Here is a 57671-nt window from a genome sequence, read left to right as displayed (position 1 = left end):
GACGCGGTTGCGGTGCAGCATCGGCCGTACGCCGACACCGGCATACGTGACCGCGACGCCCTGGTAGTCCTTGCCGATCGGCCCCGCGCTGTACTCGGGGTCCAGCTTGATCCCTATCCGCGCGGCCGCCTCCGCCCACTGCTTCTTCAGGTGCTCGGTCGGCGCGACCACGGTCACCTGCTGCACGACATGGTGGTGCAGCAGCCAGGAGGCGAGGGTGAGCGCGAAGGTCGTCTTGCCGGCACCGGGGGTCGCGACCGCGAGGAAGTCCCGCGGCTGCTCCTGGATATACCTCTCCATGGCCCCCTGCTGCCAGGCCCGCAGCTTGCTCGCGGTGCCCCAGGGGGCGCGGCCGGGGAAGGCCGGGGAGAGGTGATGGGAGGAGGCGGAAGCGGACGAGGAGGCGGCGGTAGTAGTCACGGTCTCCGGGTTCGTGGGTAGGGCTGCTCGGCTACGTATGACAACCGGGCCACCCTACCGGCGGCCCGGCGGTGTCAACGCGCGGACGACGCCGGGGCGGCGGGGGTGGGACTGACGTCACACCGGCCGTCCCGCGAGACCGCGCAACGCCTCCGCGATGACCCCCACGTTCCCCTCCTGTCCCGAGGCCACGTCGATGACCAGGTCGTATGCCCTGTCCTGGTCCACCCCGGCGAGATCGACCCCGTTCACGGCGAGGAAGGTCGCGGCGGCGAGCCACGCGGTGCGTTTGTTGCCGTCGACGAGGGGGTGGTTCGTGGCGAGGGCGTGCAGCAGCGCGGCGGCCTGGTCGTACAGGTCCGGGCTCACCGGCGGGCGACGGGATATCGCGGGAAGGCCGGTCCACGGCCCAGCGCTCCTCCCCGTCATCCTTCACGCACCGAGCGGCGGCGCCACGCGAGGTCACCGCGATTTCGTCCGCACCCGGGTCGCCACCCATGCCCCCGCCAGCGCCACGACCGCCATCGGCAGGAACACCGCGGCGAAGGCGCCCGGATGGGACCCGCTGTCGCTCGCGGAGCGGACCGTGTGCCCGACCGTGCCGCCGCCCAGCGCGCCGAACGCGGCCCCGCCGATGGAGAGCAGCACGACGTTCGAGAGTCCGTCGGAGATCTGTAGCGCGGCCGAGTTGGTGCCGGCCTCCGCCGGGGCCGACAGCTGGAGGAGCAGCACGCTGGTCGACGAGATCACCAGCCCCATCCCGAAACACCCGAACGCCCACGCGACGGCGACGATCCACACGGGCACGGAAGGGATGAGGACGCTCGGCGCCCCGGCGATGGCGGCGGCCACCAGCACCATCCCGAACGTCATCAGCCGTTCCCGGTACGGTTCGAGCCCCGCCCGGGACTGCACCCACGACCCCAGCGCCCATGTCCCGCCACCCGCCGCGAGTGAGAACCCGGCCAGGGTCGGCGACAGCCCCCGCTGCGTGACGAGCATCAACGGCACGAAGGACTCCGCCGAGATGAACGACCCCGCGGCCAGCCCGCGCAACAGCACGACGGAGGGCAGCCCGCGTGCCGCCCGGTACGTCCCGCGCGGCAGCAACCCGAGTACGGCGGGCACGAGCAGCGCGACACCGGCGACGGCCGGGACGAGCGAGACCCACCGCAGATCCTGAGCGGCGTACTGCACGAGCCCGGCGCCGAGCGATATCCCCAGAGCGAGCCGGATACGACGCCGGTCGAAGGGCACGGGTGCCGCACCCGGCGGGGACACGGGCCCGGCCGCCCGCCGCCGTATCTGCGGCAGTGCGAGGGCCAGCGGAAACACCACGAGCACCGGGATGCCGACGAACACCCACCGCCATCCCAGCTGTTCGGTCACCGCCCCGGAGGCCAGCGGCCCGACGATGGACGGCACGACCCAACTGGCAGCGAACGCGGCCATGATGGCGGGCCGCAACCGCTCGGAGTACGCCCGCCCGACAACGACGTACAGGGCGACGATGACCAGCCCGCCCCCGAGCCCCTGCACGGCCCGCCCCAGGATGAACACCCACATGACCTGAGCGGTCCCGGCCACCACCAGCCCCGCCGCGAACGCCCCGATCCCGCTGGTCAACGCCCCGAGCGGCCCCCGCCGATCCGACCACTGCCCGGCGAACACCATCCCGAACAGACTGGTCGTGAAGTACCCGGAGAACGCGAACGCGTACAACGACACCCCGCCCAGCTCCCGAGCGGCAACCGGCATCGCCGTCCCCACCGCCGTCGCCTCGAAGGCGATCAGCAGCACGACGGACACGATCCCCACACTGAGCGCCCGATGCGACCGCCCCAACACGGAGTCACGGCACTCGTCGGCCAGGTCAGAAGCGGTGTTCGTGACATCGGCGTCACGAGGTTCGAGGACGGTCATGATGGCCAGCGTAAGGTCCACAGACCGGGTTGACCCCTGTCGGAAGACGGTCCACACCTGAGACCTTGGTCGTACGACCGGTGCCGCCTCCCCCAGGGCCCCCTCCCCTCATTCATGAACGGCGTATGGCAGTCCCGTTGCACCACCCCCGACCCCCTTGTCCGCCCCCACCCCCCGCCCCTACGGTCAAGTCACCAAACACGGCCGTGTGCCCGAGTGGTTCAGGGACTCGCCTGCAAAGCGAGTTACGCGGGTTCGATTCCCGCCACGGCCTCCAGAGCTTGACCAGGCAAAACTAAAGGGCGTCACCCCATCCGGGGTGCCGCCCTTTAGTCGTGCGTCTCAGTTTCCGTCCCAGTCGGCCACGAAGGCGCCTGGGTGGCGGCCGCGGAACAACGTCCGCAAACGCCGCGCTCTGGGCCCAGAGGCACAGCGTCTCTACCATGGGGTCCGTGGACTGGGGGACTCTCGCGGGCACCGCACTCGGTGCCCTTCTCGGTGTCAGCACAACCCTTGTTGGCGAACGGTCGCGATGGCGTCGGGAGGATGCATCCCGCGAGCGTGCCGCAAAACGACAGCTTTACAGCGAATATCTTGGGGCGCTCTGGCTCACGCAACACCGGCCACGAGATCTGCAACGAAGCACCGCGCTGACCAGGGAGGAGCGCATCAAGGAGTCCGGGGAAATCCTCGGGGCCGCCAACGCCTTTCAACTCCTCTATGAAATGCGCATCATGGCGCCCGAACCTCTCGACGAAGTAGCCACTCAGGCCTTCCGGAAACTCATACACCTACGTGATCGCTTCGAAGAGCCGGACGTGACCACTGATCCAGAGTGGCCGGCAACCCGCACGGCATTGAGCGAGGCACTCGAAACCCTTCGGCAAGCGATGCGCTCAGACGTCCGCTCTCTCTAAGGGATGTCGTAACCCGATGATCACCCGGTTCGGACCGTGGTTCATCATCGATGGGTGCAGGTGTTCTCGGTCCCTCACCCGGAGTTGATTCACCCCTTCACCGGTCTGCGGTCGGCGCAATTTCACCGCCAAATGCGCCTGGTCGCCCGCCCTAGCGGTGACACCATCGCCGATGGCGGGCCGGGCCGCCATCGGGCACTGAATTTTCCCGATCGGGTCCTGCTGATGGAGCAGGTTGCGATTGTCGACGGCCGACGGTGCCTACCGCGGCAACCCCGAGGTGCTCATCCCCTACCGCAAACCCCGCGACGGCAGCGAACTCCCCGCCTGGAAACCGGACTACAGGACTACAACGTCGGGCACCGCAACGCCCGCGCCCGCGCCGAACACTGCTTGGCCCGGCTCAGGACTTACAAAATCCTGCGGGACTACTGCCGCGCCGGCCGCACCCTCAAGGCCACCGCAGCAGGGATCGCCCATCTGCACAACACCGCCCTGGCCGTATCGACATAGCCGAAGCAGACAGGGTCTGGTCACTACATAACCAGCCGCCGACTTCTACGCGCCCTGGCGCAAGCGCTGTGCGCCGCAGCGAAAGACCGCGCGCGTCCCGACCGCGATCGTTGACCGGGCACGGGTAGGCACGGATTTCGCAAGGAGTGATTGGCTCGTGAGCGAGAAGATTCTGTCGGGCAAGGTGGCGCTGGTGACCGGGGGCAGCCGGGGGATCGGCGCGGCGACGGCCCGGCGGCTGGCTACGCTGGGCGCGGACGTGGTCATCACCTATGTCGCGCAGGCGGAGAAGGCGAAGACGGTGGTCGAGGAACTGCGGTCGCAGGGCGTGCGCGCCGAGGGCATCCAGGCCGACCAGGCCGACCGCGCCCAGGTGACGGCCATGGTGGACGCGGTCGCTGAGAAGTTCGGCAGGATCGACATCCTGGTCAACAGCGCCGGTGTCTTCTGGCCCGGGGAGATCACCGACGCCGTACGCGATCAGCAGCTCGCGATCAACCTGACCGGTGTCGCCGACACGACCTACCGGGCCGTCCGGCACATGAGCGAGGGCAGCCGGATCGTGAACCTGTCGTCCGGCCTTGCCAGCAAGACCTTCGCGGCCGGCATGTCCGACTACGCGGCGACCAAGGCCGCGGTCACGGCGTACACCCGCGGATGGGCCCAGGATTTCGCCGCGCGCGGGATCAACGTGAACGTGATCGAGTGCGGCATCATCGACACCGACATGGCCATGCCGAAGGGTTCCGAGGGAGGCCAGTTCATGCTTCAGGCGGTCATCCCGATGCACCGGTACGCCGAGGCCGACGAGGTCGCCGGTGCGGTGGCGTTTCTGGCCGGGCCGGACGCCGCGTACATCACCGGCAGCACCCTTCGTGTGGACGGCGGCGCCCTCGCCTGAGGCCTGGCTCAGGACTCACCGCGGCCGTCGCCGCGGGTCTCGCGGGGCGTGACGCCGAACTCGCGGCGGTAGGCGGTGGCGAACGACGCGTGGCTGGCGAACCCGGACTCGTGCGCGACCTGCGCGATCGACCGGTTGTCCCAGGCTGAACTGGCCAACCGGGTCCGGGCCAGCCGCAACCGCTCCGAGCGGATCAGGTCGCGGGAGGTGGTGCCGGCGGCCTGTAGCACGTCTTGCAGATATCTCGCCGACCAACCCAGGACCCGGGCGATGCCGGTGATGGAGAGGTCGGGGTCGGCAGCGTGACGGCGGACGTACTGCCTCACCTGCGCCTCGACCTCTCTTCGCTGGGAGGCCGGCGCCGAGTCGCCGGCGCCTTCAGCGGCCAGGCAGAGCAGGTCGAGCAACTGGTCGCATGCGATGTCGAAGGTTGCCTCGGAAAAGTGTTCCCGCTCCTGTTGGAGGGTGAGCACCGTCTGCCGGATCAGCCGGCCGAGCCCCACGGTGCCGTCGAGGACGTGCGGATCCCGGGCCGCGGCGGGATTACGGCGGTAGATCGCCTCACCAGGGACGATCAGCGCGACCGACTGAAATTCCTCGCCGTGGGTGAAGGTCAACGGGCGGTCCACGTCGCACAGCGCGAGAGTGCCCGGCCGTATCTCGCCCGCGGCCGCGGCCTGCTCCACCTGGGCGCTCCCGGCGGTCGGCACCAGTAGCTCGAACGCTCCGCGCGGGTCTGTCCGGATGTGCCGCCGCTCCCGCACGAACTCCTCGCGGACGTTGCCGCACAGCGCGATGCCGTATGACCGTGACCGCTGCCACTCCAGCCGACCCGCCCACGGGCCGGCATCCGTAAGGGTGACCCGGCTCTCGCCGTGCAAGTCGATGAAGGCTTCCCGCCAGGCTCTGGGCGTCGGGATCAGACCACGCTCGTTCCAGCGATACATCCCCGTACGGTATCCAACCCCGCCGATGCCGATCCCATCGAGACGGGTGAGGAGCGCCGCCCCGAAACGGCGACAGGAAACGCCGACATCGAGTTACGAGACATCGCTCAGACGGAAGAACGGGAAGGGACGCCGTGGTGACGTTTCCCGGTGTGAGCAAGAGGCGCGCGACATTTTCGCGGCTCGCCAAGTCGATGCCGACTTCCATGCACGGCTGGAACACAGCAGTACTTCTTGGAAGATGGAGTTCCCGGTCTTTACGCGGCGAGTCGAAGGCATCATTACCATCGCCCTGTTCAGCGATTCCCGCCACGGCCTCCAGTAGTGAGTCGGGTCGGTATGCCCCCGGGCGACCGGCTCCGCGTACCGCATCGGCAACTTGAGCAACCCCCGCGGGCGTCGCGCCGTCTTGTCGGGTGTGGAGATGGTGAAGCTGGATGCCGTGGTGACATGGGTCGACGCGCGCAGTGCGTTGCCGCCGAGTGGTACGCCGGTCGCGGCCGCGATCACCGGGCGGTATCCGGTGGACAGCGACGCCGGGTCCGATATCGCGCTGGGTGAGGAATTCTGGCTCGTGCGGCCGATGTACTTCACGACGCTGCACTTCGGCGAGGACGGGACGGAGCACCGGGACTGCTTCGTCGACTCCGACGGGGTCGTCCGGCTGCCCTACGGCCTCGCCAGTGCCGAGACCGTGACCCATTGGGCCGAACTGCCCACCCTGCCGGGCGGGTTGACGAGCCGCAGGGTCCTCGGGGAGGGCGTACCGGCAGCTCTCCACAACGCGTGGAGCGCTCGCCCCGGGACCTGAGATCTGAGACCTGAGACCTGAGACCTGAGCGGGTCCGAGTTCCCGGTCTGCGGTCCCCCCCGTTTCCCGTTCTTCGTTCTTCGCTTATCTGCCGTTCGCGGTCCTCGCCCGCCACAAGTCCCTCAACAGCGCGATCTCCGCCATGTGATGGATGAACTCGAGGTTGGACCCCGCCACTACGTCGATGTACGGGTCGTCAGGGTCCGAGCCGTACGGGTACTGGGAGAAGCCGACCTCGTTGAGCTGGTCCTCGGTGACCGTCGCTACGGCCGCGCGCCAGCGGTCGATGACCGGCCAGAAGTTGTCCAGGGTGAGGGTGGCCGACGGGGTGAAGTCGACCATCTGTTTGGGGTCCTGGCTGCGATCGCCGAACGTCCACTCCCACGCCCCCGCGAACTGGAAGTGCAGATGGCCCAGGCGCCACGCGATCGTCGTGATCGGGGTCGCGTCGGGCTCCGGTTCGCCCTCGTGGGCGAGGATCTGCTCGACCCGTTCGACGGTCACGCTCCAGTCGTCGGCGATCTTGTCGACGGTCATGCCGTCGGCGGCCTGGCGGGCCACCTCCGCGTACTCGCTCGCCGGGATGTCCGCCACGCCGAGGTCGAGCACCCACTCCCCCGGTCCGAACGCCCTCGGTGTCACCGCCTCGCTCCGGCGTCGGAGCGACCAGCAGTCGGGGGCCGGCTCCCAGAGGTACTCCTCGTCACCGAGTCCCGTCAGGCGCACCTGGGCCATCTCCCGGGCCTTGTCGAACTGCTCCAGGAGCACGCTCAGGCGGTCGGTCCGTGTGGTCCCGGTGTCCATGTCTGGTTCCCCTCGCCCCTGCGCCGTCCCGCGCATCCCGCCCCGGTCCCGTGGAAGGTAGCCGCTCGTCTCACCCGGCGCGAACGAATTCCCCGGCCGGCCGCACACCCTTCAGAGCACCGGCACGGCCAAGGGCCCGGCCGCGATTCGTCGACGGCCGTCCACGCCAGTCACAACACCCCGCACGCCCTTCAGAGCGCCGGCACGGCCAAGGGCCCGGCCGCGATTCGTCGACGGCCGTGCGCGCCCGTCACAGCACCCACCCCGCCCGCCTGGTCACAGCACCCCGTCCGCGCGCCCGTCACAACACCCCGTCGCGCCCGTCACAACACCCCGCCCGCCTCGTCCTGGAACGCCTCCGTCCAGTAATGCCCGCCCTGCGACCGGGCGCCCGTCCCCGTCGGGTCCACCTTCGACAGGGTCTGGAGCATCGTCGTCGCCAACTGGTCGTACGCCTCCGCCGTCAGCAGGCCCGACAGGTCCGCGTCGATCGCCTTCTCGCGGTGGAGCAGCCACAGGGTGAAGGCCAGGGTCGAGACGTCCGTGTTGAGCGGCGCCAGGGTCGCTTCCGGCTCGCTCCAGGTGAGGATCTCGCCGGTCGCGCCGTCCACCACCAGGCTGTTGTCCTCCATGAGGTAGCCGAGGCGGATCAACTCGTCCGGGCGGGGCGGGAGTTCCCCGGCGGGCTCGTCCTCGTAGAACTCGGCGAGTGTGGGGAGCGGGACGTCCGTGTCCAGCTGGAAGAGGAACGCGTCCTCGGGCAGGCCCGTCTCGCGGAGGAAGCGGCGGGTCGGCTCGTGGGTGAGGGTGGCGGGGAAGTCGACCTCCTCGAAGCGGGCGACCGTGCCCTGGCCGAACTCCTGGTCCAGCAGGCGGGCCGGGATGTCCAGGGTCAGGCCCGACGTCGTGCCGGGGCCGGCGACGAGCGCGAGGGGGCGGATCAGGGCCGCCGCCTTCCAGAACGGGGGCACCTCGCCGTCCGTCTCCGACTCGAACACCGCGAGCAGCTGGCGGGACGCCTCCGCCGCGGTCTTCATGCCGTGCCGGCCCTCGTAGGACGCGAACTGGCCGCGCAGGTCGGTCAGTTCGTCGGTCGTCGTGGTGAAGCGGGTCAGCGTCTCGATCGACGGGGCCAGCGAGTCGGCCTCCATCAGGTCCGGGCGGTCATGGAAGAAGTACGTCGTCGCGATCTCGCCCGTCTCGCCGTCCAGCAGGATCGACTCCGCCTCGCCTCCGTCGGGTCCCCGGAGCGCGCCTATCACCAGCTGGTCGCGGAGCTCCTCGGCCAGCGGGTCGGAGTCGCCCAGCGAGTCCGCCACCGTCCGCAGGCCCGCCCTGCGCAGCTCCTCGAACGTCAGCAGGCCGCTGTCGCCCGGCAGTCCGGGACCGGTCAGCCAGCGGCGTGTGGACGCGTGCGTGACGTACGGATCGAGGTCGTCCTCGGTCAACGTGATCGTGATCGCCGTGGAACCGGCGTCGGTCCTGCTCATCGTGCCCCCGTGCATGAAACTTCCCCCGTGCGGCCTCGGTGTCCCGCTGTCGTCCCCACTGCCCAGAACACTACGCGGCACCACTGACAACGGCCCTGACCAGCCAGAACGCCCGGACATACGATCCGCTACCGCGTCCGGCCGGGAACCCCCGCACCTCTCAGGACGCTCAAACCACCCGTGACCGTTCCCGTCCCTCGATGATCGCGTCCACCGTCTCCCCCACCGTCAGCGCGGAGTTGTCCAGCCACAGCCCGATGCGCGGGGTCCGGGTCCGCAGCCCGCGGTCCAGGTCCTCGACGGTCCACGCGCCGTATCCGGTCTTCGCCCGGCCCGCTTCTCGTGCCGTCACGGTCGCCGGGGTCGGCGCGAGGACGATCACGTGCAGGGGCCGGGTGCGGATCAGGTCGACGTACGCCGGCAACTCCCCGCCCAGCACCACGTCCTGGACGACCGCCGTGAACCCGGCGTCCGCGTAGGCGTCCGCCGTCGCCGCCGACAGCCGGTACCGCAGGCGGAGTTGGGACTCCCCTTCGCCTCCTGTGCCGGGGACGTACTCCTCGCGGCCCGAGACGATCATCCGCCGGAAGACGTCACCCCGGACGTGTGCGGCCCTCGGGAGTCGTTCCGCCAGTGCCTGGGCGACCGTCGACTTGCCCGCGGCCATCACGCCGGAGATGAGAACGACCCCGTGGAGCACCGTGACGCACCGGCCGCTCAGTGTCCGTACTGGCCGTACTGGTCGGTCGTCGCCGTCACCACGGCCGCCTGGGGGCGGATCGGGAGGCGGTTCACGGGACGGCCGGTCGCGGCGCGTACGGCGGAGGCGATCGCCGCCGGGGACGTGACCACCGGGACCGCGCTGACCGCCTTGGCCCCGAAGGGGGCGACCACGTCACGCTCCTCGACGAGTTTCACGATCTTGATGTCGGGGGTGTCCAGGGCGGTGGGCAGGGCGTAGCCGGTGAGGTCGGGGTGGCGGATCAGCCCGCGCGCGGTGCGCAGGTTCTCCGTCAGCGCGATGCCGACGCCCTGGGTGACGCCACCCTCGATACGGGCGACCAGCTGGGTCGGGTTCAGGATGCGGCCGACGTCCTGGGCCAGGGCCAGTTCGACGACCCGGACCGACCCCAGTTCGATGTCGACGTCGACGACCGCGCGGATCGCGCAGAAGGCGAGCCCTACGAAGGCGTCGCCCTGGCCCGCCTCGTCCAGGGGCTCGGTCGGGTGCGGGCGGCACTGGGCGGTGGCCCACAGTTCCTTGCCGTCCATGGCCTCCGTGACGGTCGTCGAGAGGACACCGTCGTAGGAGGTGATCTTGCCGTCGGTGATCTGGAGCAGCTCGGTGGACATCCCGAACTTGTGCGCCAGAGGCTGGAGGAGCTGGGTGCGGACCATCTTCGCGGCGCGTTCGACGGCGCCGCCTGATACCCAGGTATGACGTCCGCGGCAACCAGGGCCTGCGGGCGGCTGATCGGTGTCCACGGGGGCGACGTGCACCTCGTCGATGCCGAGGGTCTCCTGGACGATCTGCCGGGCCAGCGTGGTGAAGCCCTGGCCGGTCTCGACCGCTGCGCACAGGACGGTCGCGATGCCGTCGTGGACCTTCACGGTGGCCGTGGAGACCTCGTCGGCGCCCTCGGCGCCGAGCATGTGCACCATGCCGAGGCCGTAGCCGACGCCCCGGCGCACCGCGCCCGGTTCGCCCGCGCCCTCGGGGCCGCCGGGCAGCAGCCACTCGTCCTCGGGGGTGTCCTTGGGGAGCTGCGGCAGCGGGAAGTCCCGTACGGCCTGGAGGAGTTCGGCGACCGGCGCGGGGCAGGTCACCGTCTGGCCGGTCGGCAGGACGTCCCCGGTGGCCATGGCGTTGCGCAGGCGCAACTCGGCCGGGTCCATGGCGAGCTTCTTGGCGAGCTTGTCCATCTGCGCCTCGTAGGCGGCGCAGACCTGCATGGCGCCCTCGCCCCGGACGTGTCCTGAGGGCGGGTTGTTGGTGCGCACGGCCCAGCCCTCGATGAAGGCGTTCGGGACGACGTACGGGCCGCAGGCGAAGGAGACGGCGGCGGCCAGGGCCTCCGAGGAGGTGTCGGCGTAGGCGCCCGCGTCGAGCAGCACCTGGGCCTCGACCTTGACCAGCCTGCCGTCCTCGTCCGCGTGGTGGCGGTAGCGCAGGAGCGTGGGGTGGCGGTGGGTGTGGCCGAGGAAGGACTCCTCGCGCGTGGCGGTGAGTTTGACCGGGCAGCCGGTCTTCAGCGCGAGCAGTCCGAGCGGGAGCTGGAAGCCCTGGTCCTCGCGGTCGGCGGTGGCCCCGGGGACGCCGGTGACGACGACCTTCACGCGGTCGGGCTCCAGGCCGTAGCAGGCGGCGGCCGTGTCGCGGTCGGTGTGCGGGTCCGTGGAGGCGATGTACAGCTCGACGCCGCCGTCCGGGCGGGGCACGGCGAGACCGGCCTCGGCGCCGATGGGGGCGGGGTCCTGGCGGCCGATGCGGTACAGGCCCTCGACGACGATCTCGCCGGCCGCGTCCGGGTCGCCGTGGCGCAGCGGGATGTGCCGGATCAGGTTGCCGTCGGGGTGCAGCGGTTCGGCCTCGAAGGCCTGCTCGGGGTCGGTCACCGGGTCGAGCACGTCGTACTCGACCATGATGGCGGCGGCGGCCATCCGCGCGGTGTCGGGGTGGTCGGCGGCGACCGCGGCGATGGGCTCCCCGTGGTGGCGCACCACGTCGGAGGCGAACACCGGGCGGTCGGCGGTGCCCCGGCCGTAGCGGTCGCGGCCCGGGACGTCCTCGTGGGTGATGACGGCCCGTACGCCGGGCATGTCGCGCGCGTGGGACGTGTCGACGGACACGATGCGCGCGTGCGGGTGCGGCGAGCGCAGGACGGCCGCCCACAGGAGGCCCTCGGCCCACAGGTCGGCGGCGTACGGGAAGGTGCCCTCGGTCTTGGCGCGGGCGTCGGCGGCCGGGAGCGAGGCGCCCAGGCCGTGGCCCGGCAGCTCCGGGGCGGGCGCGGCCTCCGTGGTCGCGATGGCGGCTTCGTTGCTCACGCCTGGCCTCCGTCCTGGCCGTACACCTGGTCCTGCGTGCGCGGGGACTCGAACGCCGACTGGTGGACGCCACCGCCCCCGGGACCCGCCTGGTGGGGAATACGCGCCTCGTCACCGTCCGACTCAGGTTCGGCGGCGGCGGCGTGCGCCTCACGTTCGGCGACGACTTCCTGTACGGCGTCCAGGACACCCCGGTAGCCGGAGCAGCGGCACAGGTTGCCGCACAGGGCCTGGCGCGCTTCCAGTTCGGTGGGCGCGGGGTTGCCCTCCAGGAGGTCGTGCACGGTCATCGCCATGCCGGGCACGCAGAAGCCGCACTGCACGGCACCGCACTTGGCGAGCGCCCGCTGCACGTCTGAGGGCTGTCCCTCGACGGCGAGTCCCTCGACCGTACGGACCTCGGAGCCGGCGGCGGTCACCGCGGGCACCAGGCAGGAGGCGACGAGGCGTCCGTCGACCTGGACGTTGCAGGCGCCGCACTCGCCCTGCGAGCAGCCGTCCTTGGCGCCGGCGAGGCCGAGGCGCTCGCGCAGCACGTAGAGCAGCGACTCGCCGATCCAGGCGTCGGTGACGGGCCGGTCGGCGCCGTTGACGCGCAACACGTAGGAGGCGAGCGGGTGTTCCTCGCCGGGGATCTTCGGGGCGGGTTCGGCGGCCTCGTCCGGCGCGTCGGGCTCGGCGGCCGCCACGGGGGCCTCAGCGGCCTCCGGGGCGTCGTCGGCACCCTCGGCCGCATCGGCGGTCGCGGAGGTCTCAGCGGGCCCCTCAGCGGCTTCCTCGGCCCCTTCGGCGTCGTCGCCCGCCGGGTCGGTCTCGCGAGCCGACCGGGCGTCCGCGGCGGCGAGTTCGGCCGCGGTGTCGTCGTGGCGGTCGGCGCGCGCGTCGCCGTAGGGCTCGGCGGTGGCGTCGGTCCGGGTGTGCGCGTACGGGTCGCCGGGTTCGGCGTACGGCTGCCGGGCGGTCTCGGCGGGCGGCCGGTTGGCGGCCTGCGCGGACACCTCGCCGGCGGGGTGCGTCCCGGACCGGTCGGCCGGGTGTTCCAGGCCGCGCCCGTCGGTGTGCTCGCCGGGCCGCTCGACGACTCCGGTGTCGGCGGCCTGCTGTGCCCAGGACTGGCCCGCGCCCTCCGTCGCCCAGGGCGCGGGCGCGCCGCCGGGGAGGGTGGCGGGCGGGGTGCCGCCCCACTGCTCGACCAGGGCCGACGTGGTGAACTCGCCCGATTCGTCCGGGAGATCACCGCCGGCCACGGGGATCGACCACTCGCCGGTCACGTCGCGGCCGGGGGCGGCGCCCGCGTCCGGCGCGTTGGTGTCCTGGAAGGTCCACTGGCCGGTCGCCCCGGGGTGGTACGAGAACCGGTCGTCCCCGGCCGTCCCCTGCTGGTGCGGCACGGCGTTCGGGTCGGGCCACTGGACGCCCTCGGCGGGCATCGCCCAGGAGCCGGTGCCGGACTGGTCGGTGTCGGCGCCCTGAGGGGGCGTGGCCGTGATGGGCGGCGGCACATAGCCGTGACCCGGGGCGGCCAGGAGGGCGTCGATGCCGCCTTCGGGGAGTTTCACGAAGGCCGTGGCACCGTCGTCGTAGTCGCCCTGGGGCAGCGGGTCCCAGCGTCCGCCGCCCTGAGGGGTGCCCTCTCCGTGCTGGTCGTCGGTCACGACAGCGCCCTCCCGAGTGCTCGTCGGGCCAGTGCGGCGACGGTGCGCCGCAGGTGCAGTACGGCGGGCGGCAGTTGCTCCACGGAGCCGTCCTCGGCCGGTACCGGGTCGGGGATGCAGGCCGCGGCGACGTACTCCCCGAAGGCGCTCAGCGCCTCGGGGACGATCGTGCGGCTGTTGTCCCAGTCGATCAGCCGGGCCACCCACTGCTCGGCGTCCAGCGGTCTGAGCGGCATCGGCGCTATGGCTCCGACGGCGCACCTGACTCCGCGCCTGGCAGGGTCGAGGACGACCGCGACGGACGCGACCGAGCGCCCGGGTCCTGTCCTGCCGGTGGCCTTCAGGAAGACCTGCGGGGCGTGCAGCAGGGGCACGCGCACGAAGCCGATGAGTTCGCCGCCGCGGAGCATCTCCACGCCGGCCAGCAGGTGCGACACCGGGATCTCCCGGCGCGCTCCGCCCTGGCCCGCGATGATCAGCGTCGCCTCCAGGGCGGCGAGTACGGGCAGCGCGTCCCCGGTGGGCGCGGCCGAGGCGATGTTGCCGCCCAGGGTGCCCGCGTTGCGGATCTGCGGCGGTCCGGCGGCGCGCGCGGAGGCGGCGAGCGCCGGGATGAGCGCGGCGAAGTCGGGGCGGCCCATGCGGGCGTGCGTGAGGCCAGCGCCGAGCAGCGCGTGCCCGTCCTGGTACTGCCAGCCCCGGATCTCGCTGATCCGGCCGAGGCCGACCAGCGCGCTGGGCCTGAGCTGGCCCGAGTTGACGGCCGCCATGAGGTCGGTGCCACCGGCCACGGGAACGGCCGTGGGCAGGGCCGTGAGCGCCGCCACGGCCTCGTCCAGCGTCGTGGGCAGCGTGACGGCCTGCCCCGCCTGCGGTGCGTGCGTGGTCAAACCGGCTGCCCCTTCCCGCTGCCCCACCTGGTCCCGCCTGTTGCTGCCGTACGGTACGTGCTGACAGGGCGGACGTGGCAACTCTGGCACATCTTCGCAAGACCCGAACGCGGGGGTCCGCTAGGAGGCATTCGCCCGTCTCACCAGAGAGATGGCCCGTTTTCGTACGGCATCACCGGTACGCGTGAATTGCCTCTCATCGGTGACTCTTAGGGTCTTTTTTCCCTTCCGTGTTCCAGGCGTTCTCCCGGACTCCTAGGCGTTCGGGGGCGGGCCGTCCTTGGGGCGTCCGAGGACTCCGGGGCGGCGCTGCCACGGCAGGGGTCCGGTGGGCGGACGGTAGGCGACCCCCAGGGCGTCGAGGCGCGGGTAGTGGGCGGCCATCCGGCGCTCGAAGTCGGCGAAGTCCCGTTCCGCGGGCGCCGGAAGGGCACTCCAGGCGACCTCGGCGAACGCCGCGAGGCGGGGGAACGTCTGGTAGTCCACGCGTGCGTGATCCTCCATCACCTCGGTCCACACGTTGGCCTGCGCGCCCAGCACATGACCTGCCTCGGCCTCGGTGAGCTGCTGGGGAACCGGCTCGAAGCGGTAGACGTCCTCCAGGGTGCGCACATGGGCGATCGGCACCGGCTCGTCCTCTCCGGGGGCCTGGCGCCAGTCCAAGTACACGTGCTGTTCGGGGCACATGACGACGTCGTGTCCCGCGCGGGCGGCCGTGATCCCGCCCTCGTAGCCGCGCCAGGACGACACCACGGCGCCGTCCGCGAGCCCGCCCTCCAGGATCTCGTCCCAGCCGACGAGCCTTCTCCCGCGCGCGGAGAGCCACGTGTCGAAGTGTCCGATGAACCACGACTGCAACGCCTCCTCGTCCGCGAGCCCGAGTTCCGCGATGCGCTCCTGCGCGGTCGCCGACTGCTTCCACTGGTCCTTGAGGCATTCGTCACCGCCGACGTGAATGAACTCCCCCGGGAACAGCTCCAGGAGTTCCTCGAACACCCCCTCGTAGAACCGCAGGGTGTTGTCAGTGGGGGCCAGTACGTTGGGGTTGATCCCCCAGGTGTCCCAGACGGAGAGGGAGTTGGTGTCGATGACGTCGGTGTTGCCGAGTTCCGGATACGCGGCGATGGCGGCCTGCGAGTGTCCCGGTACGTCGATTTCCGGGACCACGGTGATATGCCGCTCGGCGGCGTAGGCGACGATCTCGCGGATGTCGTCCTGGGTGTAGTAGCCGCCGTGGGGCTTGTCGTCCCAGAGCGGTGAGGCACGGTGGCCGAATTTCGTGCGCGCCCGCCAGGACCCGATCTCGGTCAGCTTCGGGTACCGCTCGATCTGCACCCGCCAGCCCTGGTCGTCCGTCAAGTGGAAGTGGAAGACGTTGAGTTTGTGCGCCGCCATGAGATCCAGGTAGCGCAGGACGCCTTCCTTGGGCATGAAGTGCCGGGCGACGTCGAGCATGAGGCCGCGCCAGCCGAAGCGGGGGGCGTCGTCGATGGCCTGGGCCGGCACGCCGTAGGTCGTGCCGGGACGGACGGGAGCGCGCCGGAAGGCGGCGGGGCCGAGGAGCTGACGCAGTGTCTGGGCGCCCCAGAACACGCCGGCCGGGCCGCCGCCGGTGATCACGACACCCCAGGTCGCGGTCACCTCCAGGCGGTACGCCTCCGGTGCCAGGGTGTCGTCGAGGCGCAGCGCGACCGCGTTGCGGGCCCCCTCCTCGCCGGGCGGCAGCGGCAGTCCGAGGGCCGCCCCGAGCGTGGTCCGCAGCCAGCGCTGGGTGCCCTCGGTGCCGGGCTCACCCCACAGCGCGGTGTCGGCCTCGAAGGCGAAACCGGGCCGGGTGGGGCCCTCGACGGCCGTCGGCGCCGGAATCAGTTCCGTCTCTGAAGTCACGTCAGTCCTTAACCGCTCCGCCCAGCCCCGAGACCAGACGTCGCTGTACGAGTACGAAGAACACCAGCACCGGAATCGTCATCACCGTGGAGGCCGCCATGACTCCGCCCCAGTCCGGGTCGTCCGGCTTGTAGAAGACAAGGAGGGCCATCGGCAGGGTCGACTGGGAAGTGTCGCTGATGATGAAGGACTTGGCGAACAGGAAGTCGTTCCAGGCCGAGATGAACGAAAACACGCTCGTGGCCACCAGCCCCGGGAAGACGAGCGGGAAAAGGATCTGCCACAGGAATCGCGTCCGGCTCGCTCCGTCGATGTACGCGGCCTCCTCCAGCGCGTCCGGGACCGCTTTCACGAACCCCCGCAGCATCCAGATCGCGAACGGCAGCGAGAACGCGATCTGGGGCAGGATCAGCGACCCCAGAGTGTTCAGCAGTCCGAGCCCCCGCATGGTGAAGAACAGGGGGATCGTCAGGGCTTCCACGGGCACCATCTGGGCCACCAGGAACATGATCAGGAGGGTGGTCCTGAAGCGGAACCGGAATCGCGTCACGGCCGTCGCGGCGAGAAAGGCGATCAGCGCCGAGACGATGACCACCGAGCACGCCACGACAAGGCTGTTGACGAAGTAACGGCCGAATTCCTGCTGCCCGAACACTCTCCGGAACGAGTCCAGGGAGGGCGCCGACGTCCACGGCCGGGGCTCGCTCGACTCGATCTCCCCGGCCGGTTTGAAGGCGCTGAGCACCATCCAGTAGAGGGGGAAGACGACGACCACCGCGATCAGCAGCGCGGAGGCCTCGGCAGCGAGCCACCAGGGCCGTCGTACAAGACCGCGAAGCAGACTCACAGCTCCTCCCCCTGTCTGCGCAGCAGACGCAGATAGACCAGCGTGACGGCGAGCAGCATCAGCAGCATGACGACACCGATCGCCGAGCCGAGGCTGTACTTCGAGGACGCGAACGCCTGTTGGTAGGCGTACACGTTCAGCACGAGGTTCTGGCCGGCGATGCCGCCTCCGTTGGTCATGACGTAGATCTGGGTGAAGACCTTGAAGTCCCAGATGACGGACTGGATGGTGACGACGGTCAGGATGGGCCGCAGCATCGGCGTCAGGACGGACCGCCAGATCCGCCACTGCGAGGCCCCGTCCAGAGCGGCGGCCTCCAGCACCTCGGAGGGCACGGCGCGAATCCCGGCGTAGACCGTCACCATCACGAACGGGAAGGAGCACCACACCACTTCGAGCAGCACGAGGAAGAACGCGCTCAGCCGCCCGTACGTCCACGAGTGGTCCCCGAGCCCCAGAATCCGGTTCACCGGCCCGAAGTCGGGATCGAAGAGCAGCAGCCACACGGTCGACCCGGTGACGGCGGGCGTGGCCCAGGCCCCCAACGCGGCCAGCATCAGGGCGAGTCGGGGCAGCGCGCGTATCCGGGTGAGCAGCACGGCCAGCGCGCACCCGACGGCGAGCGTCGAGACGACACAGGCCCCCGCGAACAGCACGGTGGCCACCAGCACCTGCCAGAACTGGCTGTCCGAAAAGAGCGCGGAGTAGTTCCCGAACCCTTCGAAGGTCGTCGGCTCCCCACCACTGACCTGGGCCTGCGTGTACCGGAAGAAGGAAATCAGCCCGAGCTGATAGATGGGGTAGACCAGCAGCCCGCCCAGGACGACGAGAGCCGGGGCGAGATACAACCAGGGAGTCGTCCAGCCCCGCACGGGGCGCGGGCCTGTCCGCGCACGGTCCGCGGGCGACGAGCTGTCAGGGGTCATCCGCTCAACCCGCGGAGCTGAACGCCGAGTTCATCTTCTTCGCCGCGTCCTGAGAAGCCGCGGCCACGTCCTTCTTCCCGCTGATGACTTCCTGGAGCATCGTCGGCAGCACCAGCGAGGAGTCGATCTCCGACCAACCCGGCGACGTGGGCACGAACTTCGTCCCCGCGGCCAGCGTCCGAACGAACGGCTTCTCGAACGGCACCTTCGACGCGGCCGCGTCCCGCACGTCGGTGAACGTGGGCAGGAACCCCATCGCGTCGAACATCGAGGCCTGTGTCTTCTTCGAGGTGAGCCGCTCCATCAGATCCACCGCGAGCGTGCGGTGCGAAGTGCTCTTCAGGACACCGATGTTGTTGCCCCCGGCGAAGGCGGGAGCGACGGACCCGGACGCCACCCCGGGCAGCGGAACGACCGCGTACTTGCCCTTGACCTTGCCCGCCTCGACAGCGGTGTGGCTGAAGTCGCCCCCGATCGCCATCCCGGCCTTGCCCGCCGCGAACGCCGTGATCGTGTCGTTGCCGCCCATCGCCGCGCACTTGGCGGCGGGGCAGTTGTCGCCGGTGAACAGCGAGGTGTACGCCTTGATGCCCTTCTGGGCGGCGGCGCTGTCGATCGCGGAGGTGTACGAACCCCCCTCGGCCGTGGCGAGTTCGCCGCCGTTGGCCCAGACGAACGGCATCGCGCCGTAGGTGTAGGCGCCGCCGACGACAAGGCCGTAGAGGTCGGACTTCGCCTTGTGGATCTTCCGGGCGGTGGACGCCAACTCGGCCATGGATCTGGGGGGTTGAAGGCCCAGGTCCTTGAAGACGTCGGTGCGGTAGTACAGGGCGCGGACGCCGACGTAGAACGGGGAGCCGTAGGTCTTGCCGCCGACCGTGACGGACTGCCTGGCGGTGGGGTCGGTGTCCTTCGCCTCGCTCCAGGCGCCGAACTCCTTGGTGACGTCGAGGAGTCCGCCGTCCTTCACATAGCCGGCGGTGTCGGTGTTGCCGTACTCCATGACGTCGGGCGCGGACTTCGGGTCGTTGAAGGCGGCCTTGACGCGCTGGGCGCGGGTGTCGATCGGGATGTACTCGACGTCGACCTTGGTGCCCTTGTGGGCCTTCTCGAAGTCGGCGACCGCGGAGTCGACGACCTTGGCCTTCGGGTCGTTGCCGACCTCCTGGAAGAGCCACACCCGCAGGGTGCCGCTCTGGTCGTCCTTCTCCGAGGACGAGTTGCCGGAGGTCTGGGGCGCGCAGCCGGCGACGACAGCGGCGGCGGCCACGAGGACGGCGAGTCTGGGGGCGAGCTTCATGGAGCGTTCCTCCGCGCGTGCGTTGCAACATATGCAATGGACGTTTCGCTCTGCACAACATCACGGAGATTAGGGAGTGGAGGAACGCGGCCACAAGAGGTCTCAACCACTTCGTGACACGCGAAAGGCCGCCGAAACACGCAGAAGGCCCTCGGGGCACGCCGAAGCGCACCCCGAGGGCCTCAGAGACCGAGAGCCTCGGAACCGGCCGAAGTCGGACCGGCCGAAGTCAGACCGATAAAGCCGGGTCGATCAAAGCCGGACCCGCCGAAGTCGGACCGGCCGAAGTCAGACCGGTCGATGTCTGACCGGTCGATGTCTGACCGGTCGGTGTCAGACCGGTCCGACGGCTACTTGTCGCCGCCCTTGCCCTTGTCGCCGTCCCCGCCCGAGCCCATGGACTCGTAGATCTCCTTGCACATGGGACACACCGGGTACTTCTTCGGGTCGCGGCCCGGCACCCAGACCTTCCCGCACAACGCCACCACGGGAGTGCCGTCGAGGGCGCTCGCCATGATCTTGTCCTTCTGGACGTAATGGGCGAAGCGCTCATGGTCCCCGTCGCCGTGCGACACCTGGGGCGTCGGCTCTACGAGGGTCCCCGTACCAGTCCCGCGCTCGGGCTCAAGAGTGCTCATAGTGCCAAGGGTACTGAAGCCCACCGGCATCAGTTCCGCGAAGGGCCCCTCAGTTCAGGGAAGGGTCGTCCGGATACGTCGCCACCATCGCCAGCTCGCTGCGCTGGCGGCGCAGCACCTCGCGCCAGAGTTTCTCCGGGGACGGCGAGGACACGTCACCGGGCTCCGACTCGACGACGTACCAGGCGCCCTCCGCCAGTTCGGCCTCCAGCTGCCCGGGGCCCCAGCCCGCGTACCCGGCGAAGATCCGCAGCGAGCCGAGCGCCGAGGCGAGCAGCTCCGGCGGGGCCTCCAGGTCGACGAGTCCGATCGCGCCGTGCACGCGCCGCCAGCCGAGCGGGGCGCGCTCGCCGGCCGCGCCGCCCGGGATGACCGCGACGCCGAGGGCCGAGTCGAGCTGGACCGGGCCGCCCTGGAAGACGACACCCGGTTCGCCGGCGAGGTCGCCCCAGCCCTCCAGGATGTCGCCGACGTCCACAGGGGTCGGGCGGTTGAGGACGACACCGAGGGAGCCCTCCTCGTCGTGGTCGAGAAGGAGCACCACCGCACGGTCGAAGTTCGGGTCCGCCAGGGCGGGTGTTGCCACGAGCAACCGCCCTGTGAGCGAGGACACCTCGGTCATGCCTGACATGATCCCGCATCTTCCCCGTGGTGGGGGAGGCAATGCGGGTACCTGAGTGAACGCAGCTCAGGGCGCACCGAAGCGTCCTCCGCGCACACCCCCGTCCCGTGACCCCATGTGCCCGATTGGGAACGGTTCGTGTTGTGACACAGCTATGACGCAGCTGGGTGCTCCTTGGGCTTTCAGGAGGGGGGTGGGCGGCCATTACGCTTACGTCTTCGGCCCCTGCCCAACTCCACGGAACGCGAGATTCATGACCGTCAACGGCTCAGACGACGTACTGCTTGTCCACGGCGGAACCCCGCTCGAGGGCGAAATCCGTGTCCGTGGTGCGAAGAACCTCGTACCCAAGGCCATGGTCGCCGCCCTGCTGGGCAGTGAGCCAAGTCGACTGCGCAACGTTCCGGACATCCGTGACGTTCGTGTCGTACGTGGACTCCTGCAACTGCACGGGGTGACGGTCCGTCCGGGTGAGGAGCCGGGCGAGCTGGTGCTCGACCCCTCGCACGTGGAGAGCGCCAACGTCGCCGACATCGATGCCCACGCGGGCTCGTCGCGCATCCCGATCCTGTTCTGCGGTCCGCTGCTGCACCGGCTCGGGCACGCGTTCATCCCCGGGCTCGGCGGCTGCGACATCGGCGGCCGGCCCATCGACTTCCACTTCGAGGTGCTGCGGCAGTTCGGCGCGAAGATCGAGAAGCGGGCGGACGGCCAGTACCTGGAGGCTCCGCAGCGGCTGCGGGGCACGAAGATCAAGCTGCCGTACCCGTCCGTCGGCGCGACCGAGCAGGTGCTGCTGACCGCGGTGCTCGCGGAGGGCGTCACCGAACTCGCCAACGCGGCGGTGGAACCGGAGATCGAGGACCTCATCTGCGTACTGCAGAAGATGGGCGCGATCATCGCCATGGACACCGACCGGACGATCCGCATCACCGGTGTGGACTCGCTCGGCGGCTACACCCACGCGGCCCTCCCGGACCGTCTGGAGGCCGCGTCCTGGGCGTCCGCGGCGCTGGCGACCGAGGGCAACATCTACGTCAAGGGCGCGCAGCAGCGCTCGATGATGACGTTCCTCAACACCTACCGGAAGGTGGGCGGTGCCTTCGCGATCGACGACGAGGGCATCCGCTTCTGGCACCCCGGCGGCCAGTTGAAGTCCATCGCGCTCGAGACGGACGTGCACCCCGGCTTCCAGACGGACTGGCAGCAGCCCCTGGTCGTCGCCCTCACGCAGGCCACCGGCCTCTCGATCATCCACGAGACGGTCTACGAGTCCCGCCTCGGCTTCACCTCCGCGCTCAACCAGATGGGCGCGCACATCCAGCTCTACCGCGAGTGCCTCGGCGGCTCCAACTGCCGCTTCGGCCAGCGCAACTTCCTCCACTCGGCGGTCGTCTCGGGCCCCACCCGCCTCCAGGGCGCCGACCTGGTCATCCCCGACCTCCGCGGCGGCTTCTCGTACCTCATCGCCGCCCTCGCGGCCCAGGGCACGTCCCGAGTCCACGGCATCGACCTCATCAACCGCGGCTACGAGAACTTCATGGAGAAGCTCGTGGAACTGGGCGCGAAGGTAGAACTGCCGGGCAAAGCGCTCGGCTGACCACCGCACGCCGGGCGCGACGAGGGCCGAACTGCCGGGCAGGGCGCTCTTGCTGACCGCCGCCCGGCCGACCGGCCCCAGGGCCGCACCGGGTCTCTGCTGGGGGTCCGGGGGTCATCCCCCGGGCAGGCACAGCATGGAGAAGCTCGTGGAACTGGGCGCGAAGGTCGAACTGCCGGGCAAAGCGCTCGGCTAGCAGGAGTCGCGCGAGCGCCGATGGGGCGGCCACCCGGACTTGGGTGGCCGCCCCATCGGCGTTGTGCTCAGTGCCCCTGAGGGGCGCGGGGAACTGCGCGGCCGGCCACGGCGATTCCGTCAGCCGGAACGCGGCCCGCAGTTACCCGGCGCTCACAGCGGAGCGCTTACTTGCCCTTGGCGGCTTCCTTGAGCTTGCTGCCCGCGGACACCTTGACGCTGTAACCGGCGGGGATGTTGATCGGGTCGCCGGTCTGCGGGTTGCGCGCGGTGCGAGCGGCACGGTGGGTGCGCTCGAAGGTCAGGAAGCCGGGAATGGTGACCTTCTCGTCGCCCTTGGAGACGATCTCGCCAACGGTCTCGGCGAACGCGGCCAGAACGGCGTCGGCGTCCTTGCGGGTCACCTCGGCACGGTCGGCCAGCGCGGCCACCAGCTCACTGCGGTTCATGTTGTTACTCCCGTGTTCTTCTTGCCGTTTGAGGCGTGCCACGCGGCGGAGCCGCATATCGGGCACGGTGAAGCCGATGCTGCCAGGGTCCTCGGTGAGTCCCCGGACCCGGGTCCGTCGTCCAGACCCTCGCGCCCGAAGACGCATCCTGCCCCTACCTGCGGCGGGAAAGCCAATCCGGCACCCGTAGGAGTCGCGAGAACACCCGTGGGAGTCACACGAAAAGCGCCACGCCCTCTGTGTGGTGACGCTCTGTCGACTCCCGGCAGCGAGGGCCGGGCCTGGAGAGGCCCGAAGCCTGGCCGCCACGATAAACGGCCGCCGAAGGCCCCGGGTTCCGCGACGCGCCGGTGTACGAGCGGCCGTGGCAATCCTCACAGCCGCCGCACACCCGCCGATCGAGGCGCTACGACAGCTCCTACGACACGGAGGGCGTCGTCGAGGCCGCCGCCACCCCCGCCGCCTTCGCCGCGTCCCGCACCGCGCCCGCGACCGCGCCGGCCACCTTGTCGTTGAAGACGCTGGGGATGATGTAGTTCGCGTTCAGCTCGTCCTCGGTCACCACGTTCGCGAGTGCGGTCGCGGCGGCGAGCATCATCTCGGTGTTGACGGTGCGGGACTGCGCGTCCAGCAGACCGCGGAAGACACCCGGGAAGACCAGCACGTTGTTGATCTGGTTCGGGAAGTCCGAGCGGCCCGTGGCCACGACCGCCGCCGTCTGACGGGCGATCGTCGGGTCGACCTCGGGGTCCGGGTTCGCGAGCGCGAACACGATCGCGCCCTCGGCCATCGCGGCCACGTCGTCGCCGTCGAGGACGTTCGGGGCGGAGACGCCCACGAAGACGTCGGCGCCGCGCACGGCCTCCTTCAGGGTGCCGGTGAGGCCGTCGGGGTTGGTGTTGTCGGCGATCCAGCGCAGCGGCGAGTCGGGCTTGGCGTCCACCAGGTCCTCGCGGCCGGAGTGCACGACACCGTGGATGTCGGCGACGACCGCGTTCTTGACACCGGCGGCGAGCAGCAGCTTGAGGATGGCCGTACCGGCCGCGCCGGCGCCGGACATGACGACCCGGATGTCCCCGATGCCCTTGCCGGCGACCCGCAGCGCGTTCGTCAGCGCGGCGAGGACGACGATCGCGGTGCCGTGCTGGTCGTCGTGGAAGACGGGGATGTCGAGGGCCTCACGGAGCCGGGCCTCGATCTCGAAGCAGCGCGGCGCGGAGATGTCCTCCAGGTTGATGCCGGCGAAGCCCGGGGCGATGGCCTTGACGATCTGGACGATCTCGTCGGTGTCCTGGGTGTCCAGGCACAGCGGCCAGGCGTCGATGCCCGCGAACCGCTTGAACAGGGCGGCCTTGCCCTCCATGACCGGCAGCGCGGCCTTGGGGCCGATGTTGCCGAGGCCGAGTACGGCGGAGCCGTCGGTGACGACCGCGACGGAGTTGCGCTTGATGGTGAGGCGGCGCGCGTCCTCGGGGTTCTCCGCGATCGCCATGCACACGCGGGCGACACCCGGGGTGTAGATCATGGAGAGGTCGTCACGGTTGCGGATCGGGTGCTTGGACTGCATCTCGATCTTGCCGCCGAGGTGCATGAGGAACGTACGGTCGGAGACCTTGCCCAGGGTGACGCCCTCGATGCCGCGCAACTGCTGGACGATCTCGTCGGCGTGGGCCGTCGAGGACGCGGCGATGGTGACGTCGATCCGGAGCTTCTCGTGGCCGGAGGCGGTCACGTCGAGGCCGGTCACCGAGCCTCCGTTGGACTCCACGGCCGTGGTGATCTGGGAGACCGCCGTTCCGCTCGCGGGCACCTCCAGACGGACCGTGATCGAGTAGGAGACGCTGGGCGCCGTAGCCATGGCCGACTTCCTCTGCTTTCACCGTTGAGCTGGGTACGCGTAGGAGCTGATACGCGCTCCGATGGTCGCACCTACTGCCCGGTAGGCGTTAGCCGCCCCCGATTGCGAACGTTTTGTTCGCGAGAAAAAGAGGCCCCCGTCACTTTTCCCGTGACGGGGGCCTCTCTCACGATCAGTGACACCGGCCCGCCATGCTCGCCTCGCGGCAAGTGGTCGCTCGTAGCGACGAAGGTTGGGCCCGGGGGCTTGGATCGGGCCGGTGTCACGTCCAGGCTAACAAACAGATCCCGTAAGACCATTCCCATCCCGAGAGTTCATCGAAAGCGGATCTCGGCCGGCCCCCTCAGTCGCGGAGCAGATCCGGCACCCCGTTCGCGTCCGGCTCGTCCCGCTCGGCGGAGACGACCGTGAGCTGCTGGGTCGCGCGGGTGAGGGCGACGTAGAGAACCCGCAGTCCGGCGGGCGACTCGTCGGCGATCTCCGCGGGCGAGACGACCACGGTCGCGTCGTACTCCAGGCCCTTGGCCTCCAGGCTGCCGAGCGCCACCACGCGATCCCCGAGGCCGGTGAGCCAACGGCGGGCCTCCTCGCGGCGGTTCATGGCGACGACCACGCCGACCGTGCCGTCGACCCGGTCGAGCAGTCGCGCGGCCTCGGCGCGGACGGAGTCGGCCAGTGAGTTCCGTACGACGGCACCGTGCTCGTTGTTCGTCGCCACGAAACGCGGCTTCACGCCGGTCGAGCGGACCGCCGACGGGGACTCGGAGCCGGGCATCGCGAGGGCCAGGACCTTCGCCGCCAGCTCCGCGATCTCGGCGGGGTTGCGGTAGTTGACGGTGAGGGTGAAGCGGCGGCGGGGGCGGGAGCCGAGGGCCTCGTCGCGGGCCTCGGCCGCCTCGTCGGGGTCGGACCAGGAGGACTGGGCGGGATCTCCCACGACCGTCCAGGTGGCGTGCCGGCCGCGGCGGCCGACCATGCGCCACTGCATCGGGGTGAGGTCCTGGGCCTCGTCGACGATGACGTGCGCGTACTCGGTGCGCTCCTGGGCGAGCCGCTCGGCGCGTTCGCGCTGCGACTCCTCGCGTACGGGCATCAGCTCCTCAAGGCCGGTGAGCTGGTCCAGCGGGTCCAGGTCGCGCCGCTTGCGGGGGCGGGCCGGGGTGCCGAGGATCGCCTGGAGCTCGTCGAGGATCGCCACGTCGTGGACCGAGAGGCCCTCGCGCTTGAGGGCGCGGGAGACCCTGCGGACCTCGCCGGGGTTGAGGATGCGCCGGGCCCAGCGGCCGAGTCTGCGTTCGTCGGACATCGACTCCAGGACGGCGCGTGGGGTGAGTTCGGGCCACCAGGCGTCGAGGAACGCGATGAAGTCGTCCTCGCTCGCGATGTCCTCGTCGAAGGAGGAGCGCAGTTCGGCGGCGAGTTCGGGGTCCGTGTGCCGGCCCGCCGAACCGGAGCGCTCCCACAGGGCGTCCAGGAGCAGCTTGCGGGCGCGCGGACGCAGCATGTTGACGGGGGCCGTACCGCTGAGCGCGCTCTGCCGGACGCGCTCCAGGTCGGCGGCCTCCAGTTCGAGGCGCCGCCCGAAGGCGACGACCCGCAGCCGGTCCGGCGCGTCGCTCGACTCCAGGGCGCCGCGCGCGGCCTTCCGCAGCACGCGGAGCATGCGGTACGAGCCCTTCGCGCGGGCCACGGCCGGGGAGTCGTAGAGGGTGGCCTCGGCGCCGTCGACGAGCGAACCGATCGCCCGGATCGCGACCTGGCCCTCCTCGCCGAGGGACGGCAGGACGCCCTCGGTGTACGCGACCAGCAGTGGGGTCGGCGAGACGATGAGGATGCCGCCCGCGTACCGGCGCCGGTCCTGGTAGAGCAGGTAGGCGGCGCGGTGCAGGGCGACAGCCGTCTTGCCGGTGCCGGGGCCGCCCTCGACGTAGGTCACCGAGGCGGCGGGGGCGCGGATCACCAGGTCCTGCTCGGCCTGGATGGAGGCCACGATGTCGCGCATGGTGTGGCTGCGGGCCTGGCCGAGCGCGGCCATCAGGGCACCGTCGCCGATGACGGCCAGCTGCTCGCCGTCGAGGAAAGCGCTCAACTCGGGCCGCATCAGGTCGTCTTCGACCCCGAGCACCCGACGCCCCTTGGACCGGATGACCCGGCGCCGCACGACCCGCCCCGGGTCGACCGGCGTGGACCGGTAGAAGGGCGCGGCGGCGGGCGCCCGCCAGTCGATGACCAGCGGCGCGTACTCGGAATCGAGGACTCCGATCCGCCCGATGTGCAGGGTCTCGGCGATGTCGGCGGTCTGGTCCTCCCGCACGGCGCCTTCGGCGGGCTCCACGGCGGTGTAGGCGCCGTCGGGCCCCTTCTTGCCGTCCTTGCCGGGCAGGAGGTCGATCCGCCCGAAGAGGAAGTCCTCGAACTCGTTGTTCAGCCGGTTGAGGTGGATACCGGCGCGGAACACCTGCGCGTCCCGCTCGGCGAGCGCGCCGGGTGTGCCGACCTGGCCGCGCTTGGCCGCGTCGTTCATGAGGAACTCGGCCTCGTGGATCTTCTCCTCGAGCCGCCGGTACACCCGGTCCAGGTGTGCCTGTTCGACGCTGATCTCCCGGTCCCGTAGCGAATCCTGGGCGGATTTGTCGGACACCGTGTCGAGCGCGGTCCCCTGTTGAGCCTGTGCGGCCACCGGGCCCCCTTCTGACGTGCTGGGCAGCCGTCAACCGTACGCGAAGAAAAGCCTCCGTAGCGAGGGGCCTGCCGAGTGGATCTTGACAAAGACGCGGGGCCCGGCACGCGCACCATCCGCGTTCCGGACCCCACTGACCACATGTGACCAGTTGCCACCGCTTATGCGTTCACTGCCACCAGCTTCTTGCCGTCGAAGGTCATGACCTCGAAGTGGTCGATCTCGTTCGGCGTGAAGGCCGCTCCGCCCTGGGCGTAGAGCGGGCTCTTGGCCTCTTCCGTCTTGCCGTTCGCGATGCCGTAGCCCCAGGCCGGGACCGACCAGGAGCTCATCGTCTCGCGCTCGCCGTTCTTGCCGACCGCGATCAGGGAGCACTTCAGCGGGCCCTTGACGTTCTTGAGCTCCACGACCCCGAGCGTGCCCCAGTTCTTCTTGGACATCGCCACGGTCGCGGTGACCTTGGTGCTCGCGTCCGTCGCCGTCACCTTGTCGGACAGAGTGTCGAAGGTGGTCTTGGCGGCGGCCACGGTGCCGCTGCTTCCCGAGCTGTCGCCGCCGTTGGCCGCGATCACGGCCAGCGGTCCGGCGATGATCAGCGCCGCTGCGGCGGCGATCATGTAGAAACTGCGCCGACGCTTCAGTGCCCGCCGTTCACCGACGTCGTCGACCAGCCGCTCGACCAGTCGTGGACTGGGTTTCGCGGACAGGGACTCACCGATCGCGGGAGTGCCGGAGCCCGGCAGATCCGCGAGCGCCGCCAGCATCGGCTCCATCCCGGCCAGCTCGTCGAGCTGCTGGGCGCACCATTCACAGGTGGCGAGATGGGCCTCGAAAGCGGTTGCTTCGGCGTCGTCGAGAATCCCGAGGGCGTAGGCGCCGACGGTCTCATGTTCGTTCGAGCCCTGAGATCCCTGCATGGAACCAGGACTACCCGTTCCGTATCCCCCGTACATGCTCATGCCGTCACCCCCCGCTCCTCCAGAGCAAGCTTCATCGATCGAAGGGCGTAGAACACCCTTGAGCGCACCGTGCCACTGGGGATGCCAAGCGTCTCGGCCGCCTCATTGACGGTACGCCCCTTGAAGTACGTCTCGACGAGCACCTCCCGGTGGGCCGGGGTCAGGTCGTCCAGCGCGTCCGACAGTGTCATCAGCCACAACGCCTTGTCGATCTCGTCCTCCGCGGGGATGACCTCCAGCGGCGACGGGTCCACCTCCTGCGGCCGGGCCTGCCGGCTGCGGTGACCGTCGATGACGATGCGTCGTGCCACCGTCACAAGCCAGGGTCGTACCGATCCGGTCGCCCGGTTGAGCTGGCCGGCGTTCTTCCAGGCCCGGATGAGCGTCTCCTGCACCACGTCCTCGGCACGCTGCCGGTCTCCGGCGACGAGCCGCAACACATAGGCGAGCAAGGGTCCGGCGTGCTCCCGGTACAGAGCACGCATCAGCTCCTCATCAGGTTCCGAGGACTGGGACATGCGATGTCGGGCCCTCGGTGCGTGTTCATTGGCCACGACGGAATCCTTGCGCACGCCCACCTCCGGTGTCCGGGGGTTCCCCCAGTCAGTCGCTCATGGAGGGGTACGCGGACGGGTGGGCGGATGTTCAACGTGAGGCGACAGTTTTCTCCGGAGTGACGTGACGAGCTGGACATGGGTGCACATTCCCACCCTACGATCTTTACATTTCCACCACATGAGCAAGATCACCCGGGGTGCCCGCACCGCCCCGGAGTGAAACGCACTGTTGTCGAAATCACTTCGCCATGTGACGCTCCCTCACTTCACAGAAGCCGCATAAGGGATTCTCAGGCTCGCGCGAGCGCCGCCCGCCGCCGATGCCGGGCCACTCTCTCTCGGTTCCCGCACACCTCACTGGAGCACCAGCGCCGTCGACGCCCCCGGGACGAATCGAGGTAGACGATCGGGCAGTTGTCCCCTTCGCACTCCCGGAGCGAGGCCCGCGCGACGGGATCGGTGAGCAGCTCGACGGCATCCCTCGCGATCACGGCAAGCAACGCGTCACACCCCGGCGTCCCGTCCAACTGCCTTACCAAATCGCCCTCTTCGTCCCGTACGGCCCGGGGTGCGGGGGTCGCGGCACGGGCGAGGGCATTGACGTGGGCCAGGGCGAGGTCGTAGCCCCGGCTGTCGGAACCGGTACCGCGGCGCACCAACTGCCCGATCTGCCCCCTCAGTTCACGGAAGCCGACCAGCCAGGCGGAGTCGACGTGGGCGAGCGGGGTGGCCGCCGGGACGAGCCCCGACCGGACGATCCACGCACGCAGCGGCTCCGGTGCGTCGAGCCGTTCCCCGGGGTGCGTGGTCGCGAGGAGGTCCAGGCAGATCCGCCCGGCGTCGAAACGCAGCTCGTACGGGGCCATGGTCGAACCCAGTGCCATGTGCCTGTCACCGCCTAGGGAGTACCCCGGTCGTCGGTCGTCAGGGATCGTTGCGTGCGTGCCGTGAGGAGGGGAGCGCGGGTATTCCGTCCCCTCTCCCTACAGTGCCTGCCCACCGACCCGGCCGTAACCCCTCGGACCGGCCGCGCATGCACATCGGCGGACCCCAGCGTGCGGAGCGTCGGTTCCTGACGTCGGCGGCGATATCCGGTTCATCCGCGAGCTCGCACCTTGGCGCAGGCCGGAGCAGTCCAGCCCGTCCGGGGCTCGCCGTCCAGGGGGCTCGCTTTCTGGTGCAGGCCCGTGCAATTCAGCCCGTGCAGGGGCTCACTTCTGGTGCAGGCCGGCGAAATTCAGCCCGTCCGGCGTTTGAGGACGAGGCCCTTTCGGGGCCGATCGGGGGTCTGGGGGCGGAGCCCCCAGGTACGCCGGCACCAACACCCCGGAGCTGCACCAGGGGCCACATTCCACCCCGGCCAACCTCACCTCACGCGCCCGCGTACTTCGTGTCGGCCACCGGATCCAGCGCCAACCGATACCCCCGCTTCACCACCGTCTGGATCAGCTTCGGAGACCCAAGTGCCGTACGCAGCCGAGCCATCGCCGTCTCCACGGCATGCTCGTCCCGCCCGGCACCAGGAAGCGCCCGCAGCAGCTCCGCCCGCGCCACCACCCACCCCGGCCGCCGGGACAGCGCCCTGAGCAGCGACATCCCGGCCGGCGGCACGGGCCGTAGCGCCCCGTCCACCAGGACCGCATGCCCTCGGATCTCCACCCGGTGCCCGGCGATGGGCAGGGTACGGGCCCGCCCGGGAAGTTCCTGGCAGAGCAGCTGGACGAGCGGACCGAGCCGGAAGCGCTCGGGCTGGACCGTGCCGATGCCGTGGTTCTGGAGCGGAAGCGCGGTGACGGGACCGACGCACGCCGGGAGGACCTCGTGGTGCAGGGCGGCGAGGAGTTCGGGCAGCAGCCCCCGCGTCTCGGCCCGGGACAGCAGCGACGCCGCGGCCGGCGCGCTGGTGAACGTCAGCGCGTCCAGGCCCCGCGAGACCGTCGCGTCCAGCAGCCGGTCCAGCGGAGCGATGTCCTCCGGCGGCATCCACCGGTACACGGGCACACCGACGACCTCCGCTCCCCCGGCCCGCAGCGCCTCCACGAACCCGGGCAACGGCTCACCGTGCAACTGAATGGCGACCCGCCGCCCCTCGACCCCCTCCTCCAGCAGCCGGTCGAGCACCTCCGCCATGGACTCGGACGACGGAGACCACTCCTCGGTCAGCCCGGCCGCCCGCACCGCCCCCTTGACCTTGGGCCCCCGGGCGAGCAGCTCCACCCCGCGCAACCGTTCGAGGAGCGCCTCCCCGAGCCCCCACCCGTCGGCCGCCTCGATCCACCCCCGGAACCCGATGGCGGTCGTGGCGACGACGACATCGGGCGCCTGTCCGATCAACTCCTTGGTCGCGGCGAGCAGTTCGCTGTCGTCGGCCAGCGGCACGATGCGCAGCGCGGGCGCGTGCACGACCACCGCACCGCGCCGCTGGAGCAACGCTCCCAGCTCGTCCGCACGGCGCGCGGCGGTGACGCCCACGGTGAACCCGGAGAGGGGTCCGTGCTGCGCGCGATCCGGTCGCTGCGGTTCCTCGTACATGGCTCTCGTCCCGAACGTAGTCCTACATGGGGCCGTGGATGCGGTGGCTGGGCGGTGGCTACATGCCGACCGAGCCTGTCAACGGCGCATGACAGGCTCGGTTCGGCTTCATGTCGCCGGTGTTACGTCACACCTCCGCATAGCTGAGCTGCGCCTTCGCCTCCGATGCGGAAGCTTTGGCCTGAGTCTGGGCGGTGGGGCGGCGAAGGTATACGGCCCATGTCACCGCGAAGCAGAGGCCGTAGAAGGCGAGGAAGGCGACGAACGCGCCGGTCCCGGAGCCGGAGGAGAGGAACGACTGGCGGAAGGCGAGGTTGATTCCGACCCCGCCGAGCGCGCCGACCGCCCCGATGAGCCCCATGGAGGCACCGGAGAGCCGTCGCCCGTAAGCGGCGGCCTCGTCCCCGACGAGCCCCTTCGCGAGGGCCTTGGTCTGGAAGATGCCGGGGATCATCTTGTACGTCGACCCGTTGCCGAGTCCGCTGAGCACGAACAGGACGACGAACACCGTCACGAACAACGGCAGCGACTTCTCCATGCTGGCGACGACCAGGATCGCGGTGGCGGCGGCCATGGCGACGAAGTTCCACAGGGTGATCCGGGCGCCGCCGTAGCGGTCGGCGAGCCAGCCGCCGACGGGACGGATGAGCGAGCCGAGCAGCGGCCCGATGAAGGTGAGATACGCGGCCTGCAACGGCGTACGCCCGAACTGCACCTGAAGCACCTGCCCGAACGCGAACGCGTACCCGATGAACGACCCGAACGTGCCGATGTACAGGAACGCCATGATCCAGGTGTGCCAGTCCCGCGCGGCGTCCTTGGCGGCGCCGGTGTCGTTCTTCACGGAGGTGAGATTGTCCATGAAGAGCGCGGCGAGGACGGCGGCGGCGAGGATGAGCGGGATGTAGATCCCGAGCAGCACGCGCGGGCCGCCCCCGGCGCCGATGATCGCGAGGGCGATCAACTGGATCACGGGGACCCCGATGTTGCCGCCCCCGGCGTTGAGCCCGAGAGCCCAGCCCTTCTTCCGCAGCGGGAAGAAGGCGTTGATGTTGGTCATGGAGGAGGCGAAGTTGCCGCCGCCGATGCCGGCCAGCAGGCCGATCCAGAGGAAGGTGTCGAACGACGTCCCCGGCTTCATCACGGCGAACGCGGCGACGGTCGGCACGAGGAGCAGACCGGCCGAGACGATCGTCCAGTTCCGCCCGCCGAAGACGGCCACCGCGAAGGTGTACGGCACCCGGACGACCGCGCCGACCAGCGTGACCATCGAGGTCAGCAGGAACTTGTCCGCCGGCGTCAGCCCGTACTCCGGGCCCATGAACAGCACCAGTACGGACCACAGCGTCCAGATCGAGAATCCGATGTGCTCCGAGAACACGGAGAACATGAGGTTCCGCCGGGCGACCTTCTCTCCGGTCTCCTCCCAGAACGTCTCGTCCTCAGGGTCCCAGTGCTCGATCCACTTCCCAGTGGCTGTCATGACGCCTCCACGGTGCACTACGGGGTTACGAGCAGCGATACGTCCCGAAGGTAGGGAGGTCGCGTTTCGACCCTGTGGCTGTGAGTCACCGGAAGGGAACGTTGCTCTCACGGGCGGGGATGGGTGACGGTGAGGTGGGAGGCGAGGCCCCCCGACCCTCAGGCCCCCTTCCTCCGGCTTCCCCCACCACTGACCCCGTTGGGCCACAACCGCGGCCTCCGCTTGGCGGCGATGTCCTCGATCCAGCCGAACGCGAGGATCGCGACCGCGAGCAGCGGCCAGATCAGTACGAACATCAGGAGCGTGTCCGCCCTGTCGAGGAAGGACGTCGCCGTGTCGCTCTCCATGAAGGGGAGGTTGTACAGCTGGTCGAGGATCGGGACCGTGGCCATGATGAGGAGGTTGTGCCACAGGTAGATCGTGACGGCGCGGTTGTTGGACAGGGTCACCAGCTTGTCCCACCTGGCCAGGCGGCCGGGCAGCTCCTGCCAGGACGGCGCGTACTGGAGCAGGACCACCACGACGCCGAAGGACCAGGTCGCCTGGGCGAGCGGGATGTCGTTCAGGTCCCAGCCGTCGGGGCCGAGATGACCTGAGGCCCACCACAGGCCGAAGCCCATGATCAGGGTCGCGCCGGAGACCGCGAGGTAGCGCGGGACCCGCTTCAGCAGGCCCTCGTGATGGGCGAGGCCGAGGACCCAGCAGCCGCCGTACACCGCGAAGTCGGAGACCGCGTTGCCCGTCTCGCCGGGGATGGTGATCAGGCCGGTGCCCACCACCGCCGTCAGCGCCAAGGGGGCCAGGAGCGTCGCCCAGGGAATCCTGCGCAACGCCCACAGCAGCAGCGGTGACGCGATCACGAACCACAGGTACGCCCGCAAGTACCACAGCGGGCCCGCCGCCTGGTCCGCCCACGTGCTCTCCAACAGGCCCGATTCCGACCCCAGATGCTCGGGGTACGGCGGTGCGCCGACCGGCACGATGTAGTCGAGGACCTTCGCCGCACCCCACCAGGTGCCCCCAAGGTCGGGGTCCTTGAGCGGGTTCCAGCCCATCCCGAACATCATCACCAGCACCACCGCGCTGAACGCCCAGAGCGGGGGCAGCAGTCGGCGCAGCCGGCCCTTGATCACGCTCAGCGCGGGGCGGTTCAGGGAGCGGGCCATCAGGGAACCCGCCAGCGCGAACATCACGCCCATCGACGGGAACAGCACCGACAGCCACGCCCAGCCGAAGAGGTGGTAGACGACCACGCGGACGAGGGCGATCGAGCGGAGGAGGTCGAGATAGCGGTCCCGGCCGCCGCCCTTGGCCCTCGCCGGCGCCGACGCCGACGCCGAATCCGACTCCGGCGCCAACTCCGTTTCCTGCCGCCGTTGTTGGGGAATCTGCGGAGTCCCGTACACCGGTGTCGACTCGGGGTCGGGTCCCCGCTCGGGGCTCGTGTTCGCCCCGGTCGTGTATCCGTGCGTCATGCCATCGACCTCCGGTCGCCACGGCTGCCGTGCTGGGTCGGCACCGGGCCGCCCGGCGCCTCCACGACCCCCGTCCGCCGCAGCTTCTGCCAGCGCAGGCGGCCTCCGGTGAGTGCGGTGATCCAGGACTGGAGCAGGACGACGTACATGAGTTGGCGGTAGAGGATCTGCTGAAGGGGCAGCGAGACCAGGTGGGTCATGCGTTCGCGGTCCAGGCGGAAGGCGTACGCCGCGCAGAACGCCTGGATCGCGAGGACGCCCAGCCAGGCCAGGAACGTCTTCTCCGTCGGGCCGAACACCAGGCCGTAGAGGAGGAACACGTCGATCAGCGGGGCCAGGATGGGGGCGACGACCATGAAGAGGGCCACCAGCGGGAGGCCCACCCTGCCGAAGCGGCCGGAGGGGCCCCGGTCGAGCAGGGCGCCCCGGTGCTTCCAGATCGCCTGCATCGTGCCGTAGGACCAGCGGTAGCGCTGCGACCAGAGCTGCTGGACCGTCTCCGGTGCCTCGGTCCAGGCCCGCGCCCTCTCGGCGTAGACCACGCGCCAGCCGTCGCGGTGCATCGCCATCGTGATGTCGGTGTCCTCGGCGAGGGTGTCGTCGCTCATGCCGCCGACCCGCTCCAGCGCGCTGCGCCTGAACGCCCCGACGGCGCCCGGGATCGTGGGCATGCAGCGCAGGATGTCGTACATCCGGCGGTCGAGGTTGAAGCCCATCACGTACTCGATGTGCTGCCAGGCGCCGATGAGGGAATCGCGGTTGCCGACCTTGGCGTTGCCCGCGACCGCGCCGACGCGGGGGTCGCCGAAGGGCTGCACCAGCTCGCGTACGGTGGCCGGTTCGAAGACGGTGTCGCCGTCCATCATGACGATGAGGTCGTGACCGGCGTTCGCCAGACCGCGGTTGAGGGCGGCGGGCTTGCCCGCGTTGAGCTGGCGTACGACCCGCACGTTCGGCAGGTTCATCGCCTCGACGATTCTCGCCGTGCCGTCGGCCGAGCCGTCGTCGACGACGATCACCTCGACCGGATGCTCGCTCGCCATCAGTGAACGGACCGTGTTCTCGATGCACTTGGCCTCGTTGTACGCCGGGACGAGGACCGTGACCGGTTCGGTGACCGGTGGTCCCCAGGCGAAGTCCTCGCGGCGCACCCGGCGGGCGTGGATCGCGGAGAGCAGCAGCATCATCGCGAAGCGGGCGATGACGAGCGAGCCGGTGAGGGCGAGGCCGACCACCAGCACGTCCATGATGCTGTCCGAGGCCTGGACCAGGAAGGTCCACGCCTTGCCCTTCCACAGGTCGACTCCGGTCACCGGGGTGAGCGCGCTGCGCGCGCCGAGCGCCTCGGTGAGGTTGCCGAACCGGTAGCCCTTGGCCTGCATCTCCGGCAGGAACCTGTCCAGCGCCTGCACGGTCTGGTGCCGGTCGCCGCCGGAGTCGTGCATGAGGACGATCGCGCCCTTGCCGGCGCGCGGGGTGGCGTTGCTGATGATCTTCGCGACGCCGGGCTTCTGCCAGTCCTCGCTGTCCGTGTTGTTGACGACGCTGATGTAGCCGCGGGTGCCGATGTACTGGGTCACCGGCCAGGACAGGTTGTCCATCGCGTCGGCGGACGAGGAGTACGGCGGCCGGAACAGCGAGGTCCGGATGCCGGCCGCGCCGGTGATCGCCAGCTGGGTCTGGGACAGCTCCCAGTCGATGCGCCGCTTGGACTGGAAGGAGAGGTCGGGGTGGCTGAAGGTGTGCACGCCGACCTCGTTGCCCTCCGCCACGATGCGTTTGACCAGCTCCGGGTAGCGCGAGGTCATGGTGCCGGTGACGAAGAAGACGGCGTGCGCGTGATGCTTCTTGAGCACGTCCAGGACCTTGGGCGTCCAGGTCGGGTCGGGGCCGTCGTCGAAGGTCAGGACGATGTCGTGGTCCGGCACGTTCAGGCTGGTCGTACGGCCGCTGCGGGTGTCGATGACCGGGCCGCCGTCGAGGATCTTGTCCGGGACCTTGTCGGTCGCGGCCTCGGCGCGGATGCGATGGTCGGCGAGGATCTCGCTGTGGACGTAGCCGCGCAGCATCAGCATGGCCAGCAGGGCGACGAGGAGCAGCATCGGCAGCAGGAACCGCATGGAGAGGCGGCGGCGCCGAGGGGCGCGCGGGGTGCGCGCCGCGGCTCGTCTCGGCCGCGGGGCGCGCGCCCCGGTGCCGCCCGGACGGGAGACGCGGGCCTCGGTCCCGGTCGGGGGCGAGCCATGTGCCCCGCCTGGGCGTGCGGCGTGCGCCCCGCCTCCTCCGCCGACGGGTGAGGCGGGTGCCCCGGCTCCGGCCGGGGGCGGTGGATACGCCCCCTCACCGCCCGGGGGCGGGACAGGCACCCCGCCCCCACCCGGACGTGCCGCGTGTGCCCCAACTCCGTTCGTGGCAGCCGGAGTTGCTCCGTGACGGCCGCCCGGGGCCGGGTTCGTGGCCTTGGGGCGGCGGTTGTGCGATGCCATCAGACGATGTGCTCCGGAGTCGTGGACGGGGCCGGCGCCTGTTCGGACGGCGCGGCCGGCCCCTGCGCGACGGGCGACGGGCTGCTCGGGGCGTCGGCCACCGTGCCGGTGCCCGCCGTCGGGCTCGGGGACGGTGACGGTTCGGACGGCGCGCTCGAACTGGGCGCCGTCGTCGGATCGGGCGAGGACGAGCCAGGCAGCGAAGGCTGTACGACCGGGTGGGTCACGCTCACACCGCCCGGCGTCGAGGCGCTTCTGCTCGCGGACGGCCGCGGCGACGCGGACGTGCTCGCCTTGGCACCGGGCTTCGCGGACGCGCCTGCCGTAGCGCTGACACGCACGCCCGGCGAGGGCGTCGTACCGTCGCTCGCCGTCGGGATGTTGCCCGGCGCGACACTGCCACCGGCGCCGGACGGGCGGCCCGACTCGGCGGGCAGCGGCGAGGTGTCGACCTTGCCCGCGGGCGCGTCGTCCTTCTGCCCCGGCACCGGCAGCCACGGCGCGTCCGAACTCCCGGACAGCAGCGTGACGACGATGACGACGGCGTAGACCGCGCACGCGATGCCGACGGCCATGCCGATCCGGCGGTACCTACGGCTGCGACGGCCGGACTCGTCGACGAACACGGGCCCGTCGGAACCCTCCTGACCCGCGCCGGAACCGCCCCTGCCACCGGAGTCCGCCCGCGGGGCGGGCCCGTCGAGCTGGACGGTCACTTCGTCGGGGTCGGCCGCGGCGGACGCGGTCCCCGCCAGCGCGGAGGACGCGGCCGACGCGCCCCAGGGATCGGCGAGCATCCCGGCACCCGTGCCGGACATCCGCTTGCCGGCGGGCGGCTCGGGCCACCCGGTCCCGGTCCGTACCCGGAGACCGTCCCTCGCCGCGCGAGGACGTTCCTTCCCGGTACGCGGTCCGTCCTCGGCGGCACGATGGCCGCCCTCCAGGACCTCTGGTCCTCCACTCGCTCCGGTTGCTCGGGTCACCGGAGCCCCTGGGGCCTCTCCGCCTATGACCGGTACGTCTCTGGTCGCGGATGCGGCTTGGGGCCATTCCGGTTGGGCGTCTTCTCGCCACTTTTCCATGCGCACGCACATCCCCCCACGGGACTGTTCCGGGTGCGCAAACGACCCTGAGCACACGCCGCCGAACCGGGCCCCCACCCGGTCCGCGCGCCCCCCTTACCACACCGTGCTCAGGCCCTGAAGGTAGCGCACGGCGACCTCCGCATGTGGCGGGATGCGTCATTTTCTCCTTTTTAGCATGTCCACGTCGATGGCTGGAATCCATCCATTAACCGGCCGACGCAGCCAGCCGCACGCGTCACCGATCTCCACCGCGGCACGTCTCAGCGCATCGAATCCGGTGTGCACCAGCCCCTTTCGCCACACGAGCGACACGGCGGACAACGGCACCGGTTCCACCAGTGGCCGCACCACGGTCCCCGGCGTGGCCGGAAAATCCACCACGGCGAGAACCGGCGTCCCCGTCCTCGCCATGACCCGCTCGAACTCCTCTTCGCCTACGGCCATGGGCGCGGGCGGCGCGACCGAGATCCCACGCCCCTCGAACAGCCGGCGGGCGAGATCCGTCCACTCCGGCGTACGGGGATTCCCGGCACCGGCGTACACGACCTCCCCCGCGAGCGCGGCCAACGGCACCTCGTCGAGCGAGGCCAGCCGATGCCCCTCGGGCAGCACGACCGCCATCGGCTCGTACCGCACCAGCTGATGCCCGAGCCCGGCCCGCACCCGCGCGTCCAGCCCGCCGAACCGCCCGAACGACACATCGAGCCGCCCGGCGATCAACTCCCCCGCCGCGCCCGCCAGTCCACTCTCGTAGCGGACCATCAGCTCCTGGTCCGGGGCGAGTTCACGGGCGCGCCGCACCACCCGCCGCCCGGTGCCCAGTCCCGGCGTGTTCAGATCGACGAGGAGCGGCCGAGCCGCTGCCTCCCGGAACGCGGCGAGCAACTCCTCCTGCGCAGCGAGCACCCGCCGCGCATACGGCACCAACCGCGCCCCGTCCGGCGTGAGTGCCACCTGCCGGGTGCTCCGCACGAACAACTCGACCCCCAACTCCCGCTCCAGCCGCCGCACATCACGGCTGAGGGCCTGCTGGGCGACGTAGAGGCGGGCGGCGGCGCGGGTGAAGTGCAGTTCCTCGGCCACGGCGAGAAAGGCACGCAGAAGTCGGGGATCGACGTGAGCCGATGTCAGAGGCGTCCAGGGCATCCGGCGAACCTACAACGAGGGTGCGTGAATCGACGCGGACCAGGTGTTGGACCCGGTGATCCACTCCGGGCGACGGTTGCCGCATGCCGCATCCACCCACCGCCCGCGACCACCCCAACGCCCGCCACCACCCCACCTACCGCCGCCTCTTCACCCTCCCCGGCACCCGGGCCTTCACCGCCGGGAACCTCATCGCCCGCCTCCCCGCGGGCATGTCGAGCGTGAGCGCGGTCGTGATGATCGCCGGTTCACGGGGTTCGTACGCCCTGGCAGGCGCCGTCACGGCGACCGGCCTGGCGGCGACAGCGCTGGTGGGCCCGTGGACAGCGAGGCTGACCGACCGCCACGGCCAGTCCAGAACAGCTCTGCCGGCAACGGCAGTTGCCGTCCTCGGCTCGCTGGCCCTCGTCCTCTGCGTGCACTACGACGCCCCGAACTGGACCCTGTTCACCGCCTACGCCGCCACCGCGACCACCCCCAACACCGGAGGCCTGTCCCGCGCCCGCTGGACTCACCTCCTGGCCGACGACCCGGAGTCCCTCCACACGGCGAACTCCTTCGAGCAGGCGGCCGACGAACTGTGCTTCATGCTGGGCCCGGCACTGGCGACACTGCTCTGCGGCACGTTCTTTCCGGAGGCGGGCACGGTGACGGGGGCCGTGCTGCTGCTGACCGGGATGCTGGTCTTCACCGCCCAGCGTGCGACGGAACCCCCGCCGAGCCCGGCCCCGCAGGGCGGTTCGCCCCTCCGCGCACCCGGCATCCCACCCCTCCTCGCCGGGTTTCTGGCGACCGGCGCGGTGTTCGGTTCGATGGAGGTCGCCACGCTCGCGTACGCGAACGGGAGCGGACACCGGGCAGTGGGCGGAGCGGTACTGGCCCTCCAGGCGGCAGGCTCCTGCGCGGCGGGCCTGGCCTACGGCACGCTGAAACCGACGGGCCCGGCCGAACGGCGCCTGGCGTACTGCCTGTCGGCGATGACGGCGCTGATGTCCTTGCCCCTGCTGGCAGCCCACACCGTCGGCTCCCTCCCCGCGCTGGCACTCGCCCTGCTTCTGGCGGGCACGGCGACGGCCCCGACGATGGTGACAGCGATGGCGCTCGTCCAACACCGCACCCCTGACGGCAGGTTGAACGAGGGCATGAGCCTGACGGTGACAGCCCTGCTGGCGGGAATCGCGTGCGGCTCGGCGGCAGCGGGCTGGACAACGGACCACACCTCACCGACGGCGGCGTTCTGGCTGCCGGTCGCGGCAGCGGCAGCGGCCCTCCTGACCGGCGTACCCCGCAGGCCGACCGCCCGCTGAGGGCAGCCCGCCCGGGGCGCGGGGCCGAGTCCCCGTGCGGCTCCGTCGACGTGAACGCGACCAGCCCCCACGGTGCCGCATCCACCCACACATCCATCGAATCGCTTGCGTCAATCTCTGCCCAACCCATTGACGCCCCCACAGCCCCTACATACCTTCCTCCATCGAAGCGCTTCGACAACTCCCGTCGAATCGATTCGATCCCCTCCGACCCCCCTGGAGGCACTGGATGCTGACGACACAACGGCGAGCGACGACGGCCGCACTGATCCTCACCGGATCGCTGCTCCTCACCTCCTGCGGCGGCGGCTCGGACAACGGCTCCTCGGACAGCAAGACCCTCAAGCTCTGGCACTACGAGGGCCCCGACAGCGCGATGGGCGTCGCCTGGAACGAGGCGATCAAGGAATTCGAGGCCCAACACCCGGGCGTCAAGGTGAAGTTCGAGGAGAAAGGCTTCGAGCAGATCCAGAAGACGGCTCCGATGGTCCTGAACTCCTCCGACGCCCCGGACGTCATGGAGTACAACAAGGGCAACGCGACGGCGGGCCTGCTCTCGAAACAGGGCCTGCTCACCGACCTCACCGCCGAGGCGACGAAACGCGGCTGGGACAAGAAGATCCCGTCCAGCGTGGGCACGACGGACGTCTACGACACCAACGGGGTGATGGGCTCCGGCAAGTGGTACGGCGTCACCGACTACGGCGAGTACACGATGGTCTACTACAACAAGGCCCTCTTCAAGAAGTACAAGATCGCCGAACCGAAGACCTTCGACGAACTGACCACCGCACTGGGCGAGTTCAAGGCGAAGGGCGTCACCCCGCTCGCCAACGCCGGCGCCGAGTACATCGCCCAGCAGTACCTCTACCAGCTCGCCCTGTCGAAGGCCGACCGCGCCTGGGTCGACAAGTACGAGCTGTACAAGGGGAAGACGGACTTCCACGACCCGGCCTGGACCTACGCGGCGACCACCTTCGCCGACTGGGTGAAGAAGGGCTACATCGCCAAGACCTCCAGCGGCACCAAGGCCGAGGACGCCGGAGTCTCCTGGATACAGGGCAAGGCCCCGATCCTCTTCTCCGGCAGCTGGTGGTACGGCCGCTTCCAGACGGAGGCCAAGTTCGACTGGGACACGACGCTGTGGCCCGGCTCGAACCTCACCCTCGGTTCCGGCGGCAACATCTGGGTCGTCCCCAAGGGCGCCAAGAACAAGCAACTCGCCTACGACTTCATCGACATCACCCTGTCGAAGAAGATCCAGAACCTGATGGGCAACAAGGGCGGCATCCCGGTCGCGGCCGACACCTCTGCGATCACCGACCCCAAGTCCAAGCAGCTCATCGCCAACTTCAACACCGTCTCCGCCCGCGACGGCCTCGCCTTCTACCCGGACTGGCCGGTCCCCGGCTTCTACGACGTCCTCGTCTCCGAGACCCAGAAGCTGATCACGAACAGCGAGAAGCCGGACGCCTATCTCAGCAACCTTCAGAAGGCGTACGACAAGGGCGTCCCGTCGACATGACGGTCACCGTCGAGAAGGACGGCCGGGTGCTCGACCGGCGTAACGCCGTGCGGCACCCGGCCCGTCGCCCGCGCAACTCCTACGCCCTCTTCCTCCTCCCCGGCGCCCTCGCGGCCCTGGCCGTGATCGTCGTCCCGTTCCTGATGAACACGGCCGTGAGCTTCACGAGTTGGCAGGGCGTGGGCGACCTCAAGTGGACGGGCCTCGCCAACTACCGCGCTCTGCTGGACGACGCGGAGTTCTGGGCGTCGTTCCGGCACAGCCTGTTCATGGTCGTGGCGATGGCGGCCGTACCGACGGTCGTCGGACTCGTCCTGGCCGCCGCCCTGTTCGACTACGTGGCCAAGCACTTCGGCACCCGGATCGCCGCGATCCTCCGCGCCTGCTTCTACCTCCCCCAGGTGCTGCCGATCGCGGTGGCCGGCATCGTCTGGAGCTGGATCCTCGCCCCCGACAACGGCTCCCTCAACGCCCTGCTGAAAGCGGTGGGGCTGGGCTCCTGGCAGCAGGACTGGCTGGGCGACCCGGACATCGCGCTCTACAGCGTCATGGGCGTCATGGTCTGGGTCCAACTCGGCTTCCCGCTCGTGGTGTTCATGGCCGGGCTGCAACGCGTCGACCCCCAGCTCTACGAGGCGGCCGAGCTGGACGGCGCGGGCTGGTGGCGGCGCTTCTGGCACATCACGCTGCCGCAGATCCGACCGGAGATCTACGTCGTCCTCACGTGGTGCACGATCGCCGCGCTCAAGGTGTTCGGCGCGGTGTACGTCCTCACGAAGGGCGGGCCCGGCGGTGCGACCGACGTGCCGTCCTACTTCTCCTTCACCACGTTCTTCGAGAAGACGCAGGTCGGCTACGGAGCCGCGATATCAACGGTGTTGACGGTGATCATCCTGGTGCTCTCCCTCGCCTTCCTGAAACTCCAGACCCGCGCGGAGGAAGGTGACCGGGCATGACGACCGCCCTGCGCCGCTACCCGGTCCTGATCGCCCTGTGCATCGCGGCCCTCTTCATGGTCGTCCCGTTCCTGATCGTCCTGGTCAACGCCGTGAAGTCACCGGCCGAGTACTCCGCACACGGTCCCCTCAGCCTCCCCCGGGGCGTCTACCTGGACGGTCTCAAGGACTTCTGGCAGCGCGTCGACTTCGGGCAGAAACTCGTCAACTCGGCGGTGATCAGCGGCTCGGTGGCCGTCCTGGCGGCCGTCCTGTCCGTCCTCAACGCGTACGCGATCGGCATCGGCCGTATCAAGGGCCGCACCTGGGTGCTGGCGTTCTTCGTCCTCGCCAACATGCTGCCGCAGGAGGCGCTGGTCTACCCGCTGTACTACCTGAGCAAGCAAGTCGGCCTGTACGACACGAGGTTGAGCGTCATCATCGTGTTCACGGTGATCCAGGCGGCGTTCGGCACGTATCTCCTCTCGTCGGTGCTCGGCCAGTTCCCCCGCGAGATCATCGAGGCGGCCCGGATCGACGGCGCCAACAAGTGGCAGGTGCTGTGGCGGATCGTGGTCCCCGTCAGCCGCCCCACGATCGGCGTACTCCTGGTCTTCTTCTTCATCTGGACCTGGAACGAGTTCCTGCTCCCCCTGGTCATGCTGATCTCCAACGACAACCAGACCGTGTCGGTGGCCCTCGGCGTCCTCCAGGGCCAGCGTCTGATGGACGCCACGATGACCAACGCCGCCGCCCTGCTGGGTGTGCTGCCCGCCATCGTCTTCTTCCTCGTCTTCCAGCGGACCCTCACACGCGGCATCGCCGTGGGTGCCGTCAAGTAGTAAGGGGACCCCCACATGAAGTTCACCGACGGCTACTGGCTGCTGCGCGAGGGCGTCACCGCCGCCCACCCGGTCGAGGTCCTCGATGTCACCGCCGCTGGGGGTACCCCCTCCGGGGGAGGCGCGTTGGAGATCCACGCGCCGACCATGCCGATCCGCCACCGCGGCGACCTGCTGAAGGGACCGGTCGTGACGATCAGCGCCCACGCCCCGATGCCCGACGTCATCGGCGTCACCTTCACCCACTTCGAGGGCGAACAGCCGCGCGGCCCCCACTTCGACGTACGCACCGAGTTCCGGGGGTCCGAGGGAGGTCTCCCGGAAAGGCACAGCGCGGTCCACACGTCCTACGACGACGAGCAGGCGACCCTCACCTCCGGCGCGCTCTCCGTCCAGGTAGCCCGCACCGGCCCCTGGCACGTCGACTTCCTCGCGCACGGCCGGGTCCTCACCGGCAGCGGCCCCAAGGGCATGGGCATCATGCGCGACGCGAGCGGCGCCCACTATCTGCGCGAGCAGCTCGGGCTCCACGTGGGCACGTCCGTCTACGGACTCGGTGAGCGCTTCGGCCCGCTGGTCAAGAACGGCCAGGTCGTCGACATGTGGAACGCCGACGGCGGCACCGCCACCGAACAGGCCTACAAGAACATCCCCTTCTACCTCACCGACTCGGGCTACGGCGTCTTCGTCGACCACCCCGGCCGCGTCTCCTTCGAGGTCGGCTCGGAGGCGGTGTCCCGGGTCCAGTTCAGCGTGGAGAGCCAGCAGTTGACGTACTACGTCATCTACGGCCCGACCCCGAAGGACATCCTCCGCAAGTACTCCGCCCTCACCGGACGCCCCGCGCTCCCGCCCGCCTGGTCGTTCGGGCTGTGGCTGTCGACGTCCTTCACCACCTCGTACGACGAGGAGACGGTGACGTCGTTCATCGAGGGCATGCGGGAGCGTGAACTCCCGCTCTCCGTCTTCCACTTCGACTGCTTCTGGATGCGCGAGTTCAACTGGTGCGACTTCGAGTGGGACCCGAGGGTCTTCCCCGACCCGGAGGGCATGCTCGCCAGGCTCAAGGAACGCGGCCTGCACATCTGCGTCTGGATCAACCCGTACATCGCCCAGCGCTCCCCCCTCTTCGCCGAGGGCAAGGCACTCGGTCATCTGCTGCGCCGGCCGGACGGCAGCGTGTGGCAGTGGGACCTGTGGCAACCGGGCATGGCCCTGGTCGACTTCACCAGTCCGGCCGCCCGTGACTGGTACGCCGGAAAGCTGGAGGCGCTCCTCGCGCAGGGCGTCGACTGCTTCAAGACCGACTTCGGCGAGCGCGTCCCCGTCGACGTCGCCTACGCGGACGGCGCCGACCCCGAGCGGATGCACAACTACTACACCTACCTCTACAACCGCACCGTCTTCGACGTGCTGCGCAAGCACCGCGGCGAGGGCGAGGCGGTCGTCTTCGCCCGCTCGGCCACAACGGGCAGCCAGAAGTACCCCGTTCACTGGGGCGGCGACTGCGAGGCGACGTACGAGTCGATGGCCGAGTCCCTGCGCGGCGGCCTCTCCCTCGGACTCTCCGGGTTCGGCTACTGGAGCCATGACATCGGCGGCTTCGAGGGCACCCCGACCCCCGCGCTCTTCAAACGCTGGCTGGCCTTCGGCCTGTTGTCCTCCCACAGCCGTCTGCACGGCAGCTCGTCGTACCGCGTCCCGTGGCTCTTCGACGAGGAATCCGTCGACGTGCTGCGGCAGTTCACCCGCCTGAAGCTGAGCCTCATGCCGTACCTCTACGAGACCGCCCGCACCGCCTCCGCCGAGGGCGTGCCGATGATGCGCGCGATGGTGCTGGAGTTCCCCGACGACCCCGGGTGCGCGCACCTGGAACGGCAGTACATGCTCGGGAGCGATCTGCTGGTCGCGCCCGTCTTCAGCGACGACGGGGACGTCTCGTACTACGTCCCCGAGGGCACCTGGACCCACTACCTCACCGACCGCACGGTCACCGGACCGCGCTGGGTGCGCGAGCGGCACGGCTTCGACAGCGTGCCCCTGCTGGTGCGGCCGGGTGCGGTGATCCCGGTGGGCGCGGTGGCGGACCGGCCCGACTACGACCACGCCGACGGCGTCACCCTGCGGGCGTACGGGCTGGGGCGGGGCGCGCGGGTGACGGTCCCGGTCGGCGAGGTGACCTTCACCGTCGTACGGGAGGGGGACACGCTCCGGGCGTCGTGCAGCGATCCGTCACTGTCGTGGGCGCTGGCCGCCGGGGACCGGTCGAGGTCGGGCAGCGGGTTCCTCACGCTGGAGCTGGGCTGATGGTGAAGATCACGGACGTGGCCCGGCACGCCGGTGTCTCCCCGAGCACCGTGTCGTACGCGCTGAGCGGCAAGCGCCCGATCTCCGAGGAGACCCGGCTGCGGGTCGAGGCGTCCATCCGCGAGCTGGGCTACCGGCCGCACGCCGGTGCTCGCGCCCTGGCCAGCAGCCGGTCGAACGTGCTGGCGCTGGTGATCCCCTTACGGACCGGCATCCATGTCCCGGTCGTCATGCAGTTCGCGGTGTCCGTGGTGACCACCGCCCGCCGCCACGACCACGACGTCCTCCTGCTCACCCAGGAGGAGGGCGAGGAGGGGCTGCGGCGGGTCGCGGACACGGCACTCGTCGACGCGATGATCGTGATGGACGTCCAACTCGACGATCCCCGGCTGCCGTTGCTGCGGTCTCTGGACCGGCCGTCGGTGATGATCGGCTTCCCCGCCGAGGCGGACGGACTGACCTGCATCGACCTCGACTTCAAGGCGGCGGGCGAGCTGTGCGTGGAACGGCTCGCCGGGCTCGGGCACCGGGTCGTCGCCCTCGTCGGGTCGCCGCCCGAGGTGTATGTCCGCGGAACGGCCTTCGCCCAGCGGGTCGTTCAGGGTTTCACGGCCGCCGCCGACCGCAACGGCCTCGCCTCCTCCGTCCACCCCTGCGAGGCCGCACCGGCCGCCGCCCTGGCCGTCGCCGAGCAACTGCTGCGTGAGCAGCCCGCGTTGACCGGGGTCGTCGTCCACAACGAACCGCTTCTGGAACCCCTCGTCGACGCCTTCGAACAGCTCGGGCTGCGGGTCCCTGGGGATCTGTCGATCACCGCGATCTGCCCCGACGAACTCGCCCGGTCGGTACGGGTCCCGGTCACGTCGGTCGCGCTGCCGACCGCCGAACTCGGTTCCAGGGCGGTCGAGTTGCTGATGAGGAAGCTGGACGGCAAGGCCGTGCCCGACGCGACCCTGCTGGCGCCCCGGCTGACGGAGCGCGCGAGCACGGCACCGCGCAACGCGCCCTGAGATCACCACCGTTGGTGCAAGGCCCTATGTGAAGGAGCCGCGGCATGAAAGGCAAGAGAAGAAGACAGAGCACGAGAAGAAGACACAGGACCACGCTCGTCGTCGCCTTCGCCCTGATCGCCGGTCTGGGCGCGACGGTCCCGGCGGCGGCCGACACCCCGTACCCCTTCCGCGACCCGACTCTCCCCGTGACCCAGCGCGTTGACGACCTGCTCGGCCGGCTGACCCTCGACGAGAAGATCTCCCTCCTCCACCAGTACGAGCCCGCGATCCCCCGGCTCGGCATCCAGTCCTTCCGCACCGGCACCGAGGCCCTGCACGGCGTCGCCTGGCTCGGCAAGGCCACCGTCTTCCCGCAGGCCGTCGGACTCGCCTCGACCTGGGACCCGGCCCTGATGCGGCAGGTCGGCTCGGCGGTCGGCGACGAGGCCCGCGGCTTCCAGCAACAGCGGCCGGACGGCTGGGGATTGAACCTCTGGGCCCCGGTGGTCAACCTCCTCCGCGACCCGCGCTGGGGCCGCAACGAGGAGGGCTACAGCGAGGACCCGCACCTCACCGGCGCCCTCTCGACGGCCTACGGCGAGGGCCTGACCGGCGGCGACCCGGACCACCTCAAGACGGCCCCCACCCTCAAGCACTACCTCGGCTACAACAACGAGGCCGACCGCGCGACCACGTCCTCCGATCTCCGCCCCCGGGTGCGGAAGGAGTACGACGAGGCCGCCTTCAGACCGGCGATCACGGCGGACGCGGCCACAGGCGTGATGACGTCGTACAACCTCGTCAACGGCCGCCCCAGCACGGTGAATCCGGACCTGAACGACGTCGTGCGGAAGTGGACCGACCAGAGCCTGCTCAACGTCACCGACGCCTTCGCCCCCGGCAACCTCGTCACCCCGCAGCAGTACTACCCGAGCGTCACGGAGGGCGACGCGGCGGCTGTGAAGGCCGGCGTGGACAGCTTCACGGACAACAGCGCCGACCCCGGCCCGACGACGACGGCGATCGACTCGGCTGTGCGGCAGGGCTTGCTGAAGGTCTCGGACATAGACAAGGCGGCGTCGGACATCTTCTCCGTCCGCGTCCGGCTCGGTGAGTTCGACCCGGGCGGCGGCAGGTACGGCTCGATCGACGCGTCCGTCATCGACAGCCCGGCTCACCAGCGGCTGGCGCGCAGGGCGGCGGCCGAGGGCACCGTCCTGCTGAAGAACAACGGGACGCTGCCGCTGAGGAGTTCGGGCAAGGACGTCGCCGTCGTCGGCCCGCTCGCCGACACCCTCTACACGGACTGGTACTCGGGCACCCTCCCCTACGCGGTCACCCCCGCGCAGGGCATCGCCACGAAGCTCGGCACCGGCGTCACGACCAGCGAGGGCGTCGACCGCATCGCCCTGCGCGACACGACGACCGGCACATACGTCACGGCAGGCACCGGCGACACCGGCGCCCCCTTGCGGGAGTCCGCCGACACCCCCACGACCGCGGCCCAGTTCGACGCCTTCGACTGGGGCTCCGGCATCGTCACCCTGCGCTCGGCCGCGAACGGGAAGTACGTCGGCTACAACTGGTCGAACTTCGTCAACGACCAGACACAGCCCAACGGTTGGTACGTCCAGCAGCAGTTCCGGCTGGAACCGCAGGGCGACGGCACGTACCTGCTGAAGTACGCGGGCTACGAGACGTCGGAGTCCTGGTGGTCGAACCCCCTCTACCTCGGCCCGACCGACGCGAACGGCACCCTGGGCCTGGTGCCGAAGGACCAGGCCGCCCACTACGCGAAGGACGTGGTCCGCAGCGGCGTCGCCGACGCGGTGGCGGCGGTCAAGGGCAAGGACACGGCGGTCGTCGTCATCGGCTCCATGCCGTCGATCAACGGCCGCGAGGCCCACGACCGCACGGACCTCTCCCTCGCCCCGGGCCAGGAAGCCCTGGTCAAGGCGGTCCGCGCGGCCAACCCGAAGACGGTGGTCGTGGTCGAGAACAGCTACCCGACCACACTCGGCGCCCTCCAGAAGGAGGTCCCGGCCCTCCTCTGGACCTCCCACGCGGGCCAGGAGACGGGCAACGCCCTCGCCGACGTCCTCTACGGCGACATGAACCCCTCCGGCCGCCTCACCCAGACCTGGTACCGCTCGGAGTCGGACCTCCCCTCGATCCTCGACTACGACATCATCAAGTCCGACCGCACCTACCAGTACTTCCGGGGCACCCCGCTCTACCCCTTCGGCTACGGCCTCTCGTACACGACCTTCCGCTACGGCACCCTGAGACCCGTCGCCGGCGGCTACGAGCTCCCGGTGACGAACACGGGCACCCGGTCCGGAGACGACGTCGTACAGCTCTACACACACCAGCGGACATCCCGCGACAAAGAACCCCTGAAGCAATTGAAAGCCTTCCAGCGGGTCTCACTGAAACCGGGCGAGACAAAGACGGTCCAGCTGAAAGTCCAGCGGAAAGACCTCGCCCACTGGGACGTCACCCGCTCGAAATGGACGGTGGAATCCGGCACGTACGACGTCCTGGCCGGAGCCTCGTCGACGGACATCCGCGCCCGGACGACCTGGCGCGTCCACGGGGAGACGATTCCACCCCGGAATCTGTCCCGGACCACCCGCGCCGAGAACTTCGACGACTACTCCGGCATCCACCTCGTGGACGAGTCCAAGGCGAGCGGCACGGCGGTGGGTGCGGCAGCGGACGGGGCGTGGCTGAAGTTCGCGGACACGCAATGGGGCACGGGGCCACGGACGTTCACGGCCCGGGTGGCGGGCACGGGCGCCGGCACGGTCGAGGTCCGGCTGGGCTCTCCGACCGGCAGGCTCATCGGTACGGCACACGCGGGCGGGACGGCATCGCCGTACGACTACGAGACGGTGACCGCCGACCTCGCGGGGGCGGCGAAGGGACGTACGGACGTGTATCTGGTCCTGAGCGATGGCTTGCGCTTGGCCACCTTCGCTGTGCGGTGACAGGAAAAAGCCCCCTGCCGCCGAAGCGGCAGGGGGCTCTCCCCACATGGGATGAGTGGAGATGGCGGGAATCGAACCCGCGTCCACCGGTGCAGAAGCAGGGCTTCTCCGTGTGCAGTTCGCTGTGATTTTCTCGGCCCCGGCGATCACGCGAACAAGTCGCCGACGGGCCCAGTCACTGTTTGATTTCCCATCGAACCCCGTGACCGGGCTCGATGGTTTAGTTCCCTAGATTATGCCAGGATCCGGGTCGGGAACACTCCCGGGCTGACACCCTTTTAGGGTCCTTCAGTCGCTGTTATTAGGCAGCGAGGGCGAAGGACTGGGAATCGCTCTTGGAATTGGCGATTATTGGTTGCGACATATGGTTTACGAGATCATTGCCGCTTCCTCGACACGCTTCACCTGCTTCGACATCCGCTGTCGAAACCGATCATCCCCATGTTGTTTTTTCAAACCGCTGCACACCCGCTGTGGGGTGCGGTAGCCATCGTACGTGAACAACGCGCGCCGATGCCACCGTATTCCCGGCGACCGGCCGGGGGAACGGCAGGCTACTCGCCGCGCTGCCTGCGCTTCGCCGCCGCGATCGCGCGGTCCGACTCCCGGCGGTCCTGCTTCTCGCGCAGGGTCTGCCGCTTGTCGTACTCCTTCTTGCCTCGGGCGAGGGCGATCTCGGCCTTCGCCCGGCCGTTGCTGAAGTACAGGGCCAGGGGCACGATCGTGTGACCCGTCTCCTGGGTCTTGGCCTCCAGCTTGTCGATCTCCTCGCGGTGCAGGAGCAGCTTGCGCTTGCGGCGCACCGAGTGGTTGGTCCAGGTGCCCTGGTGGTACTCGGGGATGTGGGCGTTGTGCAGCCACGCCTCGCCCCCGTCGATCTGGACGAAGCCGTCGGTCAGCGAGGTCCGGCCCTCACGCAGCGACTTGACCTCGGTACCGGAGAGGACGAGCCCGGCCTCGTAGGTGTCGATGATCGCGTAGTCGTGCCGGGCCTTCTTGTTCTGGGCGACGATCTTGCGCTTGCCGCCCTTCTCGCCGTCCCTGGCCTTGCCGCCGGCGGCCCCGCCGCCCTGCTTGGGCTGGGACTCCTTGGGTACGTACATTCCCTTGCTCATAGTGCTGCCATTTTCGCACTACCAGGGGGCCAGAAGGAAAGGCGATTACCCAGGACGCCGAAAGGCGGCTAGGAAGCGTCCCCAAGGCCGCTCAACACTGTCTCGGCGCGCTCCACCGCGGCCTGCCCCTGAGCGGTGACGTCGAGGTCGGGGGTGATGCCCCGGCCGTCGACGGTGCGGCCGGAGGGGGTGCGGTAGTGGCCGACGGTCAGCTCGGCGACGACGCCGTCGGGAAGTCTGCTCGGCATCTGGACCGAGCCCTTGCCGAAGGTCCTGGAGCCCACGACGACCGCGCGACCGCGGTCCTGGAGGGCGCCGGTGAGCATCTCGGCCGCGCTCATCGTGCCGCCGTCGACCAGCGCGACCAGGGGTCTGGTGGTGTCGCCGCCCGCGGTCGCGTGCAGGGCGCGCTGCCGGCCGTCGACGTCGTACGTGGCGACGAGCCCGCCGTCGAGGAACGCGGAGGCGGTGGTGACGGCCTCGGTGACCAGGCCGCCGGAGTTGCCGCGCAGGTCCAGGACGAACGAGGAGTCGGCGGGGGCCTGCCGTACGGCGGTGCGGACGAGGTCGCCGACGCCCTTGGTGAACGCGGCGATCCTGATGACGGTGACGTCGTCCGTGAGCCTGCGGACGCTCACGGAGTCGGTGGAGAGACGGGCGCGCCGTACGGTCTCCCGCCACGCGTGCGTGCCGCGTTCCAGGCCGAGGGTGACGGTGGTGCCCGCGGCGGCGTCCTGGGCGTCACCCCGCAGTAAGGAGACGACCTCGGTGACGGGCCGGCCGTCGACGCTCTCGCCGTCGACGCTGCGCAGCCGGTCGCCCTTGCGGACGCCCGCGACGGCGGCGGGCGACCCGGACTGCACACGGGTCACCTCGATCCGGCCGTCCCGCTCGAGTCGGGCCCAGAGCCCGACGCCGGTGTACTGGCCGTCGAGGGCCTCCTCGAACTCCTCGTACTCCCCCTGGGAGTACACGGCGCCCCACCGGTCCCCGCTGCGGCTGACGGCCCGCTCGGCGGCCTCCATGGGCGACTTGCCGTCCGCCTTGGCCTCGGCGGCGGCCTTCGCGACCTCTTCGGTGCGCCCTGCCGGCGCCGAACCCGCCGTGTCGGAGGCCGATTTCCGGTCGGCCCGCACCGGTTCGTCGAACGACCCTGCCGCCGCCCCGGCGACCAGCACACTCGCGAACACCAATGTCAGGGCGGCCCCGCGGCGCATGCGGCGGGGCTGACAGAACAGGTCACGACCTGACATGGCGGTGAGTCTAGGACAACGGGAAGGGCCGCACGGGCGGTTGCCCGTACGGCCCTCTTGGCATGCGTCACACCTTGAGGTACTTGCGCAGCGCGAAGAACGCTGCCAGCGCGGGCATCAGGAGGCTCGTGGCGAGGATGAGCGGAAGCTTCGTCAGGACGGCGTCCCAGCCGATGAAGTTGATCAGATTCAGCTTGTGGGACAGGTCCAGGCCGTGGTCGATGATGAAGTACCGGGCGACCACCAGGAATCCGCAGGCGACCGTGCCGCCGATCAGTCCCGCGACCGCGGCCTCCATGATGAACGGGGCCTGGATGTAGAAGCCGGAGGCGCCGACCAGGCGCATGATGCCGGTCTCGCGGCGGCGGCTGAACGCCGAGACGCGCACCGTGTTGACGATCAGCATCAGGGCGACGACCAGCATGAGCGCCATGACCGCGCGGGCGGCCCAGTTCATGCCGTTCAGGAGGCCGAAGAGGTTGTCCAGGATGCCCTTCTGGTCCTGCACCGACTGGACGCCGTCACGGCCGTCGAAGGCGGTCGCGATGACCTGGTACTTCTCCGGGTCCTTGAGCTTGATGCGGTACGACTCCTGCATCTGGTCCGGCGTCAGCGAACTGGCCAGCGGGGAGTCGCCGAACTGCTGCTTGTAGTGCTTGTACGCCTCGTCCTGCGACTCGTACGTGACCTTCTCGACGACCGACATCTTGCCGAGGTCGGACTGGATCTGCTTCTTCTGGTCGTCGGTCACCGCGCCCTTGGCGCAGTTGGGGTCGGACTCGGCGTCGCTCTTGTTGCAGAGGAAGATCGAGACGTTGACCTTGTCGTACCAGTAGCCCTTCATCGTGGTCACCTGGTCGCTCATCAGGAGCGAGCCGCCGAAGAGGGCCAGGGACAGGGCTACGGAGACGACGACCGCGAAGGTCATCGTCAGGTTGCGACGGAGACCGACACCGATCTCGGAGAGTACGAACTGGGCGCGCATGGCGGCTTCTTCAGGCCTTTCCGTGGACGGACATCAGACGGCGGTCGGCCGGCGGTCAGTGCTGGTAGCCGTAGACGCCGCGTGCCTGGTCTCGGACGAGGCGGCCCTTCTCCAGCTCGATGACGCGCTTGCGCATCTGGTCCACGATGTTCTGGTCGTGCGTCGCCATCACCACGGTGGTGCCCGTCCGGTTGATCCGGTCGAGGAGCTTCATGATGCCGACGGAGGTCTGCGGGTCGAGGTTGCCGGTGGGCTCGTCGGCGATGAGGAGCTTGGGGCGGTTCACGAAGGCTCTCGCGATGGCCACGCGCTGCTGCTCACCACCGGACAGCTCGCCCGGCATCCGGTCCTCCTTGCCGCCGAGCCCGACGAGGTCGAGCACCTGGGGCACCGACTTGCGGATCTCGCCCTTGGACTTGCCGATGACCTCCTGCGCGAAGGCCACGTTCTCGGCGACCGTCTTGTTGGGCAGCAGGCGGAAGTCCTGGAACACGGTCCCCAGTTGGCGGCGCATCTGCGGCACCTTCCAGTTGGAGATGCGGGCGAGGTCCTTGCCCAGCACGTGCACCTGGCCCTGGCTGCACCGCTCCTCGCGGAGGACGAGCCTCAGGAAGGTGGACTTTCCGGAGCCGGAGGACCCGACGAGGAACACGAACTCGCCCTTCTCCACTTCAAGGGAGACGTCCCTGAGAGCGGGGCGGGTCTGCTTGGGGTAGACCTTGGAGACATTGTCGAATCGGATCACGGGTGCACCACGGGTAGCCGGGGGTAGGTGAGCGTGACCATACGCGACCCGGGTGTGCCCGCGCAGTCGGCGTCCGGGGTTGCGCGAGGCTTGCACGTTTTGTCGCGGATTTGAAGGGCTGGAACCCACCGGGTCGGGGCAGGATAAGGCGGGCCGCGCCGAATCCCGCGGAACCTGGCACAGTGGAGGGGGAACGTTCTCGTTTCCCTGGGCGTTGTGTCCGTGGAAGCCGGTGCTAGGAGGGCGAGCGCATGACGTACGACCGGTTGGTGTGCGCGAACTGCGCGGCGCCCGTGCACGAGGGCCGCTGTCCCGTCTGCCGCGCGAACCGCGAGCGGCTCCAGCAGGAGAACAACCCGTGGGCCAATCTGAACCCCATGGCGCTGATCGCCCTGCTCGCGGTACTGATCGCGGCGCTGGCGCTGGTGGCACACCAGACCGCCTGACCCGCACGAAGAGCGCGCGGGTTCACACCAAGAGCACGCACGAAGGGCCCGGAGCGACAGCTCCGGGCCCTTCGTCGTACGACGTGCGTACGGTCCGTACGGGGACGGCTACCGTCAGGCGACCGTGCCGCCGCGGTTGCCCGCGAGGCGCGGGAGCACGCGGAAGGCGATACCGCCGGCGATCATCGTCGCGGCACCGATCAGCAGGAACGCGGTCTGGCCCGCACCGGTCTCGGCAAGCTCACCGCCGCTGCCCTGGGCCGTGGTGTCGGACCCGGTGTCGGTGAGCGCCGAGGTGCCCGCCTCCTGGGCGGAGGAGCCGCCGTCGGGGTCGTTGTTGTTGCCGCCGGTGGAGCCGGAGCCGGAGCCGCTGGTGCTGCCGTCCGTCGGGCTGTCGGTGGGCTCGTCCGTCGGCTCGGTGGGGTTGCCGGAGGGCTCGGTCGGCTCGTCGGTGGGAGGCGTCGAGGTGGGCGGCTGCGAGGACGGCGGCTCGGAGCTCGGGGGCTCGCTGGTCGGCGTGTTCGGAGCGGTCGGGAGGCCGCTGTCGGTCGGGGTCGGGGAGTCGCTCCCGTCGCCGGGCGTCGGGTCGTCGGCGGTGTTCGCGCTCAGCGTCACGCCCAGGTCGAGCGCCGATGCGGCACCCGCGGCGGTCAGCGAAGCACCACCGGCGATGATCGCGCCGGCCGCTATGCGTGCGACACGGATCCGCGTCTTCTTGGTCATCAGTCTGCTACCCCCAGTAGCTCGTCGTCAGTGTGGTGCGTCGATGTCCGGTGCCGTGATCGACGGGGGGCGGCGGCTGGCGAAAGCTCTGCTCCCCCGGTTCACATGCGCCCCGGAGACACGCATGCCACGCTTCACCCTTCCCAGTTTTCACAGCAACGTCAAGGCCGTTGCGAGCGCAATGTCCACCTACGGGTTCTTTGCTGGGAGATGGAACGTGTAAGTGTGATGCAGAACCCAGACATCCGAAAGCGCGAAAGGCAACTACCGCCCGGTGGGCGGCAGTTGCCTTGTCGACAAAGCTATGCGCGAATCGCGCGCGGGATTACTTCTCCTGCTGCTTGCGCCAGCGAATTCCGGCCTCCAGGAAGCCGTCGATCTCGCCGTTGAACACGGCCTCGGGGTTGCCGACCTCGTACTCCGTGCGCAGGTCCTTGACCATCTGGTACGGGTGCAGGACGTACGAACGCATCTGGTTGCCCCAGGAGTTGCCGCCGTCGCCCTTGAGGGCGTCCATCCGGGCCTGCTCCTCCTGACGGCGGCGCTCCAGCAGCTTGGCCTGGAGCACGTTCATCGCGCTGGCCTTGTTCTGGATCTGGGAGCGCTCGTTCTGGCAGGAGACGACGATGCCGGTGGGGAGGTGGGTCAGACGCACCGCGGAGTCGGTGGTGTTGACGCCCTGGCCGCCGGGACCGGAGGACCGGTACACGTCGACGCGCAGCTCGGACTCGTCGATCTCGATGTGGTCGGTCTGCTCGACGACCGGGAGGATCTCGACGCCGGCGAACGAGGTCTGGCGGCGGCCCTGGTTGTCGAAGGGCGAGATCCGGACGAGCCGGTGGGTGCCCTGCTCGACGGAGAGCGTGCCGTAGGCGTACGGCACGTGCACGGCGAAGGTGGTCGACTTGATGCCGGCCTCTTCGGCGTACGACGTCTCGTAGAGCTCCGTCTTGTAGCCGTGGCGCTCGGCCCAGCGGAGGTACATGCGCTGGAGCTTCTCGGCGAAGTCGGAGGCGTCGACGCCGCCGGCCTCGGCGCGGATGGTGACGACGGCCTCGCGGGAGTCGTACTCGCCGGAGAGGAGGGTGCGGACCTCCATCTCGTCCAGCGCCTTCTTGACGGCGGTCAGTTCGTTCTCCGCCTCGGCGCGGGTGTCCGGGTCGTCCTCCTCCTCGGCCATCTCGAAGAGGACCGAGAGGTCGTCGATCCGGCCGCGGAGTGCCTCGGTCTTGCGGATCTCGGCCTGGAGGTGGCTCAGCTTGCTGGTGACCTTCTGCGCCGCCTCCGGGTCGTCCCAGAGGGAAGGCGCTGCGGCCTGCTCCTCGAGGACGGCGACATCTGCCCTCAGCGTGTCCAGGTCCAGGACGGCCTCGATCGACTCCATGGTCGAGGAGAGGGACTTGAGCTCTTCGGATACATCGACGACTGCCACGCCTCCAGCGTAACGGCTCCGCCAAGCGGGGAGTGCCGGTGGTGAATCCGGCCCCTCCGGCGTTCGGGGAGCGGGGGTGCGGGGGGCGGCCCCCCCCCCCCCCCGGGGCGGCGGGGCGGGGGGCGAGGTGTTAGTGTGCGGCGGGTCGCCCCCCGCGTCGCCCCCCCGCGCCCCCCCCGGGCCGCCCCCCACCCCCCCCGNNNGTGCGTGGGGGGGGGGGGGGGGGGGGGGGGGGGGGGGGGGGGGGGGGGGGGGGGGGGCGGGGGGGGGGGGGGGGGGGGGGGGGGGCCGCCGCCCCCCCCCCCCCCCACCGGCGCGTCAGGGCGAAGACGGTGCCGAGTTCTTCGTGTCCGGCTGGTCGCCGCCGGAGTCGCCCGACGTCGCCGCCCAGGTGCCGACGCCGACCGCCGCGACCAGCACGACCCCCGCCGCCGCCAGCGTCAGCCGCCGGCGCCGGGTGGCCGCGCGGTGCCGGGCGGAGCCGGGGCGCGGGGCGCCCGCGGGGCGTGGGGCGCGGGCCGTACCGAGGGGGCCGCCCGCAAGTTCGTCCGGGGCGGGGACGCGCATCGAGGTGTGGGTGTCGCGGTTGGAGTCGGCGGGCTTGGCGCCCGGCACGAGGGGGACGGCGCCGCGTCGTACGCGCTCGCCGCGCGCGGGGGCCGCGGCCGGTGCCTCCTCCTGCTCCGCCTCCTCCTGCTCGGTGTCGGGCTCGTCGACGTCCAGTGGGGGCATCCCGGCCAGCAGGGGGAGCTGTTCGCGGAGGCGGGCGGCGAGTTCGGAGGCGCGCAGGCGGGAGGCGGGGGCCTTGGCCAGGCACTGGACCATCAGCTGCCAGAGTTCGTCGGGGATACCGGGCAACGGTACGACTGTCTCGGTGACGTGCCGTCGTAGGACCGCGCCTGGGTGGCCGCCCCCGAACGGCGTGAATCCGGCGAGGAGTTCGTACAGGACCGTCGCCAGGGCGTAGATGTCCACGGCCGCGCGCGGGGGCAGGCCCTCGACGATCTCGGGGGCGAGGTAGTCGGGCGTG

Annotated in this window: 46 protein-coding genes, 1 tRNA gene, 1 other RNA gene and 2 pseudogenes (2 of these 50 cut by a window edge); 14 read left to right on the top strand and 36 right to left on the bottom strand. The window is 70.1% G+C overall.

What is annotated here, in order from left to right; genetic code table 11:
- From ACIRB1_RS39615 to ACIRB1_RS39605, 3 genes and pseudogenes are all read right to left on the bottom strand, one after another.
- Positions 1-420: the 5' end (the start) of a DEAD/DEAH box helicase gene (locus ACIRB1_RS39615; RefSeq protein ID WP_352184295.1), read on the bottom strand. 1389 nt of this gene lie to the left of the window's left edge; only the first 420 of its 1809 coding nucleotides appear in the window; its start codon is at positions 418-420; its stop codon lies beyond the left edge, outside the window.
- Between the two features lie 117 nt (positions 421-537).
- Positions 538-780: pseudogene (locus ACIRB1_RS39610) on the bottom strand (type II toxin-antitoxin system death-on-curing family toxin); the annotation flags it as partial.
- A 102-nt stretch (positions 781-882) separates the two neighbouring features.
- Positions 883-2343: an MFS transporter gene (locus tag ACIRB1_RS39605; protein WP_352184294.1), complete on the bottom strand. Its 1461-nt coding sequence runs from the start codon at positions 2341-2343 to the stop codon at positions 883-885.
- A 202-nt stretch (positions 2344-2545) separates the two neighbouring features.
- Between ACIRB1_RS39605 and ACIRB1_RS39600 the strand changes: the two genes are divergently transcribed.
- The 4 genes and pseudogenes from ACIRB1_RS39600 to ACIRB1_RS39585 all read left to right on the top strand — a co-directional run bounded on the left by ACIRB1_RS39600 (position 2546) and on the right by ACIRB1_RS39585 (position 4674).
- Positions 2546-2620, top strand: a tRNA-Cys gene (locus tag ACIRB1_RS39600).
- Between the two features lie 175 nt (positions 2621-2795).
- A complete protein-coding gene (locus tag ACIRB1_RS39595) occupies positions 2796-3260 on the top strand; it encodes a hypothetical protein (RefSeq protein ID WP_403468927.1) in 465 nt (154 codons plus the stop codon).
- 54 nt (positions 3261-3314) lie between these two features.
- Positions 3315-3773, top strand: a pseudogene (locus ACIRB1_RS39590) (transposase family protein).
- 157 nt (positions 3774-3930) lie between these two features.
- Positions 3931-4674: an SDR family NAD(P)-dependent oxidoreductase gene (locus ACIRB1_RS39585; protein ID WP_403468925.1), complete on the top strand. Its 744-nt coding sequence runs from the start codon at positions 3931-3933 to the stop codon at positions 4672-4674.
- A gap of 8 nt (positions 4675-4682) precedes the next feature.
- Here the strand turns inward: ACIRB1_RS39585 and ACIRB1_RS39580 are convergent, their stop codons facing one another.
- Entirely contained in the window at positions 4683-5621 is a 939-nt protein-coding gene (locus tag ACIRB1_RS39580) for an AraC family transcriptional regulator (RefSeq protein WP_403468924.1), read from the bottom strand.
- Between the two features lie 424 nt (positions 5622-6045).
- On the opposite strand from ACIRB1_RS39580, the gene ACIRB1_RS39575 reads away from it, so the two are divergent.
- Positions 6046-6432 (top strand): AQJ64_40280 family protein, encoded by a 387-nt coding sequence (locus ACIRB1_RS39575; protein WP_403468923.1) that lies wholly within the window; start codon positions 6046-6048, stop codon positions 6430-6432.
- An 84-nt stretch (positions 6433-6516) separates the two neighbouring features.
- On the opposite strand, the gene ACIRB1_RS39570 is transcribed toward ACIRB1_RS39575, so the two are convergent.
- From ACIRB1_RS39570 to ACIRB1_RS39515, 12 genes are all read right to left on the bottom strand, one after another.
- A complete protein-coding gene (locus ACIRB1_RS39570) occupies positions 6517-7236 on the bottom strand; it encodes a DinB family protein (RefSeq protein WP_403468922.1) in 720 nt (239 codons plus the stop codon).
- Between the two features lie 323 nt (positions 7237-7559).
- Positions 7560-8726, bottom strand: a complete 1167-nt coding sequence (locus ACIRB1_RS39565; protein WP_403468921.1) for an SUKH-4 family immunity protein — start codon at positions 8724-8726, stop codon at positions 7560-7562.
- A 169-nt stretch (positions 8727-8895) separates the two neighbouring features.
- Entirely contained in the window at positions 8896-9426 is a 531-nt protein-coding gene (locus ACIRB1_RS39560) for an AAA family ATPase (RefSeq protein ID WP_403468920.1), read from the bottom strand.
- Between the two features lie 17 nt (positions 9427-9443).
- The gene (locus ACIRB1_RS39555) at positions 9444-11774 is read right to left on the bottom strand and encodes a molybdopterin cofactor-binding domain-containing protein (protein ID WP_352185387.1); all 2331 of its coding nucleotides are present in this window, start codon (positions 11772-11774) and stop codon (positions 9444-9446) included.
- Positions 11771-13429 carry a (2Fe-2S)-binding protein gene (locus tag ACIRB1_RS39550; protein ID WP_403468919.1) on the bottom strand — a complete coding sequence of 553 codons (1659 nt, stop codon included), beginning with the start codon at positions 13427-13429 and terminating at the stop codon, positions 11771-11773. The genes ACIRB1_RS39555 and ACIRB1_RS39550 overlap by 4 nt, the downstream gene beginning before the upstream one ends.
- A complete protein-coding gene (locus ACIRB1_RS39545) occupies positions 13426-14319 on the bottom strand; it encodes a xanthine dehydrogenase family protein subunit M (RefSeq protein ID WP_266769177.1) in 894 nt (297 codons plus the stop codon). Before ACIRB1_RS39545 ends, ACIRB1_RS39550 begins: the two co-directional genes overlap by 4 nt.
- A gap of 255 nt (positions 14320-14574) precedes the next feature.
- Entirely contained in the window at positions 14575-16206 is a 1632-nt protein-coding gene (locus tag ACIRB1_RS39540) for a beta-N-acetylhexosaminidase (RefSeq protein ID WP_403468918.1), read from the bottom strand.
- Between the two features lies 1 nt (position 16207).
- Entirely contained in the window at positions 16208-17053 is an 846-nt protein-coding gene (locus ACIRB1_RS39535; protein ID WP_403468917.1) for a carbohydrate ABC transporter permease, read from the bottom strand.
- The gene (locus ACIRB1_RS39530) at positions 17050-17979 is read right to left on the bottom strand and encodes a sugar ABC transporter permease (protein ID WP_352185383.1); all 930 of its coding nucleotides are present in this window, start codon (positions 17977-17979) and stop codon (positions 17050-17052) included. The genes ACIRB1_RS39535 and ACIRB1_RS39530 overlap by 4 nt, the downstream gene beginning before the upstream one ends.
- Before the next feature lie 4 nt (positions 17980-17983).
- Positions 17984-19279 carry an extracellular solute-binding protein gene (locus tag ACIRB1_RS39525; protein ID WP_403468916.1) on the bottom strand — a complete coding sequence of 432 codons (1296 nt, stop codon included), beginning with the start codon at positions 19277-19279 and terminating at the stop codon, positions 17984-17986.
- A 350-nt stretch (positions 19280-19629) separates the two neighbouring features.
- Entirely contained in the window at positions 19630-19917 is a 288-nt protein-coding gene (locus ACIRB1_RS39520) for a DUF3039 domain-containing protein (protein WP_026178118.1), read from the bottom strand.
- 49 nt (positions 19918-19966) lie between these two features.
- Positions 19967-20539: a YqgE/AlgH family protein gene (locus ACIRB1_RS39515; protein ID WP_403468915.1), complete on the bottom strand. Its 573-nt coding sequence runs from the start codon at positions 20537-20539 to the stop codon at positions 19967-19969.
- Between the two features lie 253 nt (positions 20540-20792).
- On the opposite strand from ACIRB1_RS39515, the gene murA reads away from it, so the two are divergent.
- Positions 20793-22139 (top strand): UDP-N-acetylglucosamine 1-carboxyvinyltransferase, encoded by a 1347-nt coding sequence (murA, locus tag ACIRB1_RS39510; protein WP_352185380.1) that lies wholly within the window; start codon positions 20793-20795, stop codon positions 22137-22139.
- Between the two features lie 362 nt (positions 22140-22501).
- On the opposite strand, the gene ACIRB1_RS39505 is transcribed toward murA, so the two are convergent.
- The 12 genes from ACIRB1_RS39505 to ACIRB1_RS39450 all read right to left on the bottom strand — a co-directional run bounded on the left by ACIRB1_RS39505 (position 22502) and on the right by ACIRB1_RS39450 (position 39044).
- On the bottom strand, positions 22502-22783 hold the full coding sequence (locus ACIRB1_RS39505; RefSeq protein WP_019056394.1) for an HU family DNA-binding protein: 282 nt from the start codon (positions 22781-22783) through the stop codon (positions 22502-22504).
- A 418-nt stretch (positions 22784-23201) separates the two neighbouring features.
- Positions 23202-24641, bottom strand: coding sequence for an NAD-dependent malic enzyme (locus ACIRB1_RS39500; RefSeq protein WP_352185378.1), 1440 nt, complete (start codon positions 24639-24641; stop codon positions 23202-23204).
- Between the two features lie 343 nt (positions 24642-24984).
- A complete protein-coding gene (locus ACIRB1_RS39495; protein WP_352185377.1) occupies positions 24985-27321 on the bottom strand; it encodes a UvrD-helicase domain-containing protein in 2337 nt (778 codons plus the stop codon).
- A 161-nt stretch (positions 27322-27482) separates the two neighbouring features.
- Positions 27483-28238, bottom strand: a complete 756-nt coding sequence (locus ACIRB1_RS39490) for an anti-sigma factor family protein (protein ID WP_403468914.1) — start codon at positions 28236-28238, stop codon at positions 27483-27485.
- Between the two features lie 38 nt (positions 28239-28276).
- Positions 28277-28798 carry a sigma-70 family RNA polymerase sigma factor gene (locus ACIRB1_RS39485; RefSeq protein ID WP_019056398.1) on the bottom strand — a complete coding sequence of 174 codons (522 nt, stop codon included), beginning with the start codon at positions 28796-28798 and terminating at the stop codon, positions 28277-28279.
- A gap of 329 nt (positions 28799-29127) precedes the next feature.
- Positions 29128-29721, bottom strand: a complete 594-nt coding sequence (locus ACIRB1_RS39480) for a CGNR zinc finger domain-containing protein (protein ID WP_403468913.1) — start codon at positions 29719-29721, stop codon at positions 29128-29130.
- 487 nt (positions 29722-30208) lie between these two features.
- Entirely contained in the window at positions 30209-31369 is a 1161-nt protein-coding gene (locus tag ACIRB1_RS39475) for a uroporphyrinogen-III synthase (RefSeq protein ID WP_403468912.1), read from the bottom strand.
- A 127-nt stretch (positions 31370-31496) separates the two neighbouring features.
- Positions 31497-32852: a nitrate/nitrite transporter gene (locus tag ACIRB1_RS39470; protein ID WP_403468911.1), complete on the bottom strand. Its 1356-nt coding sequence runs from the start codon at positions 32850-32852 to the stop codon at positions 31497-31499.
- Positions 32853-33010: 158 nt separating this feature from the next.
- Entirely contained in the window at positions 33011-34327 is a 1317-nt protein-coding gene (locus ACIRB1_RS39465) for an acyltransferase (protein ID WP_403468910.1), read from the bottom strand.
- On the bottom strand, positions 34324-36447 hold the full coding sequence (locus ACIRB1_RS39460) for a bifunctional polysaccharide deacetylase/glycosyltransferase family 2 protein (protein ID WP_352185371.1): 2124 nt from the start codon (positions 36445-36447) through the stop codon (positions 34324-34326). The genes ACIRB1_RS39465 and ACIRB1_RS39460 overlap by 4 nt, the downstream gene beginning before the upstream one ends.
- Before the next feature lie 365 nt (positions 36448-36812).
- The gene (locus ACIRB1_RS39455) at positions 36813-37796 is read right to left on the bottom strand and encodes a hypothetical protein (RefSeq protein ID WP_403468909.1); all 984 of its coding nucleotides are present in this window, start codon (positions 37794-37796) and stop codon (positions 36813-36815) included.
- Positions 37797-38054: 258 nt separating this feature from the next.
- Entirely contained in the window at positions 38055-39044 is a 990-nt protein-coding gene (locus tag ACIRB1_RS39450) for a LysR family transcriptional regulator (protein WP_403468908.1), read from the bottom strand.
- A gap of 83 nt (positions 39045-39127) precedes the next feature.
- On the opposite strand from ACIRB1_RS39450, the gene ACIRB1_RS39445 reads away from it, so the two are divergent.
- The 7 genes from ACIRB1_RS39445 (at position 39128) to ACIRB1_RS39415 (ending at position 49942) form a co-directional block, all read left to right on the top strand.
- Positions 39128-40351 carry an MFS transporter gene (locus tag ACIRB1_RS39445; protein WP_403468907.1) on the top strand — a complete coding sequence of 408 codons (1224 nt, stop codon included), beginning with the start codon at positions 39128-39130 and terminating at the stop codon, positions 40349-40351.
- Positions 40352-40580: 229 nt separating this feature from the next.
- Complete coding sequence (locus ACIRB1_RS39440) at positions 40581-41876, top strand: ABC transporter substrate-binding protein (RefSeq protein ID WP_403468906.1); 1296 nt, start codon at positions 40581-40583, stop codon at positions 41874-41876.
- Entirely contained in the window at positions 41873-42832 is a 960-nt protein-coding gene (locus ACIRB1_RS39435; protein ID WP_403468905.1) for a carbohydrate ABC transporter permease, read from the top strand. The genes ACIRB1_RS39440 and ACIRB1_RS39435 overlap by 4 nt, the downstream gene beginning before the upstream one ends.
- Positions 42829-43653 carry a carbohydrate ABC transporter permease gene (locus ACIRB1_RS39430; protein WP_352185367.1) on the top strand — a complete coding sequence of 275 codons (825 nt, stop codon included), beginning with the start codon at positions 42829-42831 and terminating at the stop codon, positions 43651-43653. Before ACIRB1_RS39435 ends, ACIRB1_RS39430 begins: the two co-directional genes overlap by 4 nt.
- A gap of 15 nt (positions 43654-43668) precedes the next feature.
- The gene (gene yicI / locus ACIRB1_RS39425; protein WP_403468904.1) at positions 43669-45960 is read left to right on the top strand and encodes an alpha-xylosidase; all 2292 of its coding nucleotides are present in this window, start codon (positions 43669-43671) and stop codon (positions 45958-45960) included.
- On the top strand, positions 45960-46970 hold the full coding sequence (locus tag ACIRB1_RS39420) for a LacI family DNA-binding transcriptional regulator (protein ID WP_403468903.1): 1011 nt from the start codon (positions 45960-45962) through the stop codon (positions 46968-46970). The genes yicI and ACIRB1_RS39420 overlap by 1 nt, the downstream gene beginning before the upstream one ends.
- Positions 46971-47014: 44 nt before the next feature.
- Positions 47015-49942, top strand: a complete 2928-nt coding sequence (locus ACIRB1_RS39415) for a glycoside hydrolase family 3 C-terminal domain-containing protein (protein WP_403468902.1) — start codon at positions 47015-47017, stop codon at positions 49940-49942.
- Positions 49943-49995: 53 nt separating this feature from the next.
- Here the strand turns inward: ACIRB1_RS39415 and ssrA are convergent.
- The 5 genes from ssrA to ftsE form a co-directional block, all read right to left on the bottom strand.
- Positions 49996-50383: a transfer-messenger RNA gene (gene ssrA / locus ACIRB1_RS39410) on the bottom strand.
- Between the two features lie 113 nt (positions 50384-50496).
- Complete coding sequence (gene smpB / locus ACIRB1_RS39405; RefSeq protein WP_352185396.1) at positions 50497-51045, bottom strand: SsrA-binding protein SmpB; 549 nt, start codon at positions 51043-51045, stop codon at positions 50497-50499.
- An 80-nt stretch (positions 51046-51125) separates the two neighbouring features.
- Positions 51126-52310, bottom strand: coding sequence for a S41 family peptidase (locus ACIRB1_RS39400; RefSeq protein ID WP_352185364.1), 1185 nt, complete (start codon positions 52308-52310; stop codon positions 51126-51128).
- Between the two features lie 67 nt (positions 52311-52377).
- A complete protein-coding gene (gene ftsX / locus ACIRB1_RS39395; RefSeq protein ID WP_328831094.1) occupies positions 52378-53295 on the bottom strand; it encodes a permease-like cell division protein FtsX in 918 nt (305 codons plus the stop codon).
- 55 nt (positions 53296-53350) lie between these two features.
- Positions 53351-54040 carry a cell division ATP-binding protein FtsE gene (gene ftsE / locus ACIRB1_RS39390; protein ID WP_033286714.1) on the bottom strand — a complete coding sequence of 230 codons (690 nt, stop codon included), beginning with the start codon at positions 54038-54040 and terminating at the stop codon, positions 53351-53353.
- A 251-nt stretch (positions 54041-54291) separates the two neighbouring features.
- Between ftsE and ACIRB1_RS39385 the strand changes: the two genes are divergently transcribed.
- Positions 54292-54486 (top strand): hypothetical protein, encoded by a 195-nt coding sequence (locus ACIRB1_RS39385; protein ID WP_352185363.1) that lies wholly within the window; start codon positions 54292-54294, stop codon positions 54484-54486.
- A gap of 114 nt (positions 54487-54600) precedes the next feature.
- On the opposite strand, the gene ACIRB1_RS39380 is transcribed toward ACIRB1_RS39385, so the two are convergent.
- From ACIRB1_RS39380 to ACIRB1_RS39370, 3 genes are all read right to left on the bottom strand, one after another.
- Positions 54601-55209, bottom strand: coding sequence for a hypothetical protein (locus ACIRB1_RS39380; protein WP_352185362.1), 609 nt, complete (start codon positions 55207-55209; stop codon positions 54601-54603).
- A 325-nt stretch (positions 55210-55534) separates the two neighbouring features.
- Entirely contained in the window at positions 55535-56641 is a 1107-nt protein-coding gene (gene prfB, locus ACIRB1_RS39375) for a peptide chain release factor 2 (RefSeq protein WP_352185361.1), read from the bottom strand.
- 318 nt (positions 56642-56959) lie between these two features.
- A protein-coding gene (locus ACIRB1_RS39370) for a serine/threonine-protein kinase (protein WP_352185360.1) crosses the window boundary here: on the bottom strand, positions 56960-57671 show its 3' portion. It continues 527 nt past the right edge of the window; only the last 712 of its 1239 coding nucleotides appear in the window; the start codon falls outside the window, past its right edge — the gene reads right to left on this strand; the stop codon is at positions 56960-56962.

The organism is Streptomyces sp. NPDC096013 (assembly GCF_044763565.1).
Taxonomy (GTDB): Bacteria; Actinomycetota; Actinomycetes; order Streptomycetales; family Streptomycetaceae; genus Streptomyces.
The sequence above is the reverse complement of the archived record's forward strand: the minus strand, read 5'-3'. Positions and strand labels throughout refer to the sequence as shown.

Coding starts and splice junctions, on each gene's coding strand:
- ACIRB1_RS39605 (WP_352184294.1), bottom strand. CDS start 2,343: ATGACCGTCCTCGAACCTCGTGACGCCGATGTCACGAACACCGCTTCT.
- ACIRB1_RS39580 (WP_403468924.1), bottom strand. CDS start 5,621: ATGTATCGCTGGAACGAGCGTGGTCTGATCCCGACGCCCAGAGCCTGG.
- ACIRB1_RS39575 (WP_403468923.1), top strand. CDS start 6,046: ATGGTGAAGCTGGATGCCGTGGTGACATGGGTCGACGCGCGCAGTGCG.
- ACIRB1_RS39570 (WP_403468922.1), bottom strand. CDS start 7,236: ATGGACACCGGGACCACACGGACCGACCGCCTGAGCGTGCTCCTGGAG.
- ACIRB1_RS39565 (WP_403468921.1), bottom strand. CDS start 8,726: ATGAGCAGGACCGACGCCGGTTCCACGGCGATCACGATCACGTTGACC.
- ACIRB1_RS39530 (WP_352185383.1), bottom strand. CDS start 17,979: ATGACCCCTGACAGCTCGTCGCCCGCGGACCGTGCGCGGACAGGCCCG.
- ACIRB1_RS39525 (WP_403468916.1), bottom strand. CDS start 19,279: ATGAAGCTCGCCCCCAGACTCGCCGTCCTCGTGGCCGCCGCCGCTGTC.
- ACIRB1_RS39520 (WP_026178118.1), bottom strand. CDS start 19,917: ATGAGCACTCTTGAGCCCGAGCGCGGGACTGGTACGGGGACCCTCGTA.
- ACIRB1_RS39515 (WP_403468915.1), bottom strand. CDS start 20,539: ATGACCGAGGTGTCCTCGCTCACAGGGCGGTTGCTCGTGGCAACACCC.
- murA (WP_352185380.1), top strand. CDS start 20,793: ATGACCGTCAACGGCTCAGACGACGTACTGCTTGTCCACGGCGGAACC.
- ACIRB1_RS39505 (WP_019056394.1), bottom strand. CDS start 22,783: ATGAACCGCAGTGAGCTGGTGGCCGCGCTGGCCGACCGTGCCGAGGTG.
- ACIRB1_RS39500 (WP_352185378.1), bottom strand. CDS start 24,641: ATGGCTACGGCGCCCAGCGTCTCCTACTCGATCACGGTCCGTCTGGAG.
- ACIRB1_RS39490 (WP_403468914.1), bottom strand. CDS start 28,238: ATGCAGGGATCTCAGGGCTCGAACGAACATGAGACCGTCGGCGCCTAC.
- ACIRB1_RS39485 (WP_019056398.1), bottom strand. CDS start 28,798: ATGTCCCAGTCCTCGGAACCTGATGAGGAGCTGATGCGTGCTCTGTAC.
- ACIRB1_RS39480 (WP_403468913.1), bottom strand. CDS start 29,721: ATGGCACTGGGTTCGACCATGGCCCCGTACGAGCTGCGTTTCGACGCC.
- ACIRB1_RS39475 (WP_403468912.1), bottom strand. CDS start 31,369: ATGTACGAGGAACCGCAGCGACCGGATCGCGCGCAGCACGGACCCCTC.
- ACIRB1_RS39470 (WP_403468911.1), bottom strand. CDS start 32,852: ATGACAGCCACTGGGAAGTGGATCGAGCACTGGGACCCTGAGGACGAG.
- ACIRB1_RS39465 (WP_403468910.1), bottom strand. CDS start 34,327: ATGACGCACGGATACACGACCGGGGCGAACACGAGCCCCGAGCGGGGA.
- ACIRB1_RS39460 (WP_352185371.1), bottom strand. CDS start 36,447: ATGCGGTTCCTGCTGCCGATGCTGCTCCTCGTCGCCCTGCTGGCCATG.
- ACIRB1_RS39450 (WP_403468908.1), bottom strand. CDS start 39,044: ATGCCCTGGACGCCTCTGACATCGGCTCACGTCGATCCCCGACTTCTG.
- ACIRB1_RS39445 (WP_403468907.1), top strand. CDS start 39,128: ATGCCGCATCCACCCACCGCCCGCGACCACCCCAACGCCCGCCACCAC.
- ACIRB1_RS39440 (WP_403468906.1), top strand. CDS start 40,581: ATGCTGACGACACAACGGCGAGCGACGACGGCCGCACTGATCCTCACC.
- ACIRB1_RS39435 (WP_403468905.1), top strand. CDS start 41,873: ATGACGGTCACCGTCGAGAAGGACGGCCGGGTGCTCGACCGGCGTAAC.
- ACIRB1_RS39430 (WP_352185367.1), top strand. CDS start 42,829: ATGACGACCGCCCTGCGCCGCTACCCGGTCCTGATCGCCCTGTGCATC.
- yicI (WP_403468904.1), top strand. CDS start 43,669: ATGAAGTTCACCGACGGCTACTGGCTGCTGCGCGAGGGCGTCACCGCC.
- ACIRB1_RS39420 (WP_403468903.1), top strand. CDS start 45,960: ATGGTGAAGATCACGGACGTGGCCCGGCACGCCGGTGTCTCCCCGAGC.
- ACIRB1_RS39415 (WP_403468902.1), top strand. CDS start 47,015: ATGAAAGGCAAGAGAAGAAGACAGAGCACGAGAAGAAGACACAGGACC.
- smpB (WP_352185396.1), bottom strand. CDS start 51,045: ATGTACGTACCCAAGGAGTCCCAGCCCAAGCAGGGCGGCGGGGCCGCC.
- ACIRB1_RS39400 (WP_352185364.1), bottom strand. CDS start 52,310: ATGTCAGGTCGTGACCTGTTCTGTCAGCCCCGCCGCATGCGCCGCGGG.
- ftsX (WP_328831094.1), bottom strand. CDS start 53,295: ATGCGCGCCCAGTTCGTACTCTCCGAGATCGGTGTCGGTCTCCGTCGC.
- ACIRB1_RS39385 (WP_352185363.1), top strand. CDS start 54,292: ATGACGTACGACCGGTTGGTGTGCGCGAACTGCGCGGCGCCCGTGCAC.
- ACIRB1_RS39380 (WP_352185362.1), bottom strand. CDS start 55,209: ATGACCAAGAAGACGCGGATCCGTGTCGCACGCATAGCGGCCGGCGCG.